Source organism: Anaeromyxobacter sp. Fw109-5, assembly GCF_000017505.1.
Lineage (GTDB): Bacteria > Myxococcota > Myxococcia > Myxococcales > Anaeromyxobacteraceae > Anaeromyxobacter.
Window position 1 is genome coordinate 1 of sequence record NC_009675.1, and the last position, 57,671, is coordinate 57,671.

The following is a 57,671-nucleotide window of genomic DNA, read 5'->3' on the forward strand; positions in this document are numbered from 1 at the left end:
GAGGGGTGAGCCTCGTTCTGCAGCCGTGACCGACGGGGGGCAGCACCATGGATTCGCGCGCGAGCGCCAAGTGGATCGGGCCGTCCGACGAAACGGCGCTCTGGGCTCGAATCGACACGTACCTCCGCTCCCGGCTGCGCCCCGATCTCTACGATCGGTGGTTCGCCCCGCTCCGCCTCGTCTCGCTGGAGGGCGGGCGGTTGCAGATCGCGGCGCCGGATCCGTTCCACCGCGACTTCGTGGAGGACAACTACCGCGCCTTCTTCGAGGAGTTCGCGCCCGGCATCCTGGGCAGGCAGCTGCCCATCGCCTTCGTGGTGGACTCGGCCCCGCGCGTCGCCTCCCCGCCCGCCCCCGCCGCCGGGCCGGCCCTCTCGCCTGTGCCGCGCGCGGCCGAGCCCGCGGACCCGCGCGAGTCGCGCCCGAACCCGCGCTACACCTTCGACACCTTCGTGGTGGGCGAGTCGAACCGCTTCGCCTTCGCCGCGGCCCAGGCCGTCGCCGCGAACCCCGGCCACACCTGGAACCCGCTCTTCCTCCACGGCGACTCGGGCCTCGGCAAGACGCACCTGCTCCACGCGCTCGCCCACGCCATCCTGGACAAGCAGGGCGGCCGCGTCGCGATCGTCTCCTCGGAGCGTTACACGAACGACTTCGTGGCGGCGCTCTCGAAGGGCACGATGGACGACTTCCGCCGCAAGTACCGGGAGTGCACGGCCCTGCTCGTCGACGACGTGCAGTTCCTCGCCGGCAAGGACAAGACCGCGGAGGAGTTCTTCCACACGTTCAACGAGCTCCACGACCACCACGTGCAGATCGTCCTCTCCAGCGATCGCAGCCCCAAGGAGCTGAAGGGGCTCGACGCCCGCCTCTGCTCGCGCTTCGAGTGGGGCATGCGCGTCCAGGTGGAGGCGCCCGAGTTCGAGACCCGCGCCGCCATCCTCCAGAAGAAGGCGGAGGTGGAGTCCATCGACCTGCCCGGCGACGTCACGCAGCTGCTCGCCGCCCACATCCGCTCGAACGTGCGCGAGCTCGAGGGCGCCCTCATGCGCCTCGCCGCCTTCGCCTCGCTGAAGAGCGAGCCCATCACCGTGGCGCTCGCGCGCGACGTGCTCTCCGACGTCATCCCGCCCGAGGGCTACAAGCCCACCATCGAGCGCATCCAGGAGGCCGTGGCCGCCCACTACGGCCTCACCGTCGCGAAGCTCACGAGCAGCTCGCGCGAGCAGAAGATCGCGCTGCCGCGCCAGGCCGCCATGTACCTCTGCCGCGAGCTCGGCAAGGAGAAGTTCCAGGCCATCGCCGAGCGCTTCAACAAGAAGGACCACACCACCGTGATCGCCGCCGTCGAGCGCATCCGCACGCTCATGGAGACGGAGGAGCCGGTCCGCTCCGCGGTGCAGGTCCTCACCTCCAAGCTCGCGCCCTGAGGAGCGAGGCCTTCGGGCCACGCCCTGCGGGCCATCGGCGAAGTCCGCGCGCCGCCCGTTCCAGGAGCCGGGGGCCTGAAGCGCCCGGCCTCTCCTCGGCTGCGCCGCCCGCGCTCGCCTTCCCTGGGCGGCGCTTTCGTCCGCGCTCACGCGGCCGGCGACCTCTCGCCCCGGGCCTCCCGGAGCGCCCTCCGTCCGCTGTGGATCGTCTGTGGATCCGCCACCGATCCTCGTGGGGACGAGGTGTGGGCGGCTGTTGACAGTGTTTCTCGGCCCGCGCTACACAAACTCGACCCAGAAGGATCCGGAAACTTTTCCAGGCAAAAACCTCCAGAAGTTTCGCGGACTCCAGCCCCTTTTCCACATCGTCGCGGCCCCTGCTGTTACGCCTAAGATCAAAAGAAGAGAGATCTCCCATGGAACTGAAGATCGGCGTGGCGGAGCTGGCCAAGGCGCTCGGGCGCTCCCAGGGCATCGTGGAAAAGAAGAGCACGATGCCGATCCTCTCCCACGTGCTCCTCGAGGCGAAGGGCGGCCACCTCGTGGTCTCCGCCACCGACCTCGACCTCGCGGTCTCCTCGGAGCACGGGGAGCACTGCGAGGTCCTGAAGGAGGGGGCCCTCGCCGTCTCCGCACGCCACCTGTACGAGATCGTGCGGGCCCTGCCCGAGCAGCAGGTGACGCTCAAGCGCGCGCACAACAACTACCTGGAGGTCCGGAGCGGCCCCTCGGAGTTCCGCATCGTCGGCCTGCCCGCCGAGGACTTCCCCGCGCTGCCGCGCTTCGAGAAGGTGACCTTCTCGGACGTGAAGCCGGAGGACCTGCTCGACATGATCGAGCGGACCTTCTTCGCCGTCTCGAACGACGAGACCCGCTACAACCTGAACGGCGTCTACTTCGAGCCCGGGCCCGAGGTGCTGCGCCTCGTCGCCACCGACGGCCACCGCCTGTCGCTCTCGGAGCGCTCGATCGGCGGGACCTTCGGCCTGAAGCGCGGCGTGATCCTCCCGAAGAAGGGCCTGCACGAGCTGCGCAAGCTCCTCGGCGAGGCGGTGGAGGCCGGCGCGGACGCCGGCGAGACCAAGCTCGGCTTCGTCGAGAACAGCGCCATCTTCCGCCGTCCGGGCGTGATCCTCTCCATGCGGCTCATCGAGGGGCTCTTCCCGGACTACCGCCAGGTCATCCCGAAGCAGGGCGAGAAGGTGCTCCGCCTCGGGCGCGATCGCTTCCTCGAGACGCTGCGCCGCGTCTCCCTCCTCTCCAGCGACAAGGCGCACGCGGTGAAGCTCGAGCTCGGCCAGGGCACGCTCAAGGTGCTCTCGCAGAACCCCGACCTCGGCGAGGCGAAGGAGGAGGTGCCGGTCGAGTACGCCGGCGAGCCGCTCAAGATCGGCTTCAACGCCCGCTACCTCATGGACGTGCTCGGGGTGGTGAAGAGCGCCGAGGTGCAGCTCGAGCTCGCGGACGACCTCTCCCCCGGCGTCATGCGCGGGGGCGACGAGAAGGACGCCGGCTTCACCGCGGTGGTGATGCCGATGCGGATCTGAGAGAGATGGGCCGCGGGCTCCAGGCTCCGGGCTTCGGGAACGGCCGGCTCGCGAGCCCCTCCTGCGGCCCGTAGGCCGTAGCCTGCAGCCCCCCTTCCGTGAAGCTCCTCTCCCTCGCCGTCCAGGACTTCCGGAACCTCGCCCAGGTCGAGCTCCTTCCCTCGCCGCGGGCGACGGTGCTCCTGGGCGAGAACGGCCAGGGGAAGACGAACCTCCTCGAGGCCATCTACTTCCTCACCACCCTGAAGCCGCTGCGCACCGCGCGGCTCGCCGAGCTCGTCCGCCACGGGGCGCAGACGGGGCTCGTGGCGGGGGACTTCGACGGCCCCGGCGGGACGCGCCGGGTGGCGGTGCAGGTCGCCCCCGGCGGGCGCGTGGCGCTCCTCGACGGCAAGCCGCAGGAGCGGCTCGACGCCTACTTCGACGGGCTCGCCGCGGTCTGCTTCGCCCCGGACGACCTGCTCCTCGTGAAGGGTGGGCCGGAGGGGCGGCGCCGCTTCCTGGATCGCGCCGCCTTCAACCGCTGGCCGGCGGTGCTCGGCGAGGCCCGGGAGTACGTGCGGGCGCTGCGGGCCCGCAACGCCGCGCTGCGCGGCGGGTCACCCGAGGTCGAGGCGAGCTTCCGCGGCCCGCTCGTGCGCGCCGGGGCGCGCATCGTGCGGCGGCGGCGCGACCTCGTCGAGGAGCTCGCCCCGCGGGTGAGCACCGCCTTCCGCGAGATCTCCGGGCCGGCGGCGCCCGAGGCGCGCTTCGCCTACCGGCCCGCGGCCGGGGTGCAGGCGGAGGTCGGGGAGGCGGAGCTCGCCGAGCGCCTCGAGCACGCGCTCGCGCAGCGGCTGGAGCGCGATCGCGATCGCGGCTTCACCTCCGTCGGCCCGCACATGGACGAGCTCGTGCTGGCCCTCGACGGCCGCGGCGCGCGCGCCTACGCGAGCCAGGGCCAGCAGCGGGCCCTCGTGCTGGCCCTCAAGATCGCGGAGATCGAGAACCTCCGCGCGGCGCTCGGGCGCCCGCCGCTCCTCCTGCTCGACGACGTGTCGTCGGAGCTCGATCCCACCAAGAACCGCTACCTGCTCGCCTACCTGGCGGCCCTGCCGGCGCAGGCCTTCCTCACCACCACCGACCGCCGCCTGATCGAGCCCGCGGCGGGACCGGATACGGCCTTTTACAAGGTGGAGGGTGGGATGGTGAGTCCGCTCATTTCCTGAGTCGATCCGCCGAGTTGAATCGCGCGAGTGGACGTTGCCACCGGGCGCCTTGCCTGCTATACCCCCGTATCTCGCCTAAGCCGCGGGAACCCTTCGGGGAAACGACGGAGGAGCCCCCCTGGAAACCGCCCAGAAGAGCCTTCAGCCGACGAACGGCGCGGAGGAGTACGGAACCGACGCGATCAAGGTGCTCGAGGGCCTGGAGGCGGTCCGCAAGCGACCGCACATGTACATCGGCGACGTGGGGGAGCGCGGGCTCCACCACCTCGTGTACGAGGTCGTCGACAACTCGGTCGACGAGGCGATGGCGGGCCGCGCGAACGAGATCACCGTCACCATCCACGCCGACAGCTCGATCACCATCGTCGACAACGGCTCGGGCATCCCCATCGGCCCTCATCCCTCGGTGAAGGGGATGGACACGCTCGACGTGGTGCTCACGAAGCTCCACGCCGGCGGCAAGTTCGAGTCGAACGCCTACAAGGTCTCCGGCGGCCTGCACGGCGTCGGCGTGACCTGCGTGAACGCGCTCTCCGAGTGGCTCAAGGCGGAGGTCTACCGCGAGGGCAAGGTGTGGCTGCAGCGCTACGACCGCGGCACGCCGGCCGGCAAGGTCACGGCGGTGGGCGAGACGCAGCGGCGCGGCACCAAGATCACCTTCAAGCCGGACGCGACGATCTTCGAGGTGACCGAGTTCTCCTTCGAGACGCTCTCCGGCCGCCTGCGCGAGCTCGCCTTCCTGAACGCCGGGCTCACCATCACCATCGAGGACGAGCGCAGCGGCAAGAAGCACGAGTTCCTGTTCAAGGACGGCATCCGCGAGTTCGTGGGCTACCTCAACAAGAGCCGCGACGTGCTGTTCCAGCCGCCCATCTCGCTGCGCCAGGAGGTGGAGACCGAGCGCGGCACGGCGCTCGTCGAGATCGCCCTCCAGTGGAACGACGGCTACGACGAGAAGGTCTTCGCCTTCGCGAACAACATCCACAACCACGAGGGCGGCACCCACCTCATCGGCTTCAAGGCCGCGCTCACCCGCACCATCAACGCGTACGGGCAGAAGAACAACCTCTTCAAGGACCTGAAGGACGAGCTGCCCTCCGGCGACGACATGCGCGAGGGGCTCGCGGCGGTCATCTCCATCCGGCTGCCCGGGGCGAGCTTCGAGGGGCAGACGAAGACCAAGCTCTCCAACACCGAGGCGAAGAGCATGGTCGAGACCATGCTCAACGAGCGGCTCGGGGCGTTCCTGGAGGAGAACCCCAACGTCGCGAAGCGCGTCTGCGCGAAGGTGGCGGAGGCCACCCGGGCGCGCATCGCCGCCCGCAAGGCGCGCGAGACCGTGCGCCGCAAGGGCGCGCTCGACGGCGCTTCACTGCCGGGAAAGCTGGCCGACTGCCAGTCGCGCGACCCGCGCGAGTCCGAGCTGTTCATCGTGGAGGGCGACTCCGCGGGCGGCTCGGCGAAGCAGGGCCGCGACCGGCGCACGCAGGCGATCCTCCCGCTGCGCGGCAAGATCCTGAACGTGGAGAAGGCCCGCTTCGACAAGATGCTCTCGTCCGCGGAGATCGCGACCATGATCACCGCGCTCGGGACGGGCATCGGGCCGGAGGAGTACGACGTCTCCAAGATCCGCTACCACAAGATCGTCATCATGACGGACGCGGACGTCGACGGCTCGCACATCCGGACGCTGCTCCTCACCTTCTTCTTCAGGCAGATGCCGGAGCTGGTCGAGAAGGGCTACCTCTACATCGCCCAGCCGCCGCTCTACCGGGTGCAGAAGGGGAAGAAGGAGAGCTACCTCAAGGACGAGGCGGCCCTCGACGACTTCCTGCTGCAGCTCGGGACCGAGAAGGCCAAGCTCGTCGCCGGCGACCTCGTCGTCGAAGGGGCGGACCTGAAGCGCCTCGCCCAGGACGCGATCCGCTACCGCGGGCTGCTCGCCCGGGTGGATCGGCGGCGCGACAGCCGCATCGTGGACGCGGCCGTCCAGCTCGGCGATCTGGACCTCGAGCTGCTGAAGCACCACGAGCAGGTGAAGGAGCAGGTGCAGAAGATCTTCGACAAGGCCCAGAAGCTCCACCCGGAGCTGGAGGTCCGCCTCGCCAAGATCGAGCGGGACGAGGAGCACGGCTGCGACGCGCTGGTGTTCCAGACCACCATGTCGGGCGCGACGCGCACCACCCGCATCGACTTCGACTACCTGTCCGGCCCGGAGTGGGGCGAGCTCGCCGGGCTGTACGGGGAGCTGGCGGAGCTCGGCGCCGGCCCGCACAAGCTGCGGACCGGCGACGGCGAGGAGGAGGTGGACGACGTCTTCGGCGCGGTGGAGGTGCTGAAGCGAGCGGCGACCGCCGGCCAGACCATCCAGCGCTACAAGGGGCTCGGCGAGATGAACCCCGAGCAGCTCTGGGAGACGACGATGGATCACGCCCGCCGCACGCTCCTGCAGGTCCGCGTCGACGACACCGTGGAGGCGGACGAGGTGTTCAGCGTGCTGATGGGCGACGCGGTCGAGCCGCGCCGCGAGTTCATCGAGAAGCACGCCCTCGACGTGCAGAACCTCGACATCTGAGAGAGAGACGATCATCGATGCCCCGCGCCGCCTTCGCCGCCCTCGGCACCTTCGTCCCGGATCGCGTCGTCACGAACGAGGAGCTCACCCGGCTCATGGAGACGTCCGACGCCTGGATCCAGGAGCGGACGGGCATCCGGGAGCGGCGCTGGGTGCGCGAGGGGACGGAGAACTCGGACCTGGCCCTGGAGGCGACGAGGCGTGCGCTCGACGGCGCGGGCTGGAAGGCCTCCGACATCGAGGCGATCGTCTACGCCTCGCTGTCTCCCGATCACATGTTCCCGGGCGACGGCTGCTTCCTCAACGCGAAGCTGGGCATCCCCGGCGTGCCCGCGCTCGACATCCGCAACCAGTGCTCCGGCTTCCTGTACGGGCTCTCCGTCGTGGACGCGTGGATCCGCGCCGGCGTGTACCGGCGCGTGCTGCTCGTGGGCTCGGAGATCCACTCCACCGGCCTCGACGTCTCGACGCGCGGCCGCGACGTGGCGGTGATCTTCGGCGACGGCGCGGGCGCGGCGCTCCTCGAGGCGACCGACGACCCGGGCCGCGGGGTGCTCTCGGTGCACCTGCACGCCGACGGCCGCTACGCGAAGGAGCTGTGGACCGACGCGCCGGGCTCCAAGTACCACCCGCGCGTGCAGCCGGCGCACATCGAGTCCGGCGCGGTCTACCCGCACATGGAGGGGCAGAAGGTCTTCAAGCACGCCATCTCCAAGATGCCGGAGGTGGTGCGCACCGCCCTCGAGCGGAACGGGCTGACCACGAGGGACCTGAAGCTCCTCGTGCCCCACCAGGCGAACCTGCGCATCAGCCAGATGGTGCAGCGCAGCCTCGAGCTCTCCGACGAGCAGGTGTTCAACAACATCCAGAAGTACGGCAACACCACCGCCGGCTCGATCCCCATCGCGCTCGCGGAGGGGATCGAGACGCGGGGCGTGAAGCGCGGCGACCTCGTGGGGCTCTGCGCCTTCGGGGCGGGTTTCACCTGGGGGAGCGCCCTGGTACGCTGGTAGGTCGCTGCCGCGGGGCCACGGTGTTCCCGCGCTCTAGAGCGTGTCGCCCCGAGGAGCGCAGCGAGGAGAAGCGGGCCGCCCGTGCGTCGCAACGATTCTGAGGCGTCGTCCAACGGCAGGACTGCGGACTTTGGATCCGCGTATGAAGGTTCGAATCCTTCCGCCTCAGCCACCAACGGACCGAGGACCGGCGCCGCTCGGGACGAGCTGAAGGCGCTCTCCCACCCGAGCCACGTCCTCCTCGTGCCGCTCGGCGGGGTCGGCTCCAAGATCGTGGCGCAGGCCGCCCACGCGCTGCGCGAGGCGCTCGGCATCGGCGCGAAGGGCGGTCCCTCGCTCGACCGGCCGCGCTACGCCTTCAACGAGGCGCGCGGCCAGTACCACGCCACCTCGATCCTCCGCCGGCTCGCCTCGCTGCGCGGGGGCGCCGGCGGCCCGCCGGTGGTGGGGATCGCCGACGTCGACCTGTTCCTGCCCGACGCGCCCTACGTGATCGGGGACGCGGACCGCGACGCCGGCGCCGCCCTCTTCTCGCTGGCGCGGCTCTCCCAGGGCGAGCCGGAGCAGCTCCTCCGCCGCGCGCAGGTCGAGACGGTGCACGCGACCGGGCACCTCCTCGGATTGTCGCACTGCGCGGACTACCGCTGCGCGATGTTCGTCTCCCGCGACGCCGCCGACTCGGATCGCAAGGGCCCCGGGCTCTGCGCGAGCTGCCGGGCGTCGCTCGGCGCCGGGGCGTGAGCCACGCTCCGGCTCTGCCAGACGGCGGGGGCGAGCTGCGGGGCCTGCTGCGGGCTCTACAACAGCCGCGCGCTCGACCGCCCCACCCTGCGCGCCGAGCTCGCCCGGCGGACGCGCGCGCTGGCGCGCGTCCCGCGCACGCCCGAGGCGTTCCGCGCCGCGGCGGCGGCGCTGGCGGCGGGCGCGCCGGCGCCGCTCTTCCCGTCGGTGCGGATCTGCCCGCTGCTGGGGTTCCTCGACGCGGAGGAGACGCGCGTCGGGTGCCTCGCCCATCCGCTCGCCACCGGCGGCGCCGACCTGCGCGACTGCGGCGCCTACGACGTCGCCACCTGCGACGCGTTCCTGTGCCCGAGCCACGCCTTCCTCTCCGAGGAGGAGGCGGCGATCCTCGATGGCGCCCTGGCGGGCGACTTCCACCTCTACGGGCTCGTGGTGACCGACGTGCCGTTCCTGCGCGCGGCGCTCGCGGGCGTCTCGGCCCGCACGGGCGCGAAGGTGGAGCTCCGCCAGCTCGCGCACGCGGCGTTTCGCGCGGCGCTGCGCCGGCTCCTGGCGCTCAAGGAGGAGCTGGCCCCCGGCTCGGACGGGCTGTTCGGCGCGTTCCGCCCGGGCAAGAACGGCGAGGACCTGCCGCGCCGGATCGACTACGACGCGCTCGGCAGCGCGCCCTCTCCCTACGACGAGATCCTCACCTGCGTGGGCGCCGATCCGCGCTCGGGGAACGACCTCGAGGCGCTCGAGGGAGAGGTGGCGCGGCGGCTCGACGCGGCGGCGGCGGCGTTCCCGGTGCCGGCCCGGCGCTGACCGCCGGCTCGCCTCGCGCGACCGGATCGGCGGTCAGCGGAGGAAGCCCGCGCGGCGCGCGACGTCGCGGATGGCGTCCGCGATCGGGCCCGGGGCCTCCTCCTGCGGGGTGTGGCCGGCGGGGAGGCGTGTCACGCGCGCCGCGGGGAGCGCCGAGGCGACGCCGCGGAGGGCGCGGCCGAGCACCGGATCGCGCTCGCCCCACACCACGGCGGCCGGGCCGTCGAACGCGGTCGCGACGCCGAGCGCGCGCTCGAGGAAGGGCATCGAGGGGTGCCCGGGCGAGAGCGGGACCATCCGCGCGAGCGCCAGCGGCGCGGCCCGATCGCGGAGCCGGCGCAGCGGCCAGCGGTAGGCGCGCGCGACGTCGCCGCGGATGGAGCGGCGATCCGCCTGGGCGAGGTGGAGCGCGTTCTGCGGGAAGCCGAGGAGCCGGAAGAGGATCGTGGAGAGGACCGGCAGGTTCGCGAGGCGATGGAAGGCGGTCTTGCGGGCGCCGGGGCGCGGCGGGCCGACCCCCGTGTTCGTGACGACCAGGCCGGCGAGCCGGCCCGGGCGATCGGCCAGGGCGGCGAGGGCGATGGGGCCGCCCCAGTCGTGCACGGCGAGGACGAAGCGGCCCGGCGCGGCGGCGTCGAGGAGCGCGCCCATCACGCGGGCGTGGCGCTCGAGCGTGTGGAAGCGCGGATCGCGCGGCTTCTCGGAGAGGCCGAGGCCGGGGAGGTCCGGCATCACGAGCCGCAGCGGCGCGTCGCGCAGCCGGAGGGCGACCTCGCGCCAGAGGAAGCTCCAGGTCGGGTTGCCGTGGAGGAGCACGACCGTGGGCGCGGCGGCGGGCCCCGACTCCATCACGTGGAGGGCGAGGCCGCCGGCGACGACCACCGAGCGCTCGAAGGGGAGCGCGCGGGCGAGGAACGGCGGGAGCGGCGGGGCCGGGAGCCGCTCCACGACGACCCTACCCCTCGCGCGGCGCGCGCGCGCCGGGGAGGCCGAGCGCGACGATCTCCGCCACGTCCATCACCCGCAGCCGCTCCTCGCGGCCGGTCTCGTTGACGCCGTCCTTCATCATGGTGAGGCAGAACGGGCAGCCGGTGGCGACGACGCCGCCTGCTTCACCCAGCGTCGCGGCGGCCTCGTCCACGCGGTGCTGGTTCACGCGCGTCCCGAGCTTCTCCTCGAGCCAGAAGCGCCCCCCGCCCGCGCCGCAGCAGAAGCCCTGGCGGCGGTTGCGCGGCATCTCGACCATCTTCAGGCCGGGCACCGCGCCGAGCGCCTCCCGCGGCGCCTCGGTGACCCCGTTCCACCGGGCCAGGTAGCACGGGTCGTGGAAGGTGATCGTCCCGAGCCCCTCGGCGGCGGCGGGGGTGAGCCGCCCCTCGGCGACGAGCCGCGCGATGAGCTCGGCGTGGTGCACCACCTCGTAGCGGCCGCCGAACTGCGGCAGCTCGTTCTCGAGGGTGTTGAGGCAGTGCGGGCACTGGACGAGGATCTTCTTCACCCCGTAGCCGTTCAGCGTCTCCACGTTGGCCTGCGCCTGCAGCTGGAAGAGGTACTCGTTCCCCAGCCTGCGGGCCGCCTCGCCGTTGCAGGTCTCCTCCTCGCCCAGGATGGCGAACGAGACCTTCGCCTCGCGCAGGATGCGCACGATGGCGCGCGAGACCTTCTTCTGGCGGTCGTCGAACGCCCCGGCGCAGCCCACGAAGAAGAGCCACTCGAACGGCTCCCCCGACGACGCGCGCGGCACGTCCAGGTCCTCGCACCACTCGGCGCGCTTGTTCGAGCCGATGCCCCACGGGTTCCCCTGGGTCTCGATCCCCTTGAAGACGCGGGCCGCCTCGTCCGGGAAGGAGGACTCCACGAGCACCTGCTGGCGCCGCATGTCCACGAGGCGCGGGACGTTCTCGATGAGCACGGGGCAGGCGGTCTCGCACCAGCCGCAGGTGGTGCACGCCCAGAACGTCTCCGGCGGCACGACCGAGGCGATGGGGGGGAGCGCCCCGAGCGCCGCCTCCCGGGCGGCGGGCTCCTTCGCGCGGGCCGCGGCGGCGAGCGCGGGGGCGACGTCCAGCAGGTGGTGGCGGATCGTCCGGTTCACCTCCTTGTGCGAGAGCGGCTTGCCGGTCACGTAGGTCGGGCAGTGCGTCTGGCAGCGGCCGCACTCGGTGCAGCTGTAGACGTCCCAGGCCTCCTTCCACGAGAGGTCCTTCACCGTGGCGGCGCCGTAGCTCGCGTCCTCCGCCTCGAGCTCGAGCTTGCGCAGCGCGCCGGTGGGCGACAGCCGCGCGAAGAACACGTTCGGCAGGCCGGTGATGATGTGGAAGTGCTTCCCGAACGGCAGCACGTTCAGGAAGACGAGGATGATGGCGAGGTGCAGCCAGAAGGAGAGGACGCCGATCGCCCGCGCCGGGCCGGGCGCGAGCGGCGCGAGCAGGGCGCGCCCCAGCGCGCCGGCCGGCTCCCACGCCGAGCCGTGCTCGCCGCGGGCGAGGAGGACGGACCCCTCGAAGAGCAGGTCCGTCACCATCAGCCCGCCGATGAAGAGGAGGATCACCACGCCCTCGGTGGAGAGCGTGACCCGGTCCGGCTTCGTGACGAGGCGGCGCCACAGGAACCCGGCCACCCCCACGAGCGCGCCGAGCAGCACGAGGTCCTTCAGGAACCCGTAGACGCGGCCGAGCGGTGACTCCGGGCCGAGGAGCGGCAGGTGGAAACCCTCGGTGAAGCCCATCCCGAAGAGGGTGATGGTCCGCAGCGCGAGCACCAGGAAGGCCGCGAAGACGAGCACGTGCAGGACGCCGGGACCGCGCTCCTCCGGATCGACGAGGCGCCGCTGGCCGAAGCCGTAGCGCAGGAGCGCCGCCACCCGCTCGCCGGTGCGCGACAGCCGGTCGTCGCGCCGCAGCGCGAGGAGCGGCACGATCCGCCCGAGCATCGTGAAGGCGAAGAGCGCGAGCCCGACGAGGAGCATCGCGGCGGTGAGGAAGGGGCCCATGACGCGGCACGCTACCACCCCGCCGAGGGCGGGCAAGTTGCCCGGGGAGTCACGGCCGGGGCGCCGGCCGAGCCGCGAAATGGGTGAGGCCGCCCCGGTCTAGGGCGGCCTCGAGGTGCAGGCGGCGAGGCGCGATGGGCGAGGGCGCGATCAGCGGCGACCGTCGCCGCGCGCCGGGCGACCGTCCCGCTCGCCCTGCTCCTGCTCGCCCTCGCGACGATCGTCGTCGTCCTCGCGCTGGCCACGCCCGCGGCCGTTGCCGCGGCCGTTACCTTCGCGGTTCCCCTTGCCGTTTCCGTTGCCGCGGGGCTCGGCGCCATCTCGGCCGCCCTGCGCGGGAGGGGGCGCGGCGCGTCCGGGCGGCGTGCCGCCGTGGCCGCGAGCGTCGCCGCTGTTGCCCGGCGAAGGCGTGGAGGAAGGCGGGACGGCTCGGTCGGGCCGGCCGTGGGCGGGAGGAGGAGCCGCGTGCCCGGGCGGCGTGCCGCCATGCCCCGGAGCCTCGCCGCCGCGGCCCGGCGTGGTCGGCACGGGGGCGGGCGGACGCGGCGGCTGCGGCGCTGGTGAAGCGTGTCCCGGGGGCGTGCCGCCGTGGCCGGGCGGGAGGTTGCCGTGCCCGGGGGCGTCGTCGCTGTGGCCGGGGCCGGGGCGGGACGGCACGGGGTACGGGGCGGGCGCAGGCACGGGCCGCTCGTAGCCGGGGCTCGGCCGCGGCGGGGTCGGGGCCGGGCGCGGGTAAGGAGCGGGCGCCGGGCGCGGATCGTAGACCGGGCGCGCGGGAGCGGGGGCCGGCCGCGGATCGTCGTAGTGCGCCGGCCGCGGGCTGGGCCGAGGAGCGCGCACGACGGGCCAGTAGCTGGGAGGAGGCGGGCGGTTCGGCCGCCAGCCGCCGCGGTAGATCCAGCCGCGCCCCCGGTTCCAGGCGAAGTCCGTACCCTGGGGCGGGAAGTACTCGTGCGTGTGCGGTCCGCGCACGTAGCACCAGCCGCGCCCCGGCACGGGATGGCCGCCGTGGTAGGCGAACACGTAGGGCCCGTTGAAGTAGTAGTACCCTTCGTGAAGGTCGTACCAGTCGGCTCGGTGCGGGGCGTAGTCGTGCTGGTGCGGCCCCTCCCCGTAGCACCAGCCGCCGCCGAGGTCGTCGGGGACGAAGTGCTGGCCGTGGTACCAGTAGCTCACGACCGGCGGCGGCGCGGGCGCCGGCGGCGGGGGAGGCGTGTAGATCGGCCGGCTCGCGCCGGAGTGCACGACGCAGCCCGAGGCGAGGGCGGCGGCGGCGACGAGTAGCAGCAGGCGCTTCATCGTGGGCTCCTTCGCGAGGGCTCGACCGATCGACGCACGGTGAGCGTCCGCATTCAGCGGGGCCCGTCAGGCGGCCCCTCGGCGGGAGCGTATTCGCAATGCCCGTGCCGGGCGAATTCGACGCGCCAAGTCCGCGGGACTCTGCGGTCCCGGGCGCGGGGCCGGTGTGCGCGTGCCGGCCGCGCACGTGCGGCGGCACACTCGCGACCGCCTCGAGCCGCTCAGTGGAGGACGCGCGCCAGCGGGAGACCGTGGCGCACCTGCGCGTACCGCTCGAGGATCTCGCGGTACTCGTCGGCCGAGCGAGGGCCGGCGATGAGCCACTCCTCTCCGACGACCAGCGCGGGGGCGACGTCGACGCCGCGGTCGACCGCCTCCTCGTAGCGGGCGCGCACGCGCCGCTCGGTCCAGGGCGTCGCGAGGGCGCACGCGAAGCGCGACACGTCGAGGCCCGCGCGCTCGGCGAGCTCGTAGAGCACGTCGGTGCGCGACACGTTGACGCCGCGGAAGAGGGCCGCCTGGCGCAGCAGCGTGCGCAGGGCCTCCTCGCGCGCGTCGCCCTGCAGGCGCGCCGCGGCGAGCGCCGCGAGCGGCGGGATGGACGAGAGCGGCGGATCCGTCGAGAGCCACAGGTCGGGGGTGATGCCCCGCGCCTCCGGCTCCTTCGCCGCCTTGCGCGCCGCGCGGGCGAGCCGCTCCCGCTCGGCGCGCGACATCGCGCGCGGCTCGACGCGCAGCGGAAACGGCTCGTGCCGGAGCGGCGCGTAGGCGGCGGCGAGGTCGGCGAGCGCCGCCGCGATGCGCTTCTCGGCGACGAAGCACCAGGGCGAGAGCGGATCCTCGTACAGGACGAGCGGGATGGGCTCGACGGGCGGGGTTCGAGGTGGCACGGTTGCGGCGGATTCTAGAGGGCGGGATCGCTTTGGTGAAGGGGCGTCCGCAGGTCGGCCTGCTCGCCTGCCCGCTCCCCACCTCCGCTCACACGAGGCGACCGCCCGTGCTGCCGGAGAGGCGGGCGTGGCCGAACTCGATGGCGTGCGACACGTAGGCCGTGGCGATGTCCACGCCGGTGGCCGCCTCGAGCCCCTCGAAGCCGGGGGAGGAGTTGACCTCCATGACCTTCGGGCCGGTGCGCGCCTCGAGCATGTCCACGCCGGCGACCTCGAGCCCCATCACCCGCGCGGCCTTCACCGCCACCTCGGCGAACTCGCGGTCGAGCTCGACCGCCTCCGCCACGCCGCCCCGGTGGATGTTGGAGCGGAACTCGCCGGCGCGGGCCGTGCGCCGCATGGCGGCGACCACGTGGTCGCCCACCACGAGCGCCCGCACGTCCTTGCCGCGCGACTCGGCCACGAGCTCCTGCAAGAGGATCTCCTGACCCAGCGTCCAGAGCGTGTCGAGCATCCCCTCCACCTCCGCCGAGGTGTGGGCGATCATCACGCCGACGCCCTGCGTCCCCTGGATGAGCTTGATGATGCACGGCAGGCCGCCCACCATCTCGACCGCCTGGGGGACCTCGTCGCGGTAGCGGCACATCACCGTGCGCGGGATGTCGAGGCCGAAGCGCGAGAGGAGCTGCAGCGCGCGCAGCTTGTCGCGCGAGCGGGCGATGGGGATGGCGTTGTTCAGCACCGGCACGCCCATCATGTCGAGCTGGTTCACCACCGAGAGGCCGTAGCCGGTGATGGACGCGCCGATGCGGGGGATGGCCACGTGGACGTCGGTCGCGAGGAGCTCCTCGCCGGCGTAGAACATCCGCGGACGGTCGCGGCCGAGCACCATGTTGCAGCGGAGCGTGTCGAGCACGCGCGGCAGGTGGCCGAGCGCGCCCACCGCCTCGACGAGCCGCCGCGTCGAGTAGAGCTTCGGGTTGCGGGAGAGCACGACGACGCCGAGCCCCTCCGTCGAGGCGGACACGCGGCGGCGCCGCGCGCGCGGGCGCGCTCCGATCTTGCGGGGGGGCGGCATGAGGCGGGGAAGGTTAGCGGCGCCCCGCTCCGCCCGCAATGGAGCGCCCGGCCGAACCGCTTCGTTGAATGTCCTCCCCCGCGCTGCTAAAAACCCGGGTTTCCCAGAGGAAAGCACGTGGACTACAAGGACACCGTCAACCTTCCCAAGACGCCGTTCCCGATGAAGGCGAACCTTCCCCAGCGGGAGCCGGAGATCCTGCGCGGCTGGGAGGAGCAGGCGATCTTCCAGCGCCTCGTCGCGTCGAACGCGGAGCGGCCGGGCGCGAAGAGGTTCGTGCTGCACGACGGGCCGCCGTACGCGAACGGCGACATCCACATCGGCCACGCGCTGAACAAGATCCTGAAGGACGTGGTGGTGAAGTACCGCAACCTGAAGGGAGAGGTGGCGGACTACGTGCCGGGCTGGGACTGCCACGGGCTCCCCATCGAGCTCAAGGTGGACAAGGAGCTCGGGCCGAAGAAGCGGGACATGGACCGCGCCCAGGTCATCGAGGCGTGCCGGGCCTACGCGCGAAAGTGGATCGAGCGGCAGCGCGAGGCGTTCAAGCGGCTCGGCGTGTTCGGCCGCTGGGACGACCCGTACACCACCATGTCGAAGGGGTACGAGGCGGAGATCGTCCGCACCCTCGCGCGGGCCGCCGAGAAGGGCTTCCTGTACCGCGGCAAGAAGCCGGTCTACTGGTGCGTCACCGACCGCACCGCGCTCGCCGAGGCGGAGGTCGAGTACGAGGACCACACCTCGCCCTCGATCTACGTCGCGCTCGACCTCGTCTCGCCGCTGCCCGACGCGAAGCTCGCGGGCCGCAAGGCGCGCCTCGTCATCTGGACCACCACCCCCTGGACGCTGCCCGCGAACCTCGCCGTGGCGGCGCACCCGGAGTTCGACTACGTCGCCTACGAGCTGGGCGGCGAGGTGCTGGTGGTCGCGAAGGACCTCCTCGCCCGCTTCCTCGCCGACTGCGCGCCGGGCGAGCTCGCCGTGAGCGACGCGCCGGCGGCGCACACGCCGGATGCGCACGCCGCCGCCACGGGCGGGGGCGGGGTCGCGCCGAGCGCGCGCCTCGTCCACCCGGAGCGCGTCCTCGCCCACCTCGACGGAAAGGCGCTCGAGGGGCTGCGCTACCGCCACCCGTTCATGGGGCGCGAGTCGCCGGTGATCCTGGGCGAGCACGTGACGCTCGAGGCCGGCACCGGCCTCGTGCACACCGCCCCGGGCCACGGCGCCGAGGACTACCAGGTCGGCCTGGCCTACGGGCTCGAGGTGCTGAACCCGGTGGACGGCGCGGGCCGCTTCACGGCGGAGGCCGGCAAGTACGCCGGCAAGAAGATCTTCGAGGCGAACCCCGAGATCGTGGCGGACCTCCACGCCTCGGGCCACCTCCTCTCCGATCCCAAGGCGTCGCTGCGCCACAGCTACCCGCACTGCTGGCGGTGCCACAACCCGGTGGTGTTCCGCGCCACCGATCAGTGGTTCCTCTCGCTCGAGCACGCCGGGCTGCGCAGGCAGGCGCTCGCGGAGATCGACAGGGTGCGCTGGATCCCGCGCTGGGGGCGCGAGCGCATCTACGGGATGATCGAGAACCGGCCGGACTGGTGCCTCTCCCGCCAGCGCACCTGGGGCGTGCCCATCCCCGTCTTCTACTGCGAGGGCTGCTCCGAGGCGCTCGTGTCACCTTCCGTGATGGAGCGGGTGGCGGAGGCCTTCGAGCGGGAGGGCATCGAGGCCTGGTACCGCCACGCGCCGGCAGACTTCACCGGGGGCGAGCGGTGCCCCGCCTGCGGCGAGGGCGAGTTCCGGCGCGAGCAGGACATCCTCGACGTGTGGTGGGACTCCGGCGTGTCGTGGGCGGCGGTGGCGGAGAAGCGCGGCCTCGGCGTGCCGGTCGATCTCTACCTCGAGGGCTCGGACCAGCACCGCGGCTGGTTCCACTCGTCGCTCCTCACCTCCGTCGCCACCCGCGCGCACGCGCCGTACCGCGCGGTGCTCACCCACGGCTTCGTCCTCGACGGCCAGGGCAAGGCGATGTCGAAGAGCCTGGGGAACACCGTCGCCCCCGACGAGATCATCAAGAAGTACGGCGCGGACATCCTGCGCCTGTGGGTCTCCGCCTCCGACTACCGCGACGACGTGCGCATCTCGAGCGAGATCGTCTCCGGCCTGGCCGAGGGCTACACCAAGATCCGCAACACCGTGCGCTACATGCTGGGCGCGCTGGACGGGTTCGATCCGTCGCGCGACGCGGTGCCGCTCGACGAGCTCGAGCCGCTCGACCGCTGGGCGCTCGCGAAGCTCGCCGCCTGGGACGAGAAGGTGAAGGCGGCCTACGAGGAGTACGAGTTCCACCTCGCCTACCACGCCACCATGCAGCTCTGCGCGGTGGACCTCTCGGCCCTCTACTTCGACATCATCAAGGACCGGCTCTACACCTGGAAGAAGGACGGCAAGCCCCGCCGCTCGGCGCAGACCGCGCTCTGGCTCGTCTGCCAGGACGTGCTGCGGCTGCTCGCGCCGGTCCTGTCGTTCACCGCGAGCGAGGCGTGGGGACACCTGCCCGGCAAGCCCGCCGAGAGCGTGTTCCTGGCCGGGCTGCCCACCCGCGCGCGCCCCGCCGACGCGGACGCGCTCGAGGCGCGCTACGGCAAGCTCTTCGAGGTGCGGGCGGCGGTGCAGAAGAAGCTCGAGGAGGCGCGCCGCGCCGGGCTCATCGGCAAGAGCCTCGAGGCGGCGGTGACCGTGCGCGCGGAGGGCGAGACGCGCGCCCTCCTCGAGGAGGCGAAGGCCGAGCTGCCCACCCTGTTCATCGTCTCCAGGGTGACGCTCGCCGACGGCCCGTCGGGCGTGGAGGTCGAGCGCGCGCCCGGCGAGAAGTGCGAGCGGTGCTGGATCTACGCGGCCGACCGCGGCGCCGATCCGGCCCACCCCACCCTGTGCGGCAAGTGCGCGGACGCGATCCGATGAGCGCGCGCCGGCCCTTCTCCAAGTGGGCGCTCCTGGCGCTCCTCTTCGTCACCCTGGTCGCGATCGACCAGTGGACGAAGTACCTGGCGGTGGAGCGGCTCACCACGCTGTTCGAGCGGACCGGCGCGGAGACGCTCGGCGAGCGGCTCGCCGGCTTCCTCGAGCACCAGCACCTCGAGCCGATCTCCACCGACCCCTACTACGTGTGGCGGCCGGTCTGGCGCATGAACTACGTGGAGAACCCGGGCGCGGCGTGGGGGCTCTTCCGCGGCCACTCCGAGGCGTTCCGCAACGGCTTCTTCACGCTCGTCTCGCTCGGCGCGGTGGCCTTCATCCTCCACTACTACCGCAAGCTCCGGGCCGAGCAGCGCTACCTGCAGGTGGCCCTCGCGCTCGTCCTCTCCGGCGCGGTGGGGAACTTCCTCGACCGGCTCGCGCGCGGCTACGTCATCGACTTCATCGAGTGGTACTGGTGGAACCGGCCGGACATCCGCTGGCCGACGTTCAACATCGCCGACTCGCTCATCGTCGTCGGCGTCGCCCTGCTCGTCCTCCACCCGGGCTCCGGCAAGGCCGCCCAGAAGGCCGGGGCGGACGCCGAGGGCGACCGGCGCGCGTCCACCGGCGGCTAGCCGCGCGGGCGCTCCGCGCCCGGAGGAGCCTCATGCACCCCGAACTCCTGCAGCTCGTCGTGCCCGAGGGGCTCGGCGCGCTCGTCGCCCTGGCGGTGCTCGTCATCTTCGTGGTGGGGCGCGCGGCGGCCCGGCTCCGCGAGGCGCGCCGCGCGGAGGAGCCGCTCCCGGTGGTCGCGGCCTTCCGCGCGGACTGGCCCACGAGCGCCGCGCTCGCGGCCGCGGCGCTCTGGCTCTGGCGCGCGGGCGCGCTCGACCGCGAGCTCCGCCTGTCGCTCCACAGCTACGGGGTGCTCATCGCCGCCGCGTTCCTCTCGGGCATCTGGCTCGCGCAGCGCGAGGCGCGCCGCTGCGGGCTCGAGGCGGGGCGCATCGCCGACCTCGCCTTCTGGGTCCTCGTCGCCGCGCTGGTGGGGAGCCGCGTCTACTTCATCCTCGTGAACTGGGGCGAGTACTTCGGCCCCGGCCGCTTCCTCCTGGCGACGCCCGTCGGGCGCATCCCGCGCGTGCTCGCCGTGTGGGAGGGTGGGCTCGTCTTCTACGGCGGCTTCATCGGCGCCGCCCTCGCGGCCGCGCTGTACATGCGCCGCCATCGCATGCCGTTCCTCGCCTACGCGGACGTCGTCATCCCGTCGGTCGCCTTCGGCCACTTCCTCGGGCGGCTCGGCTGCTTCGCCGCGGGCTGCTGCTGGGGCGGGCTCGCCGGCGAGCACCTCCCCTGGGCGGCGCGCTTCCCGCCCGAGTCGCTGGCGTACCGGACGTTCCTCGACCGGCCGGACCCCGCGCAGTACCTCGCCCCGGGCGGCGCGACGACGCTCCCGCTCCACCCGACCCAGCTCTACGAGGCGTTCGGCGAGCTCGCCCTGTTCCTCGTCCTCGTCCTCGTGGTGCGGCCCCGCAAGCGCTTCCACGGGCAGGTGCTCGCGAGCTGGCTCCTCGCCTACGCGGTGCTGCGCACCGGCGTGGAGCTCTTCCGCGGCGACGTGGAGCGCGGCGTGTACCTCGGCCTGGGTGCGGGGCAGTGGACGTCCTTCGCGCTGCTCGCGGCGGGCGCGGCGGTGTGGGTGAGTGCGCGCAAGACGCGCCCTGCGCCGGCCGCCGCGGGTGCGCCCTAGCGCTGGCGTTGATCGTCCCCGCGCGCGGCCGCTAGACTCCGCGCGTGTCCCTCCCGAAGCCGCCCGCGCGCCCCGGCGCTCCGCTCGCGAAGGGCGCGCTCGGCGCGGAGGATCCGCTGGCGCGCTCGCGCCGCGACAAGGACGAGCTCGCCGAGTCGGTCAAGACGCTGGAGGAGGAGCTCGAGGCGCTCAAGGCGCGCTACGAGCAGTACTTCCTCGGCATCGAGCGGCGCGAGCCGGTCCGCTGGCGCGAGGAGCTGAAGCGCAACGTGGCGCGGGTGAAGGGCGCCTTCACCCGCAACGCCGCGCTGCGCTTCCGCATCCAGACGCTCAACGCGCGCTACCTCTCCTACGAGCGGCTGTGGCTGCGCGGCGCCCGCGAGCGCGAGGAGGGGACCTACCGGCGCGACCTCTTCAAGGCCAGGCTGCACGCGCGCGCGGACGAGGGGCGCGGCCAGGCGGCGGACGCCGCGCCCGCCGCGTCTGCCGAGGCGAAGCCGTCCGCGACGCCGGCGCCGCGTCCCACCCCCGCGCCCGGCGGCGTGGACGAGGCGAAGCTCCGCGCGCTCTTCGACGACTACGTGGCGGCGAAGCGGCGCTGCAACGAGGACGTCTCCCGCCTCACCTACGAGGCGGTCGCGAGGAGCGTCGCGAAGCAGGTGCCCGACCTCATGGCGCGCTTCCAGGCCAAGTCCGTCGACTTCCGGGTGGAGGTGAAGGACGGGCGCGCGGTGCTGAAGGCCATCCCGAAGGTGTAGCCGCCCGCGGCGCTCGGCCGGCGCCGTTCGTTGGACTTCCAACCATCGGGCCCCCGCGCCGGCGCGGCCGCGCGCTGCGTCGATTTCGGGCCGGCTCCACCCGGGACGGCCCGCGCGGCACCCCCCGCCAGGTTTTTCCTCCGCCGGCGAGCGAGGTTCGGCGGTGATCCACGCCCGGGTCCCGTATCCGGCGGGAGGATGTGTCCCGACCCTGGCGTGGAGAGCTTCGAGCGGACCGGGGCGCGATGCCCCGTGGCCCTTGGGAGGAGGTCCGCTTGAGAACGCTCGCGCTCGCCGCCGCCGTCTCCCTGCTGGCCGCCTGCGGCGCCTCGAAGGAGCTCGAGGTCCAGCGCGCGCGGCTCCACGCCGAGCGGCGCGCGCTCGAGGCGACGTTCGATCACCTCGAGGACCGCCTGCTCGTGAACCAGGCCCGCGTCCGCTTCTGGCAGGAGATGCGCGAGCGGCACGAGGGCGTCACCGCCGTCGCGTGCACCTCGCTCGAGCAGCACGCCGAGGAGATCGCGCGCCGCATGGCGCCGCCGCCGGCGCGGCAGGCGTCGGCCGTGCGGACGTCGCTGCACGAGTCGCGCGTCGCCGCCCGCGCCGTGCCGAGGGCCGAGCCGTCGCCCGCTGCCCGCGCCGCCCGCTCCGAGTAGCCCGGCCGTCCCCGGCGCCCCGGGCCCCGCCGCGTTTTCGATTTGCCTTCCGCCCCCTGTCGATCGTAGAACGCTACCCCGCGACGGCCCCCGGGCCGGACGCACCTTCGCCTGGGTAGCTCAGTCGGTAGAGCAGGGGACTGAAAATCCCCGTGTCGGTGGTTCGATTCCGCCCCCAGGCACTTCCACCTCGTCCGGCATCCGAGGCCCCGCTGACCGCACGGTTCGCGGGGCTTCCCTGTTTTCAGGGCCGGTGACGTGGTTTGCTCTGCGTGTGCCTCGCGCGCGACTCGCCGCGGGAATGCTCCGGAGCACGCGGGTCGAGTAGATGGCGGGCGCGCGCGGCCCGGTCACGAGCACCACCGCGGCCGCACGGACGCTCGCAGAGGTTCGCCGCGTCGCCGCCCGTCGCCTGCACACGCGCTCGATCGGTTTCAGCGTCGGCCGCACGAGGGCGGCGCCTCGCCGCGCGCCTTCGGGTCCGCCCTCGCTGGAGCTAGCGCGGGCGCGGCGGTCTCCGAGTCGCATGGAAGAGCAGCGGCTTCGGGCGCACAGTGGCGATGCCGTGACGTTGCCCGTCAGGATCGTCGCGCCGCGCGGGGGGGCGGCACCACACGAGCGGCAGGGATCGCGCAGTCTGGAGTCGCGGACTCGCCCTCTCGTGCCAGGCGCTCGCGTGTGGCCGACTCGCGGCAAGGCGCACGACAGGAGGTCGTGTGATGCGTCGCTCGAGCGTACTCATGGCAGCGCTGGCGCTGGCGCTGGCGGCCTGCGGCCCGCCCGAACGGAGCGATGAGCGGACCAGCTCATCCGCGCCGGTCGAGGCGGCGGCAGCGGCGAAGCAGATCGAGCTCACCAGCTACACGTATGGAAAGATCGACGGGCAGCTGGCCGATCAGCTCGTGAAGGTGTTCTCCCCCAAGAAGTGGCGCGGAGAGACCGACGGCCCGGTGCTCCTCTCCGGAGCGAGCCTCGCCACGCTCACCGACGATCAGAAGGCCGCGCTGAAGACGATCCTGAAGGAGGGGCATGCCATCCTGATCACGGGCGTCACGCAGGAGCAGCTCGTGCGGGCGCATGACCTCATCGCCCAGAAGTATCCCTCGATCAAGCTCTCGGGCACCACGCCAGCGGAGCTCTACGTGCTCGCCTACCCCCAGGAGCGAGTGCGCACGCTGGCGATCCGATCCGTCTCCCCCGGGCGCCTTCCCTGGGACAGCGAGAAGCGCTACGCGGCTCACGCGAAGGCGGTCGCCGAATGGTTCCAGGAGCACGTCCGGGGGACGCAGCCGGTCGCCATGGCCGTCGCCGCGGACAGCAACTACAACGTCTTGCCGACCGACAGCACGCAGTTTCCGTTCATGCACTCTCACCAGTACGAGATGGCGGCGTACTACAACGGGACGTGCAAGACGACGGATTCGTGCATCAACATCGTCAAGACGAATCTGTATGCCTGGGCGGTGCACAACCCCTTGCCGTCGACGTCGGAGCAGCCCACCGATTACATCGTCGCGCGGGTGACGGGCGACATCAACGTCTCGGACTGCGTGCTCCCCCTCGGTGGCGATGGGGATCGGTTCGCGGGCTACTGGCTCCAGCAAGCCAACTTCAGCGCCCACATCCCGGACATGACGGTGAGTGGCTACCGGCTGGTGGACGGCGTCCTGCTGGGCGACACCGCGCCTGGGAACGCGAACCCCGACGTGACGGTGAACAAGGGCGTCAGCTTCAGCTTCGGGGGGTCGGGGACGATCGGCTCGAGCGCGGGGTTCTCGGGGGCGAAGCCCAGCGCAGAGGTCAGCAAGTCCCTCGGCTTCAACTTCGGCGTGACCTACACGAACGAGACGCAGACCACCTACAAGGCGATGCAGACGATCGCGAAGGTCCCCGCCGACGCATCGAATCCATCGAAGGTGCTGTGGACCTGGGATTCCTGGCGCTTCGTCGAGGACAACATCAAGCCGGCCAACCACGCCTGTGGCGGCCCCGGGCTCCTCAAGGAGAATCTCCCGTCCATCATCTACGGGGGTGGGCTCAGCGGGGCAGACGCGTCCCAGGCGGAATTCGTGTGGGCGCTGAAGCCCGACGTCCGTCGCGCGCTGGGGACCAACGTCAATGACGGTTACACCTACCTGCCCGTGCAGGTCGACACGTCCATGCTCCTGGGATGGGCGTTCTTCTGGCAGGACATCGGCTATTGCTCCGAGAGCGACGCCTCGGCCACGGGGTACCATTACAAGCTCGGCGGGAAGAGCATCGACATCGTGGGCACGACGAGCTCCCCGTTCGCCACCGCCCCGAACAACACGGCCCTGTATGCCGGGGATGGCCTCGCGTTCGATTCGGGCTGCGGCACCGCGGTGAACTTCGGCACCATCCCGCTCGGGAACAGGCTGAGCTGCGATGGCAATCACCCCTGCCTCAACCCCGGTCCTCCCTTTGCGTTCGAGCCCATGGAGGTCACGATCCCGCTCGCCCCGGATCCGCGCAGGATGACGCTGACGAGCATCGAGCCGACGGCCGGTCCGATGGGCGCGAGGATCACGCTGCGAGGAACCGCCCTGAACACCGCCACGTACGTGTACATCGGTGGACAGCCGGCCCCGGCGTCACTGGAGTTCGAGAACGGCGTCCCGGTGATCACGACGGTGGCCCCGGCCCTGAACTATCCGGCCGGGTATACGGTCCGGATCGAGGTCCAGAACGCCGTCGTGACCAGCCAGGACTTCGACTTCACGTATACGGGTATGCCGCCGGCGCCAGACGACTAGGAGGACGTGAGCCGGGTTCAGACCCGACAGCGAGCGTGTCGATCCGGGCTCGTCCGCGGTTGCCGGCGGACGAGCCCGCTCGCGCGTCCTGCGTGAACGAGCACCGCGGCGCGTGCTCGGGACGGGAGGCGGTCCCGGCGGGCGAGGTCCCCGCGGTCGTCGGGCGCCGGCGCGGCGCTGCACTCCCCGATCCCGGAGCACGGGCCCCCCATGGCCCTCCCGCGCACGGGTGGGCAGGTGTGGTAGCATCCGCTCGCCCAAACGATACCAACAGGGGGACTCACGTGAATATCGTTCGTAGTTTCGTGACATTGCTGTCGGTGGCGCTCGCCTCGGCGGCCGCCGCCCAGGAGAGCTTCGAGCTCGAGAGGCTCCAGCTCGACCCCGCCGCGCGCGGCTCTCTCGTCGTCGGCGACGGCGAGGTCGCGCCCGCCGGCACCGTCCGTGGCGTGGCCGCGTTCGACCGCCAGCATCGCTCCCTCGTGACCCGCGGCGATGATCTCCTCGGCCGGCGCGACGACCGAGGCTGGGCCGCGGTCGTCGAGGACCGAGACACGCTGCGCCTGACCCTCGACTACGTCGTCCTGCCTCGCGTCGAGCTCTACGGGCGCGTCAACTTCGTCATGAACCAGGGCGAGGGGCTGCAGGCCGCGTCGTCGGGCTTCGGCGCCACGTCCTTCGGTCTCAGGCTCGGCGCGCTGCAGCAGGCCTCGGGCGCGCCCTTCAACCTCGCGCTCGCGGGCGAGTTCTTCGCGCCCTGGGGCACGAGGAGCATCTTCGCGAAGCCTGCGAACCCCGCCGGCCTCTTTCGCCTCGAGCTCGGCCGTGACTTCGGAAAGAACACCGTCGGCGTCGAGGGCGGCTACTACCTCACCGACGAGCAGCTCGTCGGCAGCCGCACGGTCGGCTCGGAGATCCGCTACGGCGTCGTGCTCGCGCGCAAGGGTGTCATCCGGCCCGAGCTCTCCTATCGCGGCGCGGTGGGGGTGGACGGCGAGCGGGGGCCCGCGTACGGCGAGGTCCTCGCGGGCCTGAGGTTCAACATCGGGCCGGTCGAGGTGTTCGGCCTCGGCGGCCCCGGCATCTTCAACCGGTACGGCACCCCGCAGTGGCGCGCCCTCGCAGGCTTCGCGCTCCGCTTCGAGCGCCAGGAGAAGGCCGAGGAGCCGGCCCCCGCGCCCGAGCCCGCCCCCGCGGCGGCGCCGCCCCCGCCCCCGCCCGCGGATCCGTGCGCGCCCGGCCAGGCGCACACGCCCGACCAGTGCCCCGACCTCGACGACGACGGCGACGGCGTGGCGAACAGGGACGACGAGTGCCCGTCGGAGCAGGGGCTCGCGGAGCTGAAGGGCTGCGCGGCGAAGGACGGGGACGGCGACGGCGTGCCGGATCACCAGGACAAGTGTCCGGCGGAGGCGGGCTCTGCGGACAACGAGGGCTGCCCGCGCGTGGTGGTCGAGAAGGAGGCGAAGAAGGTCGAGCTCAGGGAGAAGGTCCAGTTCGACACCGGCAAGGCGACCATCAAGCCGGAGTCCGCCGGGCTCCTCGACGAGATCGCGAAGGTGCTCGCGGAGCACGCCGAGATCACCCGCGTCGTCATCGAGGGTCACTCCGACTCGTCCGGCGGCGCCGCGCTGAACAAGCGGCTCTCGCAGGCGCGCGCCGACGCGGTGCTGAAGGCGCTCGTCGAGCGGGGCATCGCCAAGGAGCGGCTGTCGGCGAAGGGCTTCGGCCCGAGCCGCCCGATCGCCTCCAACGACACCCCCGAGGGCCGTGAGGCCAACCGGCGGGTCGAGATCTCGATCGCCCAGTCCGAGTAGCCGAATGCACGGGAAGTGACGAAGGCCCCCGGTTCTGCCGGGGGCCTTCGGCTTTTCCGGGTGCGCCCTCCCGCCTCGAGCCGGGGTGGGCCGCGGGGCGCCGGGGCGCGGCCGCGCGGCGGCCACGCGCGCCCTCGCTCGAAGCCGAGCGCGCATCCGAGGCGCTCGCCGGGACCCGCTGCCCGCGCCGCCCGCGACCAGCGCAGGCCCTGCCGCGCGCGGCGACGGTGAGGCATACTGCCCGTCCAGATGCACTCCGAGGTCGTGCAGAACCTCCTCGTCCTCCTGGCGGGGGCGGCCCTCATCAACACCGGCTTCGCGGCGGCGTTGTGGCGCAGCACGCGCGACCCGCTGTTCCGCATGCTCTTCGTCGCCTGGGCGTCGGTGATCGCGTCCGCGCTGCTCCAGAGCGCGCTCACGCAGAACCACCTGGCGGTCACGCTCGGCTTCGCCTCCGTCTTCGTCAACAACGCGGCCTTCGCGCAGCTCCTCGCCTCGGTGGCCGAGGTCGCGGTGCCGTGGCGCAGGCTCGTCCTGCTCCTCGGCGGGGGGCTCGCCTGCTCCGTCCTCGCCGCGGCGGCCGGGGCGCCCTTCGTCGTGGTCGCGGGGCCGACCGCGGTCGCCGTCGCCGCGCCCTCGCTGGCGGTCGGGCTCGACGTCATCCGCCACCGCTGGACCACGCTCCACGCGCAGGGACGCGCCCTGGCGCTGGCCTGCATCCTCTTCTCGGCGCACAACCTCGACTACGTGTTCCTGCGCGGCCGCGAGGGGCTCGCGCCCGTCGGGTTCACGGTGGCGTTCCTCGTGATCTTCGCGATCTCGATCAGCGCGCCCGCGGCGCTCCTCGAGGTGGTGACGAAGCGGCAGGCGCGCCTCGCGGCCCAGATCGAGATCGCCCGCACGCTCCAGGCGCGGCTCGTGCCCCCCGACTCCCGCCTCGAGCGGTTCGAGTTCGCCTGCCACATGCGGCAGGCCGACTCGGTCGGCGGGGACTACCTGCACCACTTCGAGACGGAGGACAGCGAGTGGTTCTTCGCGGGAGACGTGGTCGGGCACGGCTTCCACTCCGGGCTGCTGGCGCTCATGGCGCACAGCGCGCTCTCGTCGATCATCGAGGCGCGCCCGGAGGTCTCGCCCCGCGAGCTGAACCACCTCGTGAACCGGGTCCTGTGGCGGAACCTCGCCCAGCTCGAGGACCGGCGCTTCATGACGATCGTGGCGATCCGGAGGGACGCGCGCGGCGACCGGCTCGTGGTGAGCGGCTGCCACGAGGACCTGCTCGTCTACCGCGCCGCCTCGAAGGAGGTGCAGACGCTGGAGGTCCAGCACCTGCCCCTCGGCGTCGGCTTCACGCCCGATCTCCCCCTCGAGCGCATCGGCGACGCCACGCTCGAGCTCCGCCCCGGAGACCTGGTGTTCGTGGGGACGGACGGGGTGTTCGAGGCGGCGCGCCACGGTCGTCACGAGCTCGGGCTGTTCGGCCCCGAGCCGGTCGTGGAGCTGCTGTCCCGCTGCGGCGACGAGCCGCTGGGGGAGCTCCGGCGGCGCCTGGTGGAGCGGCTCGACGAGTTCACCGACGGTCGCTACGCGGACGACGTCGCGTTCTTCATGCTGCGCGCGCGCGCCCCGGGCGCTCCGGCATGAGGCTGCGGCTCGAGATCGCCGCGGGCTCCGGCGACGTGCTGCGCTGCCGGCAGCTCGTGGGCGAGGTCTACCACCGCCGCTACGGCGTGGTCTTCTCGGGCGACACCTACGACCTGGACCGCAAGATCGAGCCGTGGCCGCACCGCTTCCTGATGGGCTTCGCCGGGGACGAGCTGGCCGCGGTGTGCGGGCTGTACGTGCGCAACACCTACGTGGAGCGCTTCGGGCGCGTCACCGACGACGAGGTCGCCGGCCACGTGCGCGCGCTGGGGCTCGAGGACCGCTACGAGCCCGCCGCGCGGCGCGAGCTCACGAAGCTGGTCGTCGCGCCGCGCCTGCGCAACTCCGGGCTCGGCCCGCTGTTCGTCGCTATCGCCCACGCGCGCGCGTTCGTGGAGCTCGACGCGGCGCGGCCGCCGCTCGTCACGTTCTGCGTCGTCCGTTCCATGCGGCGCCTCGTCGAGCGGCACGGGATCCGGCCGCGACACCTCAAGCCGTTCCCCCACTACAAGGTCCACGAGCTCTACCGATCGGAGCGCAACCCGATGGACAGCTACCTCGTCGTCCCGCACCTCGACGTACCGACCGCGTTCCGAGACCTGCGCATCCCGGGGGAGCACGAGCTGGACCCCTGGCTGGGAGACGAGCGATGAGCACCCCCACCGTCCTCGGCGCGTTCCCCGAGGTCACCCCCCCGCCGCTCAGCGCGATCGAGCTGGAGGTCTTCCCGATAGACCTCGTGACCGAGTGGCGACGTTGCGGCATGATCGCCGACTTCATGGCCGACTACATGGGGCAAGGCTTCGAGCGGCCCGACACGGCGCGCAGCGTCCTCTCCACCGTGATGAACGAGCTCGTGGAGAACGCCGCCAAGTTCAGCGCGGACGCTCGCGCGCCGGCCCGCGCCTCGATCCGCCACCACGGTGAGGTGGTGCACCTCGAGATCCAAAACGAGGCCACCGAGCAGCACCTCCAGAGCCTGCGGGACCTGCTCCCCGCGCTCGCCCGGGGCGACGCGGCCGACGTGTTCCACCGGCGGGTACAGGATCGGCGCGGGCTCGGCATCGCCCTGCTCGCTAAGGATTACGGCGCGACCGTGGGGGCCACGGTCCTGCCCGCCCAGGCGGGCGGAAGGGTGACGGTCTGCCTGCGCGTGGAGCTCAGCGCGGCGGAGGTCGAGCAGCGATGAAGCCGAACAAGGCGGACTACTCGGTGGAGGCGGGGCCGTCCCCGGGCACGTGGCTCCTGCGCGGGGTGATGCGCCTCGAATCGCCCGAGGCCTACGCGCGGGCGTTCGAGCCCTTGATCGCCTCCCTGGGGAGGGGCCCGGCCATCTCGATCGACCTGACGCAGGTCGCCTTCCTGAACAGCTCCGGGATCCGGGCGCTCGCCGACGTGCTCCTGCAGGCGCGCGACAAGCGCTGCCAGGTGAAGCTGTTCGGGAGCGCGGCGGTCCCGTGGCAGAAGAAGCTCGCGAGCTCGCTCACGGCCCTCTTCCCCGAGATCGTGATGCGCGTCGACCGCTGAGCCGTCGCGCGGCGCTCGGCCGCGCCGGCCCGCTCACTCGAGCAGCGACGTCGGCGAGACCGCGAGGGCCTTCGCGAGGCACTCGAGCGTCTCGAGGGGCGGCGTCCGCTGGCGCCGCTCGAGCATCGAGATGTAGGAGACCGAGAGCCGCGCCTTCGTGGCGAGGGCCTCCTGGGACAGCTTGCGGCGGAGACGTTCGCTCTTGAGGTTCAGGGCGAACTTGTCGGCGAGTGCGGGCATGTGAAGGCTCCGGGTGAGGTACGCCCTCCGTGACATTGCGGACTCCGCAACATGTGCTGCGAGGGCGGCACGAGGGACACTACCACTCAGCGTGAGGATGCGCCAGGACGCAGCGTGTCCCTACTTGCGGGGGCGCGCCGCCGGGAACGGGACGTCGTACCGCGCGAGGAGTCGCCGCAGCGAGAAGTAGGACACGCCGAGCGCCTTCGCGAGGCCGCGCGGGTCGCGCGCGAAGAAGCGCGTGGCGGCGAGGAGATAGCGGCGCGCGGCCTCGCGGAAGGGCAGGACGTCCTCACGCGAGTGCAGCGGCCACAGCCCCGGCATCGTGCCGACGAGCTCCCCGGCGAGCTGGGCCAGCCTGCCGCGGGCCTCCTCCACGTCCGCCTCCTGCTTCTCGATGGTGTGGGTGAGCCGCCGGCGCTCGATGGCCAGGTCCACCACGTGGGCCAGCGCCGCGCTCGACTCGTCGCGGCAGTCGAAGAAGAAGTCCGCGCCGGCCATCACCGCGGCCATCGCATCCGACGCCCCCGCCGTCGTGGCGTACGCCAGGATGGCGAGGTCCTCGCGCGCCTCGCGGAGCTCCCGGATCGTCTCGAGCCCCGGCCCCTTGGGCAGCTCGAGGTTCACCATCGCGATGGTGACGCCGCCGGCGCGCCTGAGCGATTCGCGACCGCCCGGGACGGCGACGATCTTGAACCGGGGGTGAAGGCCGCGCTCGCCTGGCTGCTCGCGTCCGCGGACCTGGGCGAGGCGCTCGCGCAGCACCCGGCGGTGGGCGTCGTCCGGGGCTACGAGCAGGAGCACGTCATCGAACGCGTCGGGATGATCCCAGCGGATCGCGCGCATCGCGGCTTCGTCTATCACGTCTGGTCGCGGGGTTCATTCGGAGGCGTACACTCGGTCCGAACACCCAACGGGAGGCACCCTGCAATGCGCGGTCCGCACCAGCTGGAGTTTCGGGAGACCGCCCAGTCGCCGCGGCCCCGCCCCGCCGGCCCTCCCGGCTTCGAGCACGCGCCGCCCGATCCGGACCGGGTGCTGCGGCCCGGCCACGAGGGGAACCGGTGGCGGCCGGAGGCGTTCGCCGCAGGCGACCCGGCGGCGCGCGAGCGGCTCGCCGCGCGCGTCGTCGAGGGCGGCCTCGCCGTGCACGACACGCTGCGGGAGCAGCTCGTGGAGCTCCTCGAGACCCGCGAGCCCGCCCGGGAGCTCGAGCCCGCGGAGCTGGGCGAGCGGCTTGCGGCGCATCTCGAGGGGGCGCCGCTCGCGCACCACGGCACCTGGTTCCTCTACCCGTGGTCCCGGCGGGTCGTGCACGTGCTGCCGGAGGACGAGTTCCGCGAGCTCCGGGCGAGCCGGAACAGGAACAAGATCTCGTCCGAGGAGCAGGAGCGGCTCCGCGCCCTCCGGCTCGGCGTCATCGGGCTCTCGGTGGGGAGCGCGAGCGCGGTCGCCCTCGCGATGGAGCAGGTGGGCGGGGAGCTCTACCTCGCGGACCACGACCGGCTGAGCCTCTCGAACCTGAACCGGCTCCGGGCCGGCGTGCACGAGATCGGGCTCCCCAAGGCCGTGCTCACCGCGCGCGCCATCGCCGAGCTCGATCCGTACCTGCGCGTGCGACCGTTCCTGGACGGGATCACCGACGGGAACATGGACGCGTTCCTTCGACCCGGCGGGCGTCCGCTCGACCTGCTCGTGGAGGAGTGCGACGACCTCTACGTGAAGGTGCGGGTGCGGGAGGCGGCGCGCGCGCTGCGCATCCCCGTGCTCATGGAGACGAGCGACCGGGGCCTCCTCGACGTCGAGCGCTTCGACCTCGAGCCCGGGCGGCCCGTCCTCCACGGCCTCGTCGGCGCCATCGACGCGGAGCGCCTCCGCGGCCTCGACACCTCGGAGAAGGTGCCCATCGTGCTCCGCATCCTCGGCGAACGGTCGATCTCGCCGCGCCTGGCGGCGTCGCTCGTGGAGGTGAAGGCCACGCTCAAGACCTGGCCGCAGCTCGCCTCGGCCGTCTCGCTCGGCGCTGCGGTCGTGACCGACGCCGCGCGCCGCATCGCGCTCGGCCAGCTCACCTCGTCCGGGCGGTTCTACGTGGACCTCGACGAGCTCGTGCGCGACGGAGCGGGGGCGGCGCTGCCCGGGCTCCAGGACCCCCCGCCCGCGCAGGTCGAAGCGGCGTGCGCCGCCGCGCCGGCCCCGGTCGCCCCCATGGTGGTGCGGTCGCGCGCGGCGCTCGACGCGCAGCGCGTCCGGGAGCTCGTGTGGCTCGCCACGCTCGCGCCGTCCGGGGGGAACTGCCAGCCCTGGCGGTTCTCTTGGGACGGCAAGCGTCTCCGCCTGGTCCACGACGCCGCCCGCTCGCGGTCGTTCCTCGACCACCGCGATCTCGCCAGCTGGCTCGCGTTCGGCGCCGCCGTCGAGAACGTGGCGCTCGCCGCGGCCGCGATGGGGCTCGACGCCGCGGTCGAGCTCCGCCCGGATCCGGGCGATCCCGCCGCGGTGTGCGATCTCCGCTTCGCCGCGACGGGCGGCGCCGCGCCGGCGAGCGTCGTCGCGCTCGCGGCGGCCATCCCGGAGCGGGTCACGAACCGCAAGCTCGCGCCGCGCGCTCCGCTCGCCCGGCACGCGCACGACCTCCTCCTCCGCGTCGCCGCGGAGGTGCCCGGCGCGGCGCTGCACCTCGTCGAGGACCCGGAGCGGCTCGCCGCGCTCGGCGAGGTGCTCGGGCGAGGGGACCGGCTGCGCTTCCTCTCGCGCACCATGCATCGCGAGATGATGGGGGAGCTCCGCTGGAGCGCCGAGGAGGCGCGCGCGACGCGCGACGGCCTGGACGTCGCCACGCTCGAGCTCTCCGGCGCGGATCAGGCGGGCCTGCGCGTGATGTCGTCCTGGGCCGCGATGGAGCTCGTGGGCCGCCTCGGCGGCGGGCGCGCCCTCGAGAAGCCGGCGGCGCGGGCGATGGCGGCGGCGAGCGCCGCGGGCCTCGTCTCCGTGCCCGAGCACACGCGCGAGGCCTACTTCGCAGGGGGCCGGGCCATGCAGCGCGTGTGGCTCCAGGCGACGGTCCTCGGCCTCGCGTTCCAGCCCATGACGCCGCTCACGTACCTCTTCGCGCGCCTGGCGTCCGGCGGCGGCGAGGGGCTCACGCCGGCGGAGGCCACCACGCTGCGCGAGCTGCGGGGCCGGCTCGACCGGCTGTTCCCCGACGCGCGGGGGCGGGGGGAGCCCATGCTGTTCCGGCTCGCCGTCGCGCCCCCGGCGAGCGCGCGCGCCCTGCGCCGCGGCGTCGAGGAGGTGCTGGAGGTCGATCCGTCGGCGGAAACGCGGGCGGGTCCGCTCCGGGCGGCGCCGTTCACGTCCGCGACGCACCGGCGCGCCGGCTGAGCGGCGGTGTGAGGTCGATCACGCCCGCGCGGGGGTGAGGCCCGGCGCGCGCGCGCTCAGGGCCCCGATGACCCGCTGCAGCTCGTCGCTGCTCACGGGCTTGGCGAGGTGGCGGTCGAAGCCCGCCTCGATGGCCCGGCGCTGGTCGTCCGGGAGGGCGTAGCCCGTGAGCGCCACGAGCGGAAGGTCGGCCAGCGCGAGGTCCGACCGGATCGCGCGGGCGACCTCGTACCCGTCCATCCCCGGGAGGCCGATGTCGCAGAGCACGACGTCGGGGCGGAACGCGCGCACCTGCTCCATCGCCCCGTGCCCGTCGTGCGCCACGCCGACCTCGTGGCCGCACATCTCCAGCATCAGGCAGAGCGTCTCCGCCGCGTCGAGGTTGTCCTCGACGATCAGCACGCGCCGTGGCCGGGCCGCGGCGGCGGGCTCCTCGTCCCGGACGCTCCCGGACGGCGCGTCCGCGCAACGAGGGAAGCGCAGCGTGAACTCGGCGCCGCGCGCGATCCCCTCGCTGCGCGCCTCGACGGTCCCCCCGTGCAGCTCGACGAGCCCCTTCACCAGGGCGAGCCCCAGCCCGAGCCCCCCGCGGCTCCGGTGGAGGGAGTCCTCCGCCTGGATGAACGGCTCGAAGACCCGGCCGAGCAGCCGCGGCGCGATGCCCACGCCGGTGTCGCGAACCGTGACGCGCGCGCGGGCGTCGTCCTCCGCGGCCACCTCGACCTCCACCCGCCCGCCCGCGCCGGTGAACTTCGCGGCGTTCACGAGGACGTTCCCCACGATCTGCGCCAGCCGGGTGCGATCGCCGTCCACCCAGAGCGGTCGGTCCGCGCCGGAGACCCGGAGCCCGAGCTCTTGCTGCGCGAACAGGGCAGCGTGATCGTCGACCGTGCGGCGGACGATCCCGGCGAGGTCGACGAGCGTCCGGCGCAGCTGGATCTTCCCGCGGGAGATGCGCGTCACGTCGAGCAGGTCGTCGACGAGCCGGGCGCCTCCTCGGCCCGCTTCTGCTCGCGCTCGCGATGCTCGAGAAGCGCCCAGGGCGTCCTCGTCGCGGCGTCGCTCCGTGATGTCCACGAGGGCGACCACGGCGCCGCGGGGGTCGCCGAGCTCGTCGCGCAGTGGCGCTGCGTTGCCGAGGACGTGCCGCCTCGTCCCGTCCGCGAACACGAGGCTGAACTCGTGGTTCCTGACCTCGACGCCTCGCGCCGCCGCCACCTGGAGCGGGAGCTCGTGCGCCGGGATCTCGACCCCGTCCTTCATCGCGCGGAAGCTCGGCGCGCCGTCGCCCGGCACGGTGCGGGAGAGGTTCACCGCGGGCGGAAGCCGCAGCAGCTCGCGGCAGAGGTTGTTCGCCTCGACGTGGCGAGCGTCGCGCTCGCGCGTGATGCACACGGCGGCCGGCACCGCGTCCAGCACGGCCTCCAGCTCGTCGGCCCGGGCGCGCGCGCGCTCCTCGGCCTCGCGCAGCGAGTGCTCGGCGTGCTTGCGCTCGGTGATGTCGCGCGTGACGGCCAGCACCGACGCGACGCCCTCGTCCTCCCCGGGCTCGGGCGCGAGGCGCGCCTCGTGGTACCCCGTCCCGTGGGGCCCATCGAAGCGGAACTCCAGCGTGCGCGGCTCCCCGGTCTCGAACACGCGTGCGAGCCCCGCCTCGAGGCAGGCGACCAGGTCGGCCGGGAGCTCCAGCTCCGCGCTCGTCTTGCCGGTGACGTGCGCCGCCGGGATCCCGGTCACCCGCCCGAGCGCGGCGTTGGCGTACAGCAAGCGCATGTCGCGGTCGAACCGGGTGATGACGTCCGGCGCGTGCTCGGCGAGCGTCCGGAACCGCTCCTCGCTGCGCCGGAGGGCCTGGGAGCCGCGGGCTCGCGTGATGGCCAGCGCGGCGTGATTCGCGATGGCCTCGGCGAAGTCGAGGTCCGGCTGCGGCGGACGATCGCCCTCGGCGCGGGCGACGTAGAGGAGCCCGAGCCGCTGCCCTTGCACGGAGACGGGGGCGATGAGCCAGCTCCGCGCGCCACGGCTCTTCAGCCAAGCGAGGCCCTCACCCTGGCCGTGACCTCCGCTCACGAACCTCGGGCGGCGCTCCGCGAGGGCCGCCCTCCCGGCGGGGATGGCGTCGACGTCGAGCACCGTCCCGGTGCGACCCAGCTTCCACGCCTCGCTGTGCACCCTGGCGTGCCGCCCGTCGGGCTCGAGAAGGAGGAACGCTCCGTCGACCCCGCCGAGCAGCTCGGTCCCGCGCTCGACGGCCGCTCGGAGCACGGCGTCGAGATCGGCCCCCCCGCTCAGGTCCTGGGCCATGGACGCGAGGAGCTCCGCTCTCTCGCGGGCGAGCCGCTCGGCCGTGGGCGTTGCTCCGGACCGGGAGCGCTCGGGCTCGCTTCCCCGCTCGCGCGCGAGCGCCCCCGGCACCTCGCGAGCGGTGAGGAGGACGCCCGCACCGAGGCGGGTGGGCACGGGCACGAGCCGCCCCTCCCAGCACGTCGAGCGGCCGTGCTGATCGATCCGCCGGCGGGACGGGAGCTCGACCGGCTCGCCCCGGCGAGCGCGCTCGAGGAGCGAGGTGAGACCGCCGTCCTCGCCCAGGAGGGCGAGGACGTCCTCGCCGACCGCCTGCGAGGAGAGCCCCATCGCGCGAAGCCAGTCGCCGTTCGCGCGCACGACCCTCCCGTCTGGCGCGACGAGGCACAGCCCGATGCCGGCGTGCGCGAACAGTATGTCCAGCAACGGATCGGTGTCTGTGGCGGTCGGCACGGGCCCCGGTTCCAAATCGAGCCATCCTGCCGTACGGGCACCCGACGGCGCCAGTCCCACCGTGCCCGTGAGCCCACCTCGCCGCCCGCTCGACTCCCAGTCGGGTCCGCCGGAGAGGCGACCGACGCACCGAGGGCATGGCGCGGAGGCTTCGTCGGCGTCACGCCGACTCGACGAACCGCACCATCCGCTCGCGGGCCGCCGCGTCCGGCAAGAGCCCGTGGGCGGCGCCCATGTTGTCCACCAGGTGCTTCACCTTGGAGGTCGCCGGGATCGCGCAGGTGACGGCGGGGTGCGAGACGGCGAACTTGAGGAAGTACTGGGCCCAGCTCGCGATGCCCAGCTCCTTCGCCCACGGTGGCAACGGCTTCCCCCGGACCTTGTCGAAGAGCCCGCCGAGCTGGAACGGCCGGTTCACGAGCACGGCGACGCCGCGCTCCGCGGCGAGCGGCAGCAGGCGGGACTCCACCTCGCGGTCCTCCAGGTTGTAGGAGAGCTGCACGAAGTCGAACCGCTCGCGCCGGAGCGCCTGCTCCAGCTCCTCGTGCATGCGCCCGTGCGAGGTGGTGATGCCGAGGTAGCGGATCCGCCCCGCCGCCTTCCACTCCTTCAGCGTGGCGAGGTGGACCTGCCAGTCGCGCAGGTTGTGGATCTGGATGAGGTCGAGGCGCGGCACGCCCCACAGGCGCCGGGAGCGCTCCATCTGGTCGACGCCCGCCTGCTTCCCGTCCGTCCAGACCTTGGTCGCCGCGAACACCTGGCCGTGCCGCGTCGTCTTCAGCAGCTCGCCGACGACCTCCTCCGCGCGGCCGTACATCGGCGACGAGTCGAGGAGCGCGCCGCCGTGGTCGAAGAACGCCTGGACCACCGGGGCGAGCGCGGCGCGCTCGGCCCCGGGCGGCGCGTCGAAGGTGCGCGAGGTGCCGAGCCCGACGACCGGGATCGCCTCGCCGCTCGAGGGGATCTTCTTCTTCACCACGCTCCTCGACGCCCCGGCCTCCGCCCGCGGAGGCGAGGCCGCGGCCGCGGCGGCGGCGGCGAGGCCGAGGCGCCCCAGGAAGCGCCGGCGGGTCAAGGAGCGGTTCCAGGTCTCCATTCTGCTCCTCCTTCCGTGGACGTCGCGGCCAGCGCCTCCTGGCGCCGGCCGAGCCGGTAGGCGAGCCAGGCCCAGCAGCCCGCCACGGGCACGGCGAGCCACGCGATCGCGCCGAGGCTCGCGCCCAGGGCGCGCAGGCCGGCGTAGGCCCAGGCGCTCAGGGCGTCGCCGCCGCGGTAGACCACGGTGTCGACGAAGCTCTTCGCCTTGTACTTCTCCTCGCGCCCGAGCACGACGTAGAGCAGCTCGCGCGCGGGGCGCGTCACGGCGTAGTCGCCCGCGCGGCGGAGGACCTGTACCGCCACGATCACCGGCAGCACCGGCGCGAAGGCCAGCGCGAGGAAGCCGAGGCCGAGCAGCGCCGGGACGAGCGCGAGCGTCCCGGCGACGCCGAGGACCCTCACCAGGCGGCCGGTGAGCAGCACCTGGACGCCGACGGTGAGCGCGTTCACCGCGAGGTCCATGGCGCCGAACACCGCCGTGCGCTCGGCGGCGCTCGCGAAGGCGTCGCGGACGATCTCCGCCTGCTGGAAGTAGAGCACCGTGGAGGCGGTGGTGAAGAGCAGCATGAACAGCGCGATGCCGAGCAGGTACGGCGAGCGCAGCACGAGCGGCACGGCGGCGAGGACGCCGCCGCCGAGCGGGCGGGCCTCGGCGGCGCGCGCCTGGCCGGGCGCCGCGGCCCGCTGCCGGTCCTTCCAGGCGATGAGCCGGTGGACGCACAGGACGGCGACGCCCATGAACCCGGCGGAGAGGAGCAGCAGGCTGGCGTTCCCGAGCGGGCGCGCGAGCGCGGTGGCGAGCGCCGGACCCACGAGCGCGCCGATCGTCCCGCCCGCCGCGATGAAGCCGAACAGCCGCCTCGCCTGCGCGTTCGTGTAGAGGTCGGCCATGAAGCTCCAGAACACCGACACGACGAACAGGTTGTAGACGCTCGTCCAGATGAAGAAGGCCCGGGCGGCGTGGACCCCGCCGCGCTCGCCGGCGAGGAGCGCGTAGAAGACGAGCAGGTTCGCGATGAAGAAGTAGTAGACGAGCGGCAGGAATCGGCGGCGCGGGAAGCGCGAGGTCACCCAGCCGAAGAGCGGCACCGCGGCGAGCATGGCCACGAAGGTGCCCGTGAACAGCCAGTGAAGCTGCTCGACCCCGCCCGCGATGCCCATCGCGTCCCGCATCGGCCGGACGATGTAGTAGCCGCAGAGGAGCGAGAAGAAGTACGCGAAGGACCAGAGCAGCGCGCGCACCTCCCCCGGCTCGACCTGGACGAGGCGGGTGAGCCGGACGTGGAGCGCGCTCGCGGCGGCGCGGGCGGGGGCGGCCATGCGGCCCCGATATTAGACGGCACGAGCGACCCCGCCTGCGGATCGACCGGGGCGGCCGGTGAACCGCGGGGGGCGCGCGGGGTGCGACCGGCCGCGACCTCCATGGAGGGTGCGCGGCCTCGCCGAGGCGTCACCCTGCATCGAACGGCGGCGCCGGCGCTTTCAGGCCGGAGCCCGCCCAGGCGTGCCGCTCCCGCGGGCGCCCGCGCGGCAGCCGGACGGTGAAGGTGGTGGGGCGGTCCGGCCCCGACGCGACCTCCACGTTCCCGCCGTGCGCCTCCACGATGGTCCGCACGATGAACAGCCCGAGGCCGAGGCCGTCCGCGCCGGCCTGCCGGGCGTCGCCGCGCCGGAAGGGCTCGAAGATGGCGCGCGCGGCCTCGGCCGGGATGGGCGGCCCGTCGTTCTCGACCTCCACGCAGACGGCGTCGTGGTCGCCGATGGCGCGCAGCCGCACCGGGGCGCCGGTGGGCTGGTGCTGGAGCGCGTTCGACACGAGGTTCCCGATCGCCTGCTGGAGCCGGTCGGGGTCCCAGTTCCCGTCGAGGTGCCCGTCGAGCGAGAGGGCGACGGCGTCGGCGCCGTGCCGCAGCCGCACCTCCTCGACGACCGGCCGGCACACCTCGCGCAGGTCGGTGGCACGCGGCGCGAGCGGGATGCCGCCCGCGTCGCGCACCCGCGTGAAGTCGAGCAGGTCGCCGATCATCCGCGCCATGCGCCGGGAGCTCGCCAGGATGCGGGCGAGGGTGCGCGCCTCGGCCGGCGCGAGCGAGCGGCGCGAGAGGAGGGTCGCGCCCGCCTCGATCGCGGAGAGCGGGGTCCGCAGGTCGTGGCCCACGATGCCGAACATGCGCGCCTGCGCCTCGAGGGCGACGTGCCGCTCGCGCTCCCGCGCCTCGTGCGCGGCGAGCGCGCGGCGGACGCTCGTCGCCGCGAACAGCAGCACCGCCGCGAGCGCCAGGTTCGCGACGAGGAACACGGCGTCCCCGAGGGCTGTCTTGCCCGACCAGGCCTGCTCCCGGCGCTCGAGGGCGTCGCGCTCGACCGCGACGAGCCCGGCGCGCACGCGGTCCATCCCGTCGAGCAGGCCGGGGTCCGCCACGGCGTGCCAGGGCGCGCCGCCGACCAGCGCGCCGTCTCGCGCGTCCCGCTCGGCGCGCATGGTCGCGAGCGCGGCGTCGGCGCCGGCGACGAGCGCCTCGGTGCGCGCGCGGAGCGCGGGCTCCCGCTCGGCGCGCGCCGTGAGGGCCGCGAGGTGCGCGCGGATCTCCGACACCGCGCGCTCGTGCCGGGCGAGCTCCGCGGCGCTCCCGTCGAGCAGGTATCCCCGGTGGCTGCTCTCCGCCTCCCGCATCGAGGCGTCGAGCCGCTCGAGGGCGAGCACCGCCCGCGTCGACTCCGCGGCGCGCGCGGCGTTCGCCTGGCGCGAGATCGCGACCGCGAGGTACACGGCCAGCGCCAGCACGATGGCGGTGATGGCGGCGACGAAACCGGCGACGGGTCGGCTGGGCACGCCGATCGTCAACCCGCCGTCCGGGCGAACTGTTCCCTTCCAGGTCGGAGGGCGACCGAGTAGGCCGAGGTCGGACGCGCACGTCCGCGGTCGGTTGGGGTCCTACGGCCTCCGCGCCTCAGCGGACCCGTCCGGGCGCGATGGGCCCGGTGGCCTCGCCGAGCGCACGGTGCGGAGGCGTCGCGCGGCGTCCGCGCTCGACCGTGGCCCACGCGGTGACGCCGCCCAGGGCGCACAGCGCCGCGGAGATCGTCATCGCTCGCTGGAACCCGGAGGTGAAGCTCCCGGAGGCCACCTCGGCGGGGGCGATCCCGGCGGCCAGGGGCAGGACGGCCACCGCGAGCAGCCCCGCGACCCGGGCGACGGCGTTGTTCACGGCGGAGGCCACCCCGGCCCGCTCCACCCCCACCGCCGAGAGGGCCGCCGAGGTGAGCGGCGCGATGGCGAGGCCGAGCCCCACGCCGAGCGTCGCCACGCCGGGGAAGACGTCGGGGAGGTACGCGGCCCCCGGCGTCACGCGGGCGAGGAGCGCGAGCCCGGCCCCGGCGACGAGCGCGCCCGCCGCCATGGGCGGGCGGTTCCCGACGCGCGCGGCGAGGCGGCCCGACCAGGGCGACAGCACGAGGATGCAGAAGGTGAGGGGGAGGAGGGCCGCACCGGCCGCGAGCGGGGACCAGCCGAGGCCGCGCTGCAGCTGGAGCGCGAGGAGGAAGGTGGCGCCCCCGAGGCCGAAGTAGAGGGCGAGGGTGGCCGCGTTCACGCCGGTGAACTGGCGCGAGCGGAAGAGCGATGGCGGGAGCATGGGGGCGGCGCTCCGACGCTCGACGAGGGCGAACGCGGCGAGCGCCGCGAGGCCGCCCGCCGCGCCGACCAGGACGCGGGGTGAACGCGCGGCGCCGCCGGTGGCCTCGATGAGCGCGAAGGTGAGCGCGCCGAGACCGACGGCGGCGAGCGCCGCTCCGGCCAGGTCGAGCCGCGCCCCCCGCCGCCCGCGCGACTCGGGCACGAACCGCACCGCCGCCCAGACGCCCAGCGCCGCGAGCGGCGGGTTCACGAGGAACACCGCGCGCCACGAGACCGCGTCCGCGAGCCAGCCGCCGAGGAGCGGGCCGAGCGCCGTCGTCACGCCGGAGAGCCCGGCCCACGCGCCGATCGCGCGCCCCTGGTCCTCCGGGGCGAAGCAGCTGCGGATGAGGGCCAGGCTGCCGGGGACGAGCAGGGCCGCGCCGATGCCCTGCACCGCCCGCGCCGCGACCAGCGCGCCGGCGCTGGGGGCGATCCCGCAGAGGAGGGACGCGAGCGCGAACCAGACGAGACCCACGGTGAACACGCGCCGGCGGCCGTGACGGTCGCCGAGGGCGCCCGCGGGGAGCAGCAGCGCCGAGAGCGTGAGGAGGTAGGCGTCGAGGGTCCACTGCAGCGCGCCCAGGCTCGCGCCGAGCTCCCGCCCCAGCACGGGCAGGATGACGTTCACCACCGTCGCGTCGAGGAACGCGAGCCCCGAGCCGAGGACGGCGACGAGCAAGACGCCCCTCCCCGCCCGGCTGCCGTAGCGCAGCGTCCCGTCCATCGCAGAGACCTAAGCCGCGCGCGGCCGGCGCGCGGCCTGGCGCCGCGCGGCCCCGTCCTCTCCCCCACGCTCCCCCGCGCCAGGCGCTCGCCCGGCCGGGTCCAGGACCGGGTGGCGGCGGCCCCGGCGCCGCGTGCGCATGATGCTGGCGCGCGACAAGGAGATGACACGTGCGGCGACTGGAGACCTGGACCGCGCTGGCGATCGTCGGAGGGGCCGCGGCGCTCACCCTCTCGCGGCGGATCGGGCGCGTGCGGCTGCCCGGCAAGATCGCGCTCGTGACGGGCGGCTCGCGCGGGCTCGGGCTCCTCGTCGCCCGGGAGCTCGGCCGCCGAGGCATGCGCGTCGTGGTGCTCGCCCGCGACGAGGAGGAGCTCGAGCGCGCCCGGAGCAGCCTGGCGGCCGAGGGGATCGACGTCACCGCCCTGCCCTGCGACGTCACCGACGAGGAAGGGATCCAGGGGCTCGTGGCCGACGTGGAGCAGAACCTCGGCCCCATCGACGTGCTGGTGAACAACGCGGGCATCATCCAGGTCGGCCCGGTCGAGACGATGAAGCCGGACGACTACCGGCGGGCGATGGACGTGATGTTCTGGGGGGCGCTCAACGCCGCCGAGGCGGTGCTGCCCGGGATGCGGCAGCGGCGGCGCGGCACCATCGTGAACGTCACCTCGATCGGCGCCGCGGTCGGGCTCCCCCACCTCGCGCCGTACGACGCGGCCAAGTTCGCCCTGCGCGGCTGGTCCGAGGCGCTCGGGGCGGAGTCGATCCGCCACGGGGTGCGGGTGGTGACCGTGGTCCCCGGGCTCATGCGCACCGGCTCCTTCGGCCACGCCCTCGTGAAGGGCAAGCGCTACGCCGAGGCCAGCCTGTTCACCCTCTTCGCCTCGCTGCCGCTCGTCACCGCCAGCGCCGAGCGCGCGGCGCGCCGGATCGTCCGCGCCGTCGAGAACGACGAGCGCTTCGTGGTGATCGGCCTGCCGGCGAAGGGGCTGCGGCTCGCGCACGCGCTCTTCCCGGGCACGGTGGTGCGGACCCTGGGGATGGTGAACCGGCTCTTGCCGCCGGCGGAGCCCGGCGCCCGCGAGGCGATCCCCCTGCCCGGCGAGCTGTTCCGCCGCGGCCTCGCGCGCTCGATCCTCACCGCGCTCGGGGATCGCGCCGCGCGGCGCTACAACGAGGAGCCCGAGCCGGCGTAGCGGATCGGGCCTGACACACCACGGGCGGCGGCGTCGTCCACCGCCGCCCGCGTCGCGTCTCGGGCTCCTGGCCGGCCGGGCTCTAGCGCGCCCGGGCGGCGCGGGCCAGGTCCGTGTTCCAGCTGAGGCTCAGCGAGGTGATCATGATGTCGGTCTGGAACGTGCCGGGGAACGCGATGTCCCCCTCCGTCTCCACCTCGTCGCGGTAGCCGTAGAAGAAGGCGGCGTTCACGGCGAGCCCGCGCTTGCCGAACGCCCAGGTGAGCCCGGTCGACACGCCGGTGGTGTTCGAGTCCGGGAGCGTCGGCGAGTAGGTCGTGTCGCGCAGCCCGGAGGTGTCGCGCATGAGCCCGAGGCGCAGCGCGAGCGCGGGCAGCGCCTGCCACTCCACGCCGCCGCGGACGACCTGGCCGTTGCGGTAGTCGCGGGGCACCGTGAGCGTGAGGCCCGCGTCGCCCTCGAAGGTGTCGTCCACGTACTCCACCCAGCGCGACCAGGAGTACTGGAGCGTCAGGAGGACGGGCTTCGCCGGGCGCCACCCTACGCCCACGTTGAGCAGGTTCGGCAGCGTCACGTCGTGGGACACGCCCTGGTCCCGCGTGTCCGCGCTCTCCAGGGACGGCGGCACCACGAAGTTGCCGTCGCCCTCGAGCGTGACGTGCGCCTTGTGCTTGTAGTCGACGCCGAAGACGAGCGGGTAGGAGGGCACCGGCTGGATCTCGGCGGACACCTGGTAGGTGACGCCGCCGCCCTTCGTGTCGAGCTCGCCGTACGCCGCCGGGATGGGCTGGATGCCCTGCTTCAGGTACTCGAACCCGTAGTACCAGACGAGCCCGCCGCCGAGGCGGAGCTGCGGGAGGACCTCGTAGCCCGCGGTGGCGTAGGTGCCGAAGAAGCGGCGCTGCACCTCGACGATGCGGCCGCGCCCCTCCCAGTCGTCCTCCCAGAACACGTTGCCGCCGAAGGGCTGCGTGAAGCCGACGCCGACGCCGAAGCCGCGGTCGGCGAGCTTCGTGCCCCAGCCCGCGTAGATCGCGACGGGGGTCACCGGCTCGAAGCGGGTCTGGGCGTGGCCGGCCGGCCCGCGGGCCGGGTCGCCGTCCCACTCCGTCCAGATGTTCAGGAGGGAGCCGCCGACGGAGACCGTGGGGCCCTCGAGCTTCGAGAGCGCGGCCGGGTTGAGGGACGCCGCGGCGGCGTCGACCTGCACGGCCACCGCGGAGTGGGAGAGCGCGAGGTCGCGCGGGTTGACGGAGATGACCTCGTACCCGCTCGCCGAGGCGAGGGCGGGGGCGAGGAGGAGCGTGGCGAGGATCGGCGTCGTGCGCATGGGGTCAGTCCTCGTCTCGATCAGGGGAGCGCGTTCGTGGCGGGACCGGGGTTGCCGGTCGAGAGGAACTCGGCGAGATCGGCGCGGACCTTCACGCCGTTGGCCGGCGAGGCGATGACCCCGTGCAGCTCCGCGGGGCCGAGCGCGGACGTGTAGAGCGTGACGGGCATCTCGCCGAGCGCGTAGAGCAGCCCGTTGAACGGGTTCGGGACCACCGGATCGCCCTGCACCATCTGCCCGTAGAGGGCGGTGGTCTCCGGCGCGAGCGGCCCGAGGGCGGTGACGAGCGCCGCGCTGGCGAGCGCGTTCGTGTCCGCCTCCGCGGCGTAGTTGAGCGGCTCGGCCGGGTCGAGGATCCACTTCGCCACGATGAGCGTCTGCGCGTAGCGGGCCGCGACGGCCGGGTCGAAGGCGGCGTTCGCCGAGTCGACCTTCTCGAAGGTGAACCCGGGGATGAGCGTCGCGAAGAGCGCGCCGACGCGCTCGCGGAACGCGGGGGCGTTCGTGAACACGTCCACCATGGTGCCGCCCGTCACGTTGAAGGCGGCGCGCCCGATGCGCGGGTTGGTGGCGGTCAGGCTCGTGCCGATCATGCCGCCGAGCGAGACGCCGGCGAAGTGGACCTCGAGCGGATTCACCGCCACGCCGGAGCCGAGGAGCGCCGCCTGGAGCGGGTCGTTCGCCTGCTGCGGGACGCCCTGGGGCGGACGCGCCACCGCGAGGACGAGGGCGGAGTGGTCGAGCAGGTCCTGGCGGATGGCGTCGCGGATCCGGAAGAAGTTCTCCGAGATGAAGTAGTTGCCGGAGGCGGTGGTGGTGAGCCGCGCCGGGTCGAAGGCGAGCGCGCCGCCGGTGCACACGCCCGGCGCCTTCTGGTTCGAGGCGTCGAGGGTGCAGGTGCCGCCGTCGCAGTCGTCGTTCGAGTCGCAGTACGCGCGATCCCCGTGGAAGGGCGCGTCGATGGCGGCCACCACGAACCCGCGGGCGGCGAGGTCGTTCGCGACGGTGAGCAGCTGGTAGTGGCCGCCGTTGAGGCCGTGGTGGAACACGACGAGCGGGGCGCACCTCACCTGGCTGAGGGGCGGCTCCGCTCCGCAGGGCGAGGCGACGTTCTCGGGCCTCGGCACCGCGATGAGCGCCGGGATCTCCTTGCGGTTCGCGCTCAGCTCCGCCGGGCCCCACGTCGGCACCGCCGGGTTCAGCGCTCCGGTGGCGGCGTCGAGGACGTCGAGGGTGGCGATGTTCGCGGTGTGGAACCTGGCGACGCTCGGGAACGCGCCCGCCGGGAGTCCGAAGGACGTCGGGTCGAAGTCGGCCACCTGCGAGGGGGTGAAGATCGCGGTGGCCGCGGCCGCCTCCGCGCCGTACGGCAGCCCCGTCAGGCTCGCCGAGACGTCCGACACCGACTGGGTCGAGAGCGTGTAGGCCATCACGACCCGGTGGCCGTCGAGCTCGAAGGTGGGCGCGACGAGCTGGACCGCGCCGCGCAGCGCCTGCAGCGACCGCGCGTCGGTGGCGGAGATGCCGCCCACCGTGGACTGACCCGTCGCGGGATCGTACAGCGGACCCTCCAGCTCGAAGAGGATCTTGCCGAGGGTGCTGCGCGCGAGCCCGTCGTTCCGGAGGTCCTTCACGCCGTCGGTGATCACCACCAGGTAGCGGGCCTTCTGCTTCAGCGGCGGGAGCGGCGCGATCGTGGTGGGGCTCGTCGGGACGGGGATGGCCGGCTGCAGGCCGATGGCGGAGGACACCTGCGTCCCGCCCACCGTCACCTTCAGGTTGGGCGGCTGGGTGAGGTACTCCGGGCTACCGCCGCTCGTCACGTCCACGAGCCGGCGCGTGGTGGGCGGCGTGGTCGCGCCGGTCGGGATGAGCTCGTAGATGCGGACCGTGTCGTGGGTGATGGTGCTCGCCTGGACCGGCGCCGAGAGGGGGGCGAGCAGCAGGCTCGTCGTGGAGAACCCGTCGAGCGTGGCGAGCCCCGGCGCCGCGGGCCCGAGCGACGGGAGGTTGCGGACGTAGAAGCGGGTCTCGTTCGTGCCCGGAACCGGGCGCGTCGGATCGAGGAGGAAGTCGGACGGGAAGGGGAGCTGCCCGGAGCCCGAGTCGGTGAGGACCGCGGCGCCCGTGGACAGGGGCGCGATCTCGAAGGTGGCGATGCTCGCCACCTCGGCGCGTGGGAAGGCCGCGTCGATCGCCTCGAAGGCGGGGACGATCCGCGGGTCGGGCGCCGGCGCCCAGCCCGCGGCGCCGGCCGTGTTCCACTCGAGCGGCTTCCACAGCGCGTTCTGGACGTTCAGGAGCAGGGCGAGCTCCGCCGGCTCGAGGCCGCCGGGCGGCTGGTTCTCGCGCTCGGACAGGTCCTCGTTCTCGAGGTTGAGCGCGATCGCCTTGTCGGGGCTCAGCGGCACGCCCTCGCGGGTCTTCACGCCGTTCGCGCCGCCGCGGGCGGCGAACACGTAGCGGCCGGGAGCGAGGCGCCGGCTGCCGCTCGCGTCCGCCCTGGGCTGGACGCGCAGCTCGCCCGGCACCTGGCTCTGCGCCGCGAGCGGCTCGGTGTCGACGCGCACCGCGGTGCCGTCGCCGAGCCTGAACAGCGCGAAGGTCTCGGGGGTGACGGTGGCCACGTCCACGGTGGGCCTCGCCGCGTCCACGTACTCGCCCGTCTCCGCGTCGTACGTCACCGCACGGAGCGGCACCGTCAGCGTGGGCGCCTGATCCGCAGGGAACCCGCCCTGGGCGGCGAGCAGCTCCAGGAACTGGCGGCCGGGGCCCGCGGGCAGGGTGGGCGCCGCGGCCAGCGCGAGGTCGTTCGGGGTGGGGATGTTGGGCGACGAGTAGCTCGCGATGACGGCGGACTCGGCGGGCGGCTCCCGGTCGACCGTCTCGGTGCAGGCGGCGGCGAGGACCGCCAGGGCGGCCAGGATGGGGGCGCGGCGATGAAGCATGAGTGGCTCCTCGTGACGCGGACGGGGAGTAAAGGAGGCTGCTGAAAGAGCTAGACCGATTTGCTGGTCAAAGCGCGCGAAGTCAAGAAAGAGCGCGCGTCGCGACGCGTCATGGTCAGCGCGAGAGGACAGGGACTCCGCGTGCACGTGGGGGTCGGCGCGGGTGCGCGAGGGCAGCGCGACGCGAGCGCGCCCATCGAACGCGGCGTGGCGCGCGCGTCGAGGACGACGCGCGCGCCACCCAACAGGGAGAGGTCAGAACGAGAAGCGAACCTGGGCGCTCGCGAGCCACACGCTCGCGTCGTACGAGCCCACGAGGTGCCCGCGCGGCGGGGCCGAGAACCCCGCCGGGGGGCTCGCGTCCACGTTGGGCAGGTCGCTGCTGGCCTCGTCGATGATGAGGTACGCGGCGCCGACGTCGAGCGCGGCCTGCCTCGTGAACGCCCACTGGACGCCGCCCGCCAGCCACCAGCGGTCCTCGTCCGGGAGGCGCGGCGTGCGGAACTCGTCCTGCACCGGCGTCCTGTCGTAGGCGGTGCCGAGCCGGATCTTCAGCGCCTCCGTCGCCCGATAGCTCGCGCCGAGACCCACGCGCCAGCTGTCGTCGAACTCGAGCGGCGTGCTCGTGAGCGGCGCGCCGCTCTCCCTGAAGATCGAGAGGTCCTTGAGCGTGGACCAGCCCGTCCACGTGTAGTCGGCGAGCAGCTCGAGCGCGTCGCCGACCGGCTGCGCGACCGCCGCCGAGAGCGTGTCCGGCAGCTCGATGGTCGTCTGGATGGCGCCGTCCGGAAGCCCGGCGGCGAGCAGCGCGGGCCGGTTGGCGAAGGAGACGTCGCCCTTCACGTAGTGCTTGATGCGGGACCGGTACGACACCCCCACGCGCGTCTTCGTCGGGAGCTCGACCAGCGCGCCGACGTTCCAGCCCCAGCTCCACGTGTCGCCGGAGACGTTGGCGACGCCTTCGCAGCCGCCGGTGGCGCCACCGCAGCCCGACGCCGCGAGCGCGCCGAGCGCCGTCGCGCCACCCACGGCGAACGCGGCCGCGCTGTAGTTCACCGAGTTCGTCAGCTCGGCGTCGAGCCACTGGTAGTTCGCGCCGGCGCCGAGCGACAGCCAGGGCGCGACCTTCCACGCCACCGTCGGGTTGAGGTTGATGGTCTGCACCGCGGACTTGATGGCGTGGAAGCGGCCCATCCAGCCGGAGTCCCACTCCGTCTCGAGGCCGAACGGGACGCTCAGGCCGAGCCCCGTCCAGATCACGCCGGGAACCGTCTCGAAGGAGACGTAGCCGTTCGGGACCAGCGCGAGGGAGCCGCCGTCGCCGCCGGTGCCGCCGAGGGTGGGCTGCAGCGTGGCGGGGGTCGAGCCGCCGTCGCTGAAGTCGGGAGACGGCCGGATGAGGTTGAGCGCGGCCACCACCTGGAGCCCTTGGACCCGGGTCAGGCCGGCGGGGTTGAAGAAGATGGCGCTCGCGTCCTCCGCCGCGGCCGCCTGGCCGGCGTAGGCATTCCCGAGCCCGCTCCCGTTCTGCTCGATGAGCTGGAAGCCGGAGGCGAGGGCGCCGCTCGGCGAGGCGATGAGCGCGCACGCGATCGCCGCCGCGAGCGAAGCGCGTCGAATGAGGATCTTGTTCACGGGGACTCTCCTTCTTCCTGTTCCTGCGGAGCGATCGCGCCCGCCCACCGCTGCCGGGCGAGACCGATTTGCGTGTCGAACCGCCTCGGCACGACTCCCCGAGACCGACACCGTGCGTCACTGTAGCGGCGCGGCTCGCGGCCGAGTCAGTCCACGCGAGGCTCACCCCCAAGGAACGGGGCGAGGGGGAGCCGAGGGGGCCCGACGACGCGCTGCGTGATCGCCCGGTTCGCCCGGGAGGGTTGTGAGTCCCACTCGGGACCCGCTAGCATCGCCGTACACCCCGGCTCGCTCCCGTTCCGTCCGTCCCTGCCGCACCGAGGTCCCCCATGCTCGGATTCGCCGACGGCGGCGTCGCCGCCGCGTTCCTCCTCTCCGTCGCCAGCGCCGCCCTGTGCGTCGTCTACGGGCTCCTCAAGTGGAACGAGGACGAGGCCCCGCTGCCCACCCCGGTCCATCCCGCCGGCGAGCGCGTCGAGATCGACGACGTCTAGGAGGCGCACGTGAACGTCCCGCTGCTCGCGACCATCGTCGCGCTCTACACCGCCGTCGTCGTGTTCCTGGGCTGGCTCGGCTACCGCAACACGAAGAGCGCCGCCGACTTCCTCGTCGGCGGCCGCCAGATCCACCCGGTGCTCATGGCGCTCGCCTACGGGTCGACCTTCATCTCGACCTCCGCCATCGTCGGCTTCGGCGGCGTCGCGGCGCTGTTCGGGATGGGGCTGCTCTGGCTCACCGCCCTGAACATCCTCATCGGCATCTTCGTCGCCTTCGTCGTCTTCGGCCGGCCGACGCGCCGCCTCGGCGCCGCGCTCGACGCGCACACCTTCCCCGAGCTGCTCGGGCGGCGCTTCGGCTCGCGCTTCATCCAGGGCTTCGCCGGCGGGACCATCGCCCTGCTCATGCCGCTGTACGCGGCCGCGGTGCTCATCGGCGGCGCGCGCTTCCTGGAGGTGCAGCTGCAGCTGCGCTACGACCTCGCCCTCCTCGTGTTCGCCGCCATCACCATGGCGTACGTGCTGTTCGGCGGGCTGAAGGGCGTCGTCTACACCGACGCGTTCCAGGGCTCGCTCATGTTCGTCGGGATGATCGTGCTCCTCGTCACGACCTACGCGCTCACGGGCGGCGCGGGGGCGCACGACGCGCTGACGGACCTCGCCGGCCAGGTCCCGCCGGCGCTGCAGAAGGGCGGCCACCGCGGCTGGACCGCCATGCCGGCGCTCGGCTCGCCCATCTGGTGGCAGCTCGTGTCCACCATCGTGCTCGGCGTCGGCGTCGGCGTGCTGGCGCAGCCGCAGCTCACCCTGCGCTTCATGACCGTGAAGAGCGGCAAGGAGCTGAACCGCGCCCTCGTGCCCGGCGGCGTCTTCATCCTCTTCATGACGGGGGTCGCCTTCCTCGTGGGCGCGCTCACCAACGTCTACTTCTGGAACCGCGACGGGAAGATCGCGCTCGCCATGGTGGTGGACCCCGCCACCGGCAAGCCCAACGTCGACAAGCTCATCCCGACGTTCACCCAGGCCGCGATGCCCGAGTGGTTCGGCTACCTGTTCATGCTGACCTTGCTCGCGGCGGCGATGTCCACGCTCTCGGCGCAGTTCCACGTGATCGGCACCGCCATCGGGCGCGACCTCTACCAGGAGGTCGTCGCGCGCGGCGCGCACCAGGAGCGCACCGTCCCCATCGCCAAGGTCGGCATCTTCGCCGGCTTCCTCGTGACGCTCGTCCTCGCCTTCCAGCTCGGCGCCGGCATCGTGGCCATCGCCACCTCGCTCTTCTTCGGCATGTGCGCGGCGGCCTTCCTGCCGCTGTTCGTCGCGGCGCTCTTCTGGAAGCGCGCCACCAAGGCCGGCGCGCTCGCCGGCATGATCGCCGGGACCGTCGCGTGGGCCGGCTGGGTGCTCCTCGTGCACGAGAAGGAGTCCGCCGCGCTCGGGCTCGCGCGGCTCCTCTCCGGCAAGCCGAGCCTGGGCGCGGGGACGGTCTGGGCGGTAGTCGACCCCATCGTCGTGGCCCTGCCCATCTCGGCGCTCGTGACCATCGCCGTCTCCCTCGCGACCAAGCCCATGACGCTCGCGTCCGCCCCGCCCGCCCACGCCCGGCGCGACGCCGCCTGAGCCGTTCCCCCGCCGCTCCGCCCCGCAGCCCCCCACGCCCGCACGCGCCTCCGCCGTGCAGGAGGAACCCGATGACGCGCACCGCCCCGATGCTCGCCGCCTTGCTCCTCGCCTCGCCGCTCGCCGCTCGAGCCGAGGAGCCGCAGAAGCTCACCCTCGACACCTCCGGGTGGATCATCCTCAACACCTACGCCAGCTCCGGCGCCCTGAACGCCAACGACCTGCCTCGCTTCGCCAAGGCCGGCTCGGCGGACGAGGCGGCGCTCGGGATGGGCGTGCGGCAGAGTCGCCTCCGGGTGAATGCCGGCATCCCCTCCGACGGGCTCCTCTTCGACGCGAAGCTGAAGGCGTTCGTCGAGCTCGACTTCATGGGCGGGAACGCGGTCGGCTCGGACGACCCGTCGCTGCCGCTCGTGCGCCTGCGCCACGCCTGGGTCTCGGCGGCCTGGCCCCAGCGCGGGAACCTCTCGGTGCTGGCCGGGCAGACCTGGGGCATCGTGGGCGGCCCGTACTTCGCCCAGAGCATCTCGCACCTCGCCGTGCCGCGCTTCGCGGGGGCCGGCTTCCTCTACCGGCGCGCGCCGCAGGTGCGCGTCTCCGGCGAGCTCGGCCGGGCGTTCGGCGTCACCTACCAGGCCGGCGCCCTCGCCCCCATCGACCGCGCCGGCGTCACGGCCGACGCGGCGAGCGGCGCGCCGGGGCCGGTCGGCGAGCGGTCCGGCCTCCCCAACCTGGAGGCGCGGGTGGCGGGCGTCTACCGCCCCGAGGGCAAGACGCGGGCGGAGCTCGGCGTCTCCGGCCACTACGGCTGGGAGAAGTACTCCTTCGCCGCCACCGAGACCCGCGCCGCGGACGACTTCACCGCCCACAGCAGCGCGGTGGCGCTCGACCTGAAGCTCGAGCTCCCCTACGTGCAGCTCGTGGGCGGCGCCTTCTCGGGCGAGAACCTCGACATCCTCTACGCCGTGAACGCCAAGGGCGTGGTGCCGGACGCCGCCGCCGCGAGGGTCGCCAACGTGGAGACCCGCGGGCTCTGGGGGCAGGCCGCGGTGACGCCGGTCGCCGGCTACACGCTCCTCCTCGGCGCCGGCCTGGAGGACCCGCGGGACGCCACGCTCCCGGCGGCGAGCGCGAGCCCCATCCTCCGCAACGTGCAGTACTCGGCGGGCGCGCTCGTGAACCTCACCTCGAAGTGGCGCGTGGGCTTCGAGGTGACCCGCTACGTCACCGACACGGCCACGCCGGCCGGGCACGACACGTTCACCGGGAACCAGTTCGAGCTCTCCACGCTGCTCGCGCTGTGACCCATCGCCCACGCCCGGCGCCGATCGCGGCGCCGGGCAGGGCGGAGAGAGCGGACGACGTGGGATCCTCTCGCGGCCGCGCCGGCTGCGTCGCCGCGCTGGCGGCAGCCACGGTGCTCCTCCCCGCCTGCGCGGGGTGGAAGCGCGACCTCGTGGCGCGCACGAGCAGCGTGATCGAGCCGCTCGTCGTGCGCTGCGACGCCCCGCCCGCCCCGGGCGCGGCGCTGCGGGTGGCGTCGGTCACCGTCGAGGGCGAGCTGCACCCCAAAGCGAAGGTCGGCTCGCAGTTCGATTGGGGGCGGCCGTTCGAGGAGGACCCGAACCTGCCGGACTGGCTCCGCCTCGAGCGGAAGCCGCTCGTCGTCGACGCGGACGCCTTCGGCCGGACGCTGCGGGAGGACGCGCAGCGCCTCCTCGCCGCGAGCGGGGGCGAGCCGCCCGCCGGGGCGCACCTCTTCTTGCGCTTCGAGGACGTGCGCACCGTCGCGATCCCGGGGCGCTGGAACGAGCTGCGCGGGCGCGTCCTCGCGCGGGTCGCGTTCCGCGCGGCGCTCCGCGACGCCGCGGGCGGACGGCTCTGGTCGGGCGTGTTCGAGGGCGAGGCGGAGGACCGCGTCATCTACTTCCGCCAGGTGCACCACGAGCGGATGCTGTCCGAGGCGTACTGCCGCGCGCTGACGCGCTTCGGGGAGAGCCTCCCGGTCGCGGCGAGGGCCCTCGCGCCGGCGCGGGCGCCCGCCGGGGCGCCCTAGCCGGCGCGGCGGACGCCGCGACCTCAGGCGCGGCCGGTCCGCCGGTGATCGAGCACGCGCTGCGCCTTGCCGGCGGAGCGCTCGAGGGTGTTGGGCGCGACGAGCTCCACCGTCATGCGCACGCCGGTGACGGCGTGGATCTCCCGGTCGATGCGGTCGTGCAGCTCCTGGAGCTGCCGCATCTCGTCGCGGAAGTCCGCGGGGCGCATCTCCACCTTCACCACCGCCTCGTCGAGCGAGCCGGGGCGCGAGACCTCGATGAGGTAGTGCGGCGCGGTCCCCTCGACGCGCAGCAGCGCCTCCTCGACCTGCGACGGGAAGACGTTCACGCCGCGGATGATGAGCATGTCGTCGGAGCGGCCGACCACCCGGCTCATGCGCACGCCGGTGCGCCCGCACGGGCACGGGGAGCGGTCGAGCGCCGCGAGATCGCGGGTGCGGTAGCGGAGCACCGGCATCGCCTGCTTGGTGAGGGTCGTGAACACCAGCTCGCCCACCTCGCCGTCCGGGACGTGCGCGAGGGTGTCGGGATCCACGCACTCCACGAGGAAGTGGTCCTCCTGCACGTGCATGCCGGTGCGGTGGGAGCACTCGCCGGCGACCCCCGGGCCGACCACCTCGGAGAGGCCGTAGTTGTTGAAGGCCAGGATGCCGAGCTCGCGCTCGAGGGTGATGCGCATCTCCTCCGTCCAGGGCTCGCCGCCGAAGTGGCCGAACCTGAGCGGCAGCTCGCCCGGCCGGTAGCCCTCCGCGCGCGCCACCTCCGCGATGTGCAGCGCGTACGAGGGGGTGCAGACGAGCACCTCCGCGCCGAGGTCGCGGATGAGCATCACCTGGCGCGGCGTGTTCCCGCCGGCGGCGGGGACCACCGCGGCGCCGACCCGCTCGATGCCGTAGTGCAGGCCGAAGCCGCCGGTGAAGAGCCCGTAGCCGAAGGCGACGTGGACGAGGTGCTCGGGGCGCAGCCCGCCGGCCACCAGGAAGCGCGCCACCAGGCCGGACCAGGTGTCGAGGTCGGCCCGCGTGTACGCGACGAAGGTGGGCTTGCCCGTCGTGCCGGACGAGCCGTGCACCCGGGCCAGCTCGGCGCGAGGGACGGCGAGCAGGCCGAGCGGATAGCTCTGGCGGAGATCGTCCTTCGTCGTGAAGGGGAGGCGCCGGACGTCGTCCGCCGAGCGGATCGCGTCCGCGCCGGCGCCGGCGCGCCCGAGCGCGTCGCGGTAGAACGGCACCGCCGCCGCGCGGCGGACGGTCTCGGCGAGGCGGCGCGCCTGCAGCGCGCGCCGCTCGGGGACGGGCAGGGTCTCGGCGGGATCGAAGATCGCGCTCTCGAGCAGGGGCGTGGACACGGTCGCTCCCCTACGCGCCCGAGCGGGCGAAGAGCTCGTCGGAGGGGACGAGCTTCACGCCCGCCGCCTCGAGGAGCTTCGCGGCGCGGTCGGGGTCCTCGAGCCGGAAGAGCAGGGTGGCGTGGCGGCCGCGCTCGCGGGACGCGAACGCGTACATGTACTCGACGCCCACCCCGGCCTTCTCGAACGCCTCGAGCACCCCGGCGAGCCCGCCCGGGCGATCGGGCACGTCGACCGCGAGCACCTCGGTGACGTTCACCACGACCCCGGCCGCCTCGAGCACCTCCCTGGCGCGCTGCCACTCCTTCACCACTAGGCGAAGGATGCCGAACTGCGCGGTGTCGGCGAGCGACATGGTGAGGATGTCGATGCCGGCGTCGCCCAGCACCTTGCAGGGGAAGCGCAGCTGGCCGGGGCGGTTCTCGAGGAACAGCGAGAGCTGGCGGATCTTCACGAAACCCCTCCTTGGATGTTGCGGCGATCCGAGACGCGCTTCGCCTTGCCCTCGCTGCGGGCGAGGGTGCGGGGCGCGACGAGCGTCACCTTCGCGCGGATGCCGACGACGTGGTCGATCGCCGCCTCCAGCCGGCGCCGCAGCCCCTCCATCGCGCCGATGGTGTCGGAGAACACCTCCGGCGTCACCTCCACCTGCACCTCCATCTCGTCGAGCCCGTGCTCGCGGGTGAGGACGAGCTGGTAGTGCGGCAGGGTGCCCTCGACGGCGAGGAGCGCGGCCTCGATCTGCGACGGGAACACGTTCACGCCGCGGACGATGAGCATGTCGTCGGAGCGGCGGCCGATGCGGCGGATGCGGCGGATGGTGCGGCCGCAGGCGCAGGGCTCCGGGAGGAGCGCCGTGATGTCGCGCGTGCGGTAGCGGATCATCGGCATCGCCTCCTTCGAGAGCGTGGTGAGGACGAGCTCGCCCTCCGCGCCGTCGGGGAGGACGTCGCCCGTCTCGGGATCGATGATCTCCGGGAAGAAGTGGTCCTCGAAGAGGTGGAGCCCCTCGCGCCGCTGGCACTCGATCCCGACGCCCGGGCCGATGATCTCGGAGAGGCCGTAGATGTCGTGCGCCCGGATGCCGGCGGTTGCCTCGATGTGGCGGCGCATCTCCTCGGACCAGGGCTCCGCGCCGAAGACCCCCACCTGCAGCCGCTCGAAGGAGATGCCCGCCTCGCGGGCGCGCTCGACGAGGTGGAGCATGTAGGAGGGGGTGCAGCAGATGGCGGTGACCCGGAAGTCCTGGAGCACCATGAGCTGGCGCTCGGTGTTGCCGCCGGAGATGGGGATCACCGTGGCGCCGAGGGCCTCGCCGCCGTAGTGGGCGCCGAGGCCGCCGGTGAAGAGCCCGTACCCGTAGGCGTTCTGGATCACGTCGCCGCGGTGGAGGCCGCAGGCCGCGAACGTGCGGACCATCACGCTCGTCCACACCCGCAGGTCCGCCTCGGTGTAGGCGACCACGATGGGCTTGCCGGTCGTGCCGGAGGACGCGTGGAGGCGGACGACCTCCTCCATCGGGCTCGCGAACAGGCCGAACGGGTAGGTGTCGCGCAGGTCCGTCTTGACCGTGAAGGGCAGCCGCGCGAGGTCCTCGAGCGAGCGCACGTCGGCGGGCGAGAGGCCGCGCTCCTCCATCCGTCCGCGGAAGAGCGGCACGCGCGCGTAGGCGCGGGCGACGACCGACTGCAGCCGGCCGAGCTGGAGCCGGGCGAGCTCGCGCCGCGGCAGGAAGTCGGGCGCGCTCGCGGGGTGGAAGCCTCCCGGCGCGTCGTTCCACTGGGTCGTCAAGGAAGCTCTCCTCTTCGTCGATCCCCGCCCCACCGTCCGTGAAGGTCCCGCCGCCCCTACCCGGCCCGGCCCGCCGCCTCGCGGCCGAGCCGGAACGCCCGCTCGTTCACCTCGTGCAGCCGCTCGGGCAGCGCCGCCCGGATCGCCGCGAGCCAGTGCTCGTCGGGCAGATCGAGGTGGCGGGCGAGCGCGCCCAGCAGGGCGACGTTCAGGCTCTTGCGGTTCGGCAGCGCCGCCTCGTCCACGAGGTCGGGCGGGATGAGCACGCCGGCCTTCCCGAGCAGGGGCCGCGTGACGGCGACCTCGGAGGGGGAGAGGACCACGAGGTAGTGCGCCTCGCCGCGCGGCACCATGGGCGAGAGCACCTCGCGCCCGAAGCGGACGTCCGAGGTGACCGACCCGCCGCGCTGGCTCATGCCGTGGACCTCGGCCTTCTTCACGTCTCGCCCGGCCCGGAAGGCGGCGTCCGCGAGGATGTCCGACGCCTTGATGACGCCCTGGCCCCCGAGGCCCGCGAACACGACGTTCACCACGTCAGACATTCTCCACCTCCGGGCAGGCCGCGCAGCCCGCGGCGGCCGCCGCCTTCTCGTACTTGCGGATGTCCGCGGCGGCGAGGATGCAGGGGCGGCGCGCGACGATGACGGAGAGCTGCGGGCGGGAGAGCCGGCCCGCGAGGAGCCGCTCGAACCCGGCCGGATCGGCGATGGGGTCCACCACGTCCACGTTCGCGACCCCGAGGGCGCGCGCGAGCCCCTCGATCGAGAGCTTGGCGGTGGGCTCGTGATCGAGCGTGCGCCCCGTGCCCGGGTGCTCCTGCTGCCCGGTCATGGCGGTGGTGCCGTTGTCGAGCACCACGAGCACGTGGCCGGTGGGCGGCGGGTTGTAGACCATCTCCACGAGCCCGTTCAGCCCGGTGTGGACGAAGGTCGAGTCGCCGATGATGGACACCACCTTGCGGGCGTCCTCCTCGGGCAGCACGTGGCGCAGCCCCAGCCCGACGCCGAGCGACGCGCCCATCGCCACGCAGGTGTCCATCCCCTCGTACGGCGGCAGCACGCCGAGCGTGTAGCAGCCGATGTCGCCGGCCACGATGCAGCCGAGCTTCTTCAGGGTGGAGTAGACCGGGTGGTACGGGCACGCCTCGCAGAGCTGCGGGGGCTTGCCCTTCGGCGCCTCCGGCTCGGGCGAGAGGTCGCGCGCCAGGATCCGCCGCACGCGCGGGACGTCGAGCTCGCCGAAGCGGAAGGAGGGTGCCTTGCCCTCCACCGGGATGCCCGCGGCCCGGACCGCGTCGGCGATGACCGGGTCGCCCTCCTCGATCACCACGCAGCGCTCCACCGAGGCGGCGAAGGCGCGGATCTTCTCGAGGGGGAGGGGGTGCACGAGCTTCAGCTCGAGCAGGCTCGCCTCCGGCGCGGCCTCCCGGACGTGCCGGGCCGTCACGCCGTTGGCGATCACCCCGAGCGCCTTGCTCCCCTCGCGCCAGATCGCGAGCGGCGCGGTCTCGCCCCACGCCTCGAGGCTCTCGAGCTTCTTGCGCAGGCGGCGGTGGGCGGGGCGGGCGTAGGCGGGGATCATCACGCGCGAGGCGACGTCGCGCGCGAAGCGCGGCACCGGCGCGGGGGCGACGGCGGACTGCCGGGTGACGATCGACTTCGAGTGGCAGACGCGCGTCGTCATGCGCAGCAGCACCGGCAGCTGCCAGCGCTGCGACAGCTCGAGCGCGGCGAGGGCGAGCTCGTAGGCCTCCTGCGAGTCGGCGGGCTCGAGCATGGGGAGGCCGGCGGCGATGGCGTAGCGGCGGCTGTCCTGCTCGTTCTGGGAGGACGCCATGCCCGGGTCGTCCGCGGCGACCACCACGAGCGCGCCCGAGACGCCGGTGTACGCGGCGGTGAAGAGC

Annotated in this window: 44 protein-coding genes and 2 tRNA genes (1 of these 46 running past the window's edge); 26 read left to right on the forward strand and 20 right to left on the reverse strand. The window is 73.5% G+C overall.

Annotated elements, in window-relative coordinates; genetic code table 11:
* Window positions 1-47 precede the first annotated feature (47 nt).
* From dnaA to ANAE109_RS00040, 8 genes are all read left to right on the forward strand, one after another.
* On the forward strand, window positions 48-1,430 hold the full coding sequence (gene dnaA / locus ANAE109_RS00005; protein WP_011984327.1) for a chromosomal replication initiator protein DnaA: 1,383 nt from the start codon (window positions 48-50) through the stop codon (window positions 1,428-1,430).
* Between the two features lie 416 nt (window positions 1,431-1,846).
* Window positions 1,847-2,977, forward strand: a complete 1,131-nt coding sequence (dnaN, locus tag ANAE109_RS00010; RefSeq protein WP_011984328.1) for a DNA polymerase III subunit beta — start codon at window positions 1,847-1,849, stop codon at window positions 2,975-2,977.
* A gap of 98 nt (window positions 2,978-3,075) precedes the next feature.
* Window positions 3,076-4,185, forward strand: a complete 1,110-nt coding sequence (locus ANAE109_RS00015; protein WP_011984329.1) for a DNA replication/repair protein RecF — start codon at window positions 3,076-3,078, stop codon at window positions 4,183-4,185.
* A 187-nt stretch (window positions 4,186-4,372) separates the two neighbouring features.
* Entirely contained in the window at window positions 4,373-6,760 is a 2,388-nt protein-coding gene (gene gyrB, locus ANAE109_RS00020) for a DNA topoisomerase (ATP-hydrolyzing) subunit B (RefSeq protein ID WP_011984330.1), read from the forward strand.
* A gap of 17 nt (window positions 6,761-6,777) precedes the next feature.
* Entirely contained in the window at window positions 6,778-7,773 is a 996-nt protein-coding gene (locus tag ANAE109_RS00025; protein ID WP_011984331.1) for a 3-oxoacyl-ACP synthase III family protein, read from the forward strand.
* Between the two features lie 98 nt (window positions 7,774-7,871).
* A tRNA-Gln gene (locus ANAE109_RS00030) sits at window positions 7,872-7,945 on the forward strand.
* Between the two features lie 71 nt (window positions 7,946-8,016).
* Window positions 8,017-8,514, forward strand: coding sequence for an archaemetzincin (locus tag ANAE109_RS00035; RefSeq protein WP_011984332.1), 498 nt, complete (start codon window positions 8,017-8,019; stop codon window positions 8,512-8,514).
* A gap of 207 nt (window positions 8,515-8,721) precedes the next feature.
* On the forward strand, window positions 8,722-9,318 hold the full coding sequence (locus ANAE109_RS00040; RefSeq protein ID WP_011984333.1) for a hypothetical protein: 597 nt from the start codon (window positions 8,722-8,724) through the stop codon (window positions 9,316-9,318).
* 33 nt (window positions 9,319-9,351) lie between these two features.
* Here ANAE109_RS00040 and ANAE109_RS00045 read toward each other — a convergent pair whose 3' ends face one another.
* The 5 genes from ANAE109_RS00045 to ANAE109_RS00065 form a co-directional block, all read right to left on the reverse strand.
* Window positions 9,352-10,266 (reverse strand): alpha/beta fold hydrolase, encoded by a 915-nt coding sequence (locus tag ANAE109_RS00045; RefSeq protein ID WP_011984334.1) that lies wholly within the window; start codon window positions 10,264-10,266, stop codon window positions 9,352-9,354.
* 7 nt (window positions 10,267-10,273) lie between these two features.
* Window positions 10,274-12,310, reverse strand: a complete 2,037-nt coding sequence (locus ANAE109_RS00050; protein WP_011984335.1) for a (Fe-S)-binding protein — start codon at window positions 12,308-12,310, stop codon at window positions 10,274-10,276.
* 150 nt (window positions 12,311-12,460) lie between these two features.
* The gene (locus ANAE109_RS00055; protein WP_011984336.1) at window positions 12,461-13,609 is read right to left on the reverse strand and encodes a hypothetical protein; all 1,149 of its coding nucleotides are present in this window, start codon (window positions 13,607-13,609) and stop codon (window positions 12,461-12,463) included.
* A gap of 221 nt (window positions 13,610-13,830) precedes the next feature.
* The gene (locus ANAE109_RS00060) at window positions 13,831-14,499 is read right to left on the reverse strand and encodes a DsbA family protein (protein ID WP_011984337.1); all 669 of its coding nucleotides are present in this window, start codon (window positions 14,497-14,499) and stop codon (window positions 13,831-13,833) included.
* 88 nt (window positions 14,500-14,587) lie between these two features.
* A complete protein-coding gene (locus ANAE109_RS00065; protein ID WP_011984338.1) occupies window positions 14,588-15,577 on the reverse strand; it encodes a RimK family alpha-L-glutamate ligase in 990 nt (329 codons plus the stop codon).
* 117 nt (window positions 15,578-15,694) lie between these two features.
* Between ANAE109_RS00065 and ANAE109_RS00070 the strand changes: the two genes are divergently transcribed.
* From ANAE109_RS00070 to ANAE109_RS00125, 12 genes are all read left to right on the forward strand, one after another.
* Window positions 15,695-18,538: an isoleucine--tRNA ligase gene (locus ANAE109_RS00070; RefSeq protein WP_011984339.1), complete on the forward strand. Its 2,844-nt coding sequence runs from the start codon at window positions 15,695-15,697 to the stop codon at window positions 18,536-18,538.
* Entirely contained in the window at window positions 18,535-19,170 is a 636-nt protein-coding gene (lspA, locus tag ANAE109_RS00075; RefSeq protein ID WP_011984340.1) for a signal peptidase II, read from the forward strand. Before ANAE109_RS00070 ends, lspA begins: the two co-directional genes overlap by 4 nt.
* Before the next feature lie 32 nt (window positions 19,171-19,202).
* The gene (gene lgt, locus ANAE109_RS00080; RefSeq protein WP_011984341.1) at window positions 19,203-20,285 is read left to right on the forward strand and encodes a prolipoprotein diacylglyceryl transferase; all 1,083 of its coding nucleotides are present in this window, start codon (window positions 19,203-19,205) and stop codon (window positions 20,283-20,285) included.
* A gap of 44 nt (window positions 20,286-20,329) precedes the next feature.
* On the forward strand, window positions 20,330-21,043 hold the full coding sequence (locus ANAE109_RS00085; RefSeq protein ID WP_011984342.1) for an MXAN_5187 C-terminal domain-containing protein: 714 nt from the start codon (window positions 20,330-20,332) through the stop codon (window positions 21,041-21,043).
* 275 nt (window positions 21,044-21,318) lie between these two features.
* On the forward strand, window positions 21,319-21,699 hold the full coding sequence (locus ANAE109_RS00090) for a hypothetical protein (protein WP_143827875.1): 381 nt from the start codon (window positions 21,319-21,321) through the stop codon (window positions 21,697-21,699).
* A 109-nt stretch (window positions 21,700-21,808) separates the two neighbouring features.
* Window positions 21,809-21,881 (forward strand) — tRNA-Phe (locus tag ANAE109_RS00095).
* Between the two features lie 558 nt (window positions 21,882-22,439).
* Window positions 22,440-24,473: an IPT/TIG domain-containing protein gene (locus tag ANAE109_RS00100; RefSeq protein ID WP_041448010.1), complete on the forward strand. Its 2,034-nt coding sequence runs from the start codon at window positions 22,440-22,442 to the stop codon at window positions 24,471-24,473.
* A gap of 305 nt (window positions 24,474-24,778) precedes the next feature.
* Window positions 24,779-26,290: an OmpA family protein gene (locus ANAE109_RS00105; RefSeq protein WP_143827876.1), complete on the forward strand. Its 1,512-nt coding sequence runs from the start codon at window positions 24,779-24,781 to the stop codon at window positions 26,288-26,290.
* 249 nt (window positions 26,291-26,539) lie between these two features.
* Window positions 26,540-27,934 (forward strand): PP2C family protein-serine/threonine phosphatase, encoded by a 1,395-nt coding sequence (locus tag ANAE109_RS00110; protein WP_011984346.1) that lies wholly within the window; start codon window positions 26,540-26,542, stop codon window positions 27,932-27,934.
* The gene (locus ANAE109_RS00115) at window positions 27,931-28,587 is read left to right on the forward strand and encodes a hypothetical protein (RefSeq protein WP_041448011.1); all 657 of its coding nucleotides are present in this window, start codon (window positions 27,931-27,933) and stop codon (window positions 28,585-28,587) included. Before ANAE109_RS00110 ends, ANAE109_RS00115 begins: the two co-directional genes overlap by 4 nt.
* Complete coding sequence (locus ANAE109_RS00120; protein WP_011984348.1) at window positions 28,584-29,123, forward strand: ATP-binding protein; 540 nt, start codon at window positions 28,584-28,586, stop codon at window positions 29,121-29,123. The genes ANAE109_RS00115 and ANAE109_RS00120 overlap by 4 nt, the downstream gene beginning before the upstream one ends.
* Window positions 29,120-29,461, forward strand: a complete 342-nt coding sequence (locus ANAE109_RS00125) for an STAS domain-containing protein (protein WP_011984349.1) — start codon at window positions 29,120-29,122, stop codon at window positions 29,459-29,461. The genes ANAE109_RS00120 and ANAE109_RS00125 overlap by 4 nt, the downstream gene beginning before the upstream one ends.
* A gap of 33 nt (window positions 29,462-29,494) precedes the next feature.
* Here ANAE109_RS00125 and ANAE109_RS00130 read toward each other — a convergent pair whose 3' ends face one another.
* Both ANAE109_RS00130 and ANAE109_RS00135 read right to left on the reverse strand, forming a co-directional pair.
* The gene (locus tag ANAE109_RS00130; RefSeq protein ID WP_041448012.1) at window positions 29,495-29,701 is read right to left on the reverse strand and encodes a helix-turn-helix domain-containing protein; all 207 of its coding nucleotides are present in this window, start codon (window positions 29,699-29,701) and stop codon (window positions 29,495-29,497) included.
* A gap of 120 nt (window positions 29,702-29,821) precedes the next feature.
* Window positions 29,822-30,547, reverse strand: coding sequence for a response regulator transcription factor (locus tag ANAE109_RS00135; RefSeq protein ID WP_011984351.1), 726 nt, complete (start codon window positions 30,545-30,547; stop codon window positions 29,822-29,824).
* An 84-nt stretch (window positions 30,548-30,631) separates the two neighbouring features.
* Between ANAE109_RS00135 and ANAE109_RS00140 the strand changes: the two genes are divergently transcribed.
* On the forward strand, window positions 30,632-33,085 hold the full coding sequence (locus tag ANAE109_RS00140; protein WP_011984352.1) for an Rv1355c family protein: 2,454 nt from the start codon (window positions 30,632-30,634) through the stop codon (window positions 33,083-33,085).
* A gap of 18 nt (window positions 33,086-33,103) precedes the next feature.
* On the opposite strand, the gene ANAE109_RS23145 is transcribed toward ANAE109_RS00140, so the two are convergent.
* The 5 genes from ANAE109_RS23145 to ANAE109_RS00165 all read right to left on the reverse strand — a co-directional run bounded on the left by ANAE109_RS23145 (window position 33,104) and on the right by ANAE109_RS00165 (window position 41,343).
* Entirely contained in the window at window positions 33,104-35,842 is a 2,739-nt protein-coding gene (locus tag ANAE109_RS23145) for a PAS domain-containing protein (RefSeq protein ID WP_049768486.1), read from the reverse strand.
* A gap of 160 nt (window positions 35,843-36,002) precedes the next feature.
* Entirely contained in the window at window positions 36,003-36,938 is a 936-nt protein-coding gene (locus ANAE109_RS00150; RefSeq protein WP_011984354.1) for an aldo/keto reductase, read from the reverse strand.
* A complete protein-coding gene (locus ANAE109_RS00155; protein ID WP_011984355.1) occupies window positions 36,914-38,260 on the reverse strand; it encodes an NTP/NDP exchange transporter in 1,347 nt (448 codons plus the stop codon). Before ANAE109_RS00155 ends, ANAE109_RS00150 begins: the two co-directional genes overlap by 25 nt.
* Window positions 38,261-38,390: 130 nt before the next feature.
* Entirely contained in the window at window positions 38,391-39,773 is a 1,383-nt protein-coding gene (locus tag ANAE109_RS23150; RefSeq protein ID WP_011984356.1) for an ATP-binding protein, read from the reverse strand.
* A gap of 118 nt (window positions 39,774-39,891) precedes the next feature.
* Window positions 39,892-41,343 (reverse strand): MFS transporter, encoded by a 1,452-nt coding sequence (locus ANAE109_RS00165; protein WP_011984357.1) that lies wholly within the window; start codon window positions 41,341-41,343, stop codon window positions 39,892-39,894.
* Window positions 41,344-41,513: 170 nt separating this feature from the next.
* Between ANAE109_RS00165 and ANAE109_RS00170 the strand changes: the two genes are divergently transcribed.
* Window positions 41,514-42,542, forward strand: a complete 1,029-nt coding sequence (locus ANAE109_RS00170) for an SDR family oxidoreductase (RefSeq protein WP_011984358.1) — start codon at window positions 41,514-41,516, stop codon at window positions 42,540-42,542.
* An 82-nt stretch (window positions 42,543-42,624) separates the two neighbouring features.
* Here ANAE109_RS00170 and ANAE109_RS00175 read toward each other — a convergent pair whose 3' ends face one another.
* From ANAE109_RS00175 to ANAE109_RS00185, 3 genes are all read right to left on the reverse strand, one after another.
* On the reverse strand, window positions 42,625-43,872 hold the full coding sequence (locus ANAE109_RS00175; RefSeq protein WP_011984359.1) for an OmpP1/FadL family transporter: 1,248 nt from the start codon (window positions 43,870-43,872) through the stop codon (window positions 42,625-42,627).
* Window positions 43,873-43,892: 20 nt separating this feature from the next.
* The gene (locus ANAE109_RS00180) at window positions 43,893-46,820 is read right to left on the reverse strand and encodes an alpha/beta hydrolase (RefSeq protein ID WP_011984360.1); all 2,928 of its coding nucleotides are present in this window, start codon (window positions 46,818-46,820) and stop codon (window positions 43,893-43,895) included.
* Between the two features lie 255 nt (window positions 46,821-47,075).
* Window positions 47,076-48,455, reverse strand: coding sequence for an OmpP1/FadL family transporter (locus tag ANAE109_RS00185; protein WP_011984361.1), 1,380 nt, complete (start codon window positions 48,453-48,455; stop codon window positions 47,076-47,078).
* A 329-nt stretch (window positions 48,456-48,784) separates the two neighbouring features.
* On the opposite strand from ANAE109_RS00185, the gene ANAE109_RS25450 reads away from it, so the two are divergent.
* From ANAE109_RS25450 to ANAE109_RS00200, 4 genes are all read left to right on the forward strand, one after another.
* Window positions 48,785-48,949, forward strand: a complete 165-nt coding sequence (locus ANAE109_RS25450; protein ID WP_200860876.1) for a symporter small accessory protein — start codon at window positions 48,785-48,787, stop codon at window positions 48,947-48,949.
* 9 nt (window positions 48,950-48,958) lie between these two features.
* Window positions 48,959-50,572, forward strand: coding sequence for a sodium:solute symporter (locus tag ANAE109_RS00190; protein ID WP_011984362.1), 1,614 nt, complete (start codon window positions 48,959-48,961; stop codon window positions 50,570-50,572).
* Window positions 50,573-50,643: 71 nt separating this feature from the next.
* The gene (locus tag ANAE109_RS00195; protein ID WP_011984363.1) at window positions 50,644-51,876 is read left to right on the forward strand and encodes a hypothetical protein; all 1,233 of its coding nucleotides are present in this window, start codon (window positions 50,644-50,646) and stop codon (window positions 51,874-51,876) included.
* 59 nt (window positions 51,877-51,935) lie between these two features.
* On the forward strand, window positions 51,936-52,628 hold the full coding sequence (locus tag ANAE109_RS00200; RefSeq protein ID WP_011984364.1) for a hypothetical protein: 693 nt from the start codon (window positions 51,936-51,938) through the stop codon (window positions 52,626-52,628).
* Window positions 52,629-52,651: 23 nt separating this feature from the next.
* Here the strand turns inward: ANAE109_RS00200 and ANAE109_RS00205 are convergent, their stop codons facing one another.
* The 5 genes in view from ANAE109_RS00205 to ANAE109_RS00225 are tightly spaced (at most 56 nt apart) and all read right to left on the reverse strand, a layout consistent with a single transcriptional unit that may run on beyond the window.
* Complete coding sequence (locus tag ANAE109_RS00205) at window positions 52,652-53,977, reverse strand: phenylacetate--CoA ligase family protein (RefSeq protein WP_011984365.1); 1,326 nt, start codon at window positions 53,975-53,977, stop codon at window positions 52,652-52,654.
* A 10-nt stretch (window positions 53,978-53,987) separates the two neighbouring features.
* Window positions 53,988-54,431 (reverse strand): ACT domain-containing protein, encoded by a 444-nt coding sequence (locus tag ANAE109_RS00210; RefSeq protein WP_011984366.1) that lies wholly within the window; start codon window positions 54,429-54,431, stop codon window positions 53,988-53,990.
* Entirely contained in the window at window positions 54,428-55,768 is a 1,341-nt protein-coding gene (locus ANAE109_RS00215; RefSeq protein ID WP_011984367.1) for a phenylacetate--CoA ligase family protein, read from the reverse strand. The genes ANAE109_RS00210 and ANAE109_RS00215 overlap by 4 nt, the downstream gene beginning before the upstream one ends.
* Window positions 55,769-55,824: 56 nt before the next feature.
* Window positions 55,825-56,310 (reverse strand): indolepyruvate oxidoreductase subunit beta, encoded by a 486-nt coding sequence (locus tag ANAE109_RS00220; protein WP_011984368.1) that lies wholly within the window; start codon window positions 56,308-56,310, stop codon window positions 55,825-55,827.
* On the reverse strand, window positions 56,303-57,671 hold the 3' portion of the coding sequence (locus ANAE109_RS00225) for a thiamine pyrophosphate-dependent enzyme (RefSeq protein ID WP_011984369.1). It continues 251 nt past the right edge of the window; 1,369 of the gene's 1,620 nt are visible here — the last part of the coding sequence; its start codon lies beyond the right edge, outside the window; its stop codon occupies window positions 56,303-56,305. Before ANAE109_RS00225 ends, ANAE109_RS00220 begins: the two co-directional genes overlap by 8 nt.

Coding starts and splice junctions, on each gene's coding strand:
- dnaN (WP_011984328.1), top strand. CDS start 1,847: ATGGAACTGAAGATCGGCGTGGCGGAGCTGGCCAAGGCGCTCGGGCGC.
- ANAE109_RS00065 (WP_011984338.1), bottom strand. CDS start 15,577: ATGCCGCCCCCCCGCAAGATCGGAGCGCGCCCGCGCGCGCGGCGCCGC.
- ANAE109_RS25450 (WP_200860876.1), top strand. CDS start 48,785: ATGCTCGGATTCGCCGACGGCGGCGTCGCCGCCGCGTTCCTCCTCTCC.
- lgt (WP_011984341.1), top strand. CDS start 19,203: ATGCACCCCGAACTCCTGCAGCTCGTCGTGCCCGAGGGGCTCGGCGCG.
- ANAE109_RS00165 (WP_011984357.1), bottom strand. CDS start 41,343: ATGGACGGGACGCTGCGCTACGGCAGCCGGGCGGGGAGGGGCGTCTTG.
- ANAE109_RS00025 (WP_011984331.1), top strand. CDS start 6,778: ATGCCCCGCGCCGCCTTCGCCGCCCTCGGCACCTTCGTCCCGGATCGC.
- ANAE109_RS00130 (WP_041448012.1), bottom strand. CDS start 29,701: ATGCCCGCACTCGCCGACAAGTTCGCCCTGAACCTCAAGAGCGAACGT.
- ANAE109_RS00150 (WP_011984354.1), bottom strand. CDS start 36,938: ATGGAGACCTGGAACCGCTCCTTGACCCGCCGGCGCTTCCTGGGGCGC.
- ANAE109_RS00180 (WP_011984360.1), bottom strand. CDS start 46,820: ATGCTTCATCGCCGCGCCCCCATCCTGGCCGCCCTGGCGGTCCTCGCC.
- ANAE109_RS00050 (WP_011984335.1), bottom strand. CDS start 12,310: ATGGGCCCCTTCCTCACCGCCGCGATGCTCCTCGTCGGGCTCGCGCTC.
- ANAE109_RS00055 (WP_011984336.1), bottom strand. CDS start 13,609: ATGAAGCGCCTGCTGCTACTCGTCGCCGCCGCCGCCCTCGCCTCGGGC.
- ANAE109_RS00140 (WP_011984352.1), top strand. CDS start 30,632: ATGCGCGGTCCGCACCAGCTGGAGTTTCGGGAGACCGCCCAGTCGCCG.
- ANAE109_RS00110 (WP_011984346.1), top strand. CDS start 26,540: ATGCACTCCGAGGTCGTGCAGAACCTCCTCGTCCTCCTGGCGGGGGCG.
- ANAE109_RS00115 (WP_041448011.1), top strand. CDS start 27,931: ATGAGGCTGCGGCTCGAGATCGCCGCGGGCTCCGGCGACGTGCTGCGC.
- ANAE109_RS00120 (WP_011984348.1), top strand. CDS start 28,584: ATGAGCACCCCCACCGTCCTCGGCGCGTTCCCCGAGGTCACCCCCCCG.
- dnaA (WP_011984327.1), top strand. CDS start 48: ATGGATTCGCGCGCGAGCGCCAAGTGGATCGGGCCGTCCGACGAAACG.
- ANAE109_RS00175 (WP_011984359.1), bottom strand. CDS start 43,872: ATGCGCACGACGCCGATCCTCGCCACGCTCCTCCTCGCCCCCGCCCTC.
- ANAE109_RS00125 (WP_011984349.1), top strand. CDS start 29,120: ATGAAGCCGAACAAGGCGGACTACTCGGTGGAGGCGGGGCCGTCCCCG.
- ANAE109_RS00100 (WP_041448010.1), top strand. CDS start 22,440: ATGGCAGCGCTGGCGCTGGCGCTGGCGGCCTGCGGCCCGCCCGAACGG.
- lspA (WP_011984340.1), top strand. CDS start 18,535: ATGAGCGCGCGCCGGCCCTTCTCCAAGTGGGCGCTCCTGGCGCTCCTC.
- ANAE109_RS00220 (WP_011984368.1), bottom strand. CDS start 56,310: ATGTCTGACGTGGTGAACGTCGTGTTCGCGGGCCTCGGGGGCCAGGGC.
- ANAE109_RS00155 (WP_011984355.1), bottom strand. CDS start 38,260: ATGGCCGCCCCCGCCCGCGCCGCCGCGAGCGCGCTCCACGTCCGGCTC.
- ANAE109_RS00195 (WP_011984363.1), top strand. CDS start 50,644: ATGACGCGCACCGCCCCGATGCTCGCCGCCTTGCTCCTCGCCTCGCCG.
- ANAE109_RS00135 (WP_011984351.1), bottom strand. CDS start 30,547: ATGCGCGCGATCCGCTGGGATCATCCCGACGCGTTCGATGACGTGCTC.